Origin of the sequence: Leptospira montravelensis, from assembly GCF_004770045.1 — a bacterium.
GTDB lineage: Bacteria > Spirochaetota > Leptospiria > Leptospirales > Leptospiraceae > Leptospira_A > Leptospira_A montravelensis.
In genome coordinates, this window is record NZ_RQFO01000004.1 from 1,105,172 (window position 1) to 1,162,842 (window position 57,671).

The following is a 57,671-nucleotide window of genomic DNA, read 5'->3' on the forward strand; positions in this document are numbered from 1 at the left end:
ACCGAGGATTGGATTTTAAAAAGGAGTAAATATAATTCCCTTTCCTCTTTCTCGGAGAGATCCTTTCGAAATACCTGGTCTGCTGAACTTACAATTGGAATCCCCTTCTCCCAAATTTCTTTCCCTTTTTTAGTAAAACGTAAATGGTATTGGCGTTTGTCTGTATCCGAAACCACTCGTTTCACCCAAGACTTTTTGACCCATCCATCCACGAGTCTCGAAACCGTGGTTTTGTCTTTGACCAGACGTTCACTCAATTCCTTTTGATTTAAGGTTTCTGAATCCACCAAAGGAAAAAGTAACATCCATTCTTCAAACCGCATCCCCATTTTGTTTTTTGTAAATTCATCAGAAAGAAACCGCCTCATTAGAAGCAAAGTTTCACTCATATAAATTCCGAGATAACTTGCGATTCCTTTCCCTTCCATAATCCCAGTCCAACATGTTTTTCCAAAATCGACAAGTCTTTTTTAGTTGCAACCTGCAACCATATAGTTGTATATTACAACTATATTAAATTCACAAAAATAGAAAATAGACGAACTTTAAAGGAAATGTTATGGAATGGAATTACCAAACAATCGAAAGAGAGGGATTTGCCCTGCAAGTGGCAAAAAATAATACAAACGGCCCACAGCTATTTTGGATTGGGAGTGCTTTGTATTATCCGAGAGTCATCCCAAGGGAGATAGCCGAAACATACCAAATCACAGTCATTGACCATAGAGGGTTTGCCAAATTAACCAGCTCGGATACGGAAACAAAAGAGGATTATACTTTAGAGAAACTTCTAGAGGATTTTAATTTTATAAAAACAAAGTTAAAAATCCCTGCCTGTCCTGTTATCGGCCATTCGGGACATGGGTATATGGCTCTTACTTATGCAGCAAAATACCCAGACCAAGTCACAAACCTTGTAATGGTATCCACAGGTCCAAGCCACGGAAGCCCCATGTCTGAAGCAGAAGTTTACTTTCAAAAAGAGGCCTCTGACCTACGCAAAGAGGCACATTTGAAAAACCAAATCCAATTCCAAAAAAATATAGAAGAATCTCCTTCCGATTTTTTTATCCATTACTGTGTGAGTTTGGAAGCTAAAGGTTTTTACCAAATTCCTTTTCCTTCTAAAAAATTTTGGGAAGGAATTCATACAAACAAACTGGCGTTTGATTATCTTTTTGGTGAAGTGTTTCGAGACATTGATGTATCGGAATCCTTTCAAAAGCTTTCCATACCCATTTGGATTTGTATGGGCAAAGAAGATTTTCAGGTGGCACCTTATTACACTTGGGATTCCATTTTAAAAAAATTTCCCAAGATCAAAATGACTGTGATGGAAAAAAGTAGCCACTTACCTTTTTTGGAAAGGCCAAAGGAATTTTTGAACGAATTTCAAATACTGCTTCTTGGCTCGTAATAAATAAAAAAAGCCCGCTACCCTTTAGGGAGCGAGCTTTTCTACAGACAAACCAGTCTTTAAAGAATGAATTCTCTAAAGTCTAAAAAGGTATTAACCTAACATGTCTTTGACTTCGTTTCTTTCTTCTTTCAACTCGTTGTGAGTGATGTCAAATTTTTCCTTACCAAAAGCATTAATTTCAAGACCAGTGACGATCTCTACTTTTTTGCCGTCAGACTTGAGTGGGTATCCAAAGATAAGACCTTTGTCCACACCATACTCTCCATTGGAGTGACATGCAGCACTGAACCAGTCACCTGGTTTTGTAGGAGTCACAATGTTATGCACTGTGTCGACAACGGCGTTTGCTGCCGATGCTGCAGAAGAAGCTCCGCGGGCCGCGATGATGGCTGCTCCCCGTTTTTGAACGGTAGAGATAAAATCACCTTTTAACCAAGCTTCGTCACTAATGAGATCAGTGGCAGGTTTTCCGTTGATTTTTGCATTATAGAAGTCAGGGTATTGCGTTGCGGAGTGGTTTCCCCAAATCGCTACATTGGATACGTCTTTGACAAGAACTCCCGCTTTTTGAGCCAATTGTGTTTTTGCACGGTTTTCATCAAGACCTGTCATCGCAAACCATCTGTCAGATGGAACTCCTTTTGCATTGTTCATTGCAATCAGTGCGTTTGTATTACATGGGTTACCTACCACAAGAACTCTTACGTCACTGGCAGCATTCTTTTCGATTGCTTTCCCTTGTGTTGTAAAAATTCCACCGTTGATTTTAAGAAGGTCTCCCCTTTCCATTCCCGCTTTTCTTGGAACAGATCCAACAAGAAGTGCCCAGTTGATGTCACGAAACGCCTCATCAATGTTAGAAGAAACTGATACTTTTTCGAGTAACGGGAATGCACAGTCGTCCAATTCCATAATGACACCTTTAGCAGCTGGAAGGGCTTGTTCTAATTCCAATAATTGGAGTTCTACTGCAGTGTCAGGTCCAAACATTTGTCCTGAAGCGATACGAAATAGAAGTGCGTATCCGATTTGTCCGGCAGCACCTGTAACAGCAACTTTTACTTTTTTGCTCATATAATTTTCCTTTAATTTTATAATTTATGATTATTGTTTTAATTCTTTTTGGATGATCTCATCGAAGTTTTCGAAAGGGAGGGCTCCCGAAACAAAGATTCCATTGATAAAAAAGGCTGGAGTTCCGCTCACACCGACTTTTTGACCGTCTTGGATGTCTGCATCAATTTCTGCTTTTAGATTTGATGCCTCTTTCATACAAGATTGGTATTTATCTTTCGGTATACCAGCTTTTGCAATCAAAGCATCTACATTTGATTTTCCTAGGTTTCCGCTGTTTTCAAAAAACAAATTAAACACATCCCAATACTTACCTTCTGATACAGAGCAGTTAGCAGCCATATGTGCATACATTGCATCTTGGTGGAATGGAAGAGGAAAATCACGGAAAACCCAACGAATTTGTCCTTTGTACTTTTCACGAAGTTTTTGGTTCACATCTTGGCTTCTTTTACAAAACGGACATTCAAAATCAGAAAATTCGATAACAGTTATTTTTGCATCTTTTGGTCCGATGGAAGGGTTATTTTTTTCTTCTACTGTCACTCTCACTGCGGCCGGTTCTTTGATCAAAAACTCTACAGGATATTTGGTAACAATTTCTCGATATACATTGCGACTATGTTCTTGTTCTTGTTGGCTTTTAAGGAATCCAACAATTTTGTCTTTTGTTTCGCCCAATGACTTTCCACCTAACTGGGCTTTATTGGACATATATACATTTAAAATTTCTTCTTCTGATGGTTCGCTCGGTGTAAAACCTTGGTTTAATACTTCGGAAGGTTTGATATTTTTATCTTTTGCAACCAGTTCAAATAATTTGTCCTGAGCAAATTCACCTAACGTGTTTTTGATCAAACTTTTGTATTCTGATTGGAATTTAGAATAAGCAATCGGAGATGTTTCTTTCACGTCGCTCAGGTCATATTTTTTTCCGCCGATACTAACTGCATCTTGGGTAACGTATTCCCTAACAAAGGAAGGAACACTGACAATAAAGAGAAGTGCGAAAACGAAGTTGGTCACAAGGACGATTTTGGAGATGGGGTTTTCCATCCACTTTTTAAAAATATTTTCCATCCCTGCCAGCTTCCTGCCCATAAAGCGGACAATCAAACGGAAAAAACCGAAAAAAAAGGAGGTTTTTACTAAAGCCTTACTCGAAATGTCCGAAAATCTGAGGGAGGGAAAAGGAAAGTTTTTTCCCTATGCGGATCCTGAACACGGAGGTTTGGGAAAAATGAACACAATCAACATTCAAGGAAACTCACACATTCCCCCTACAATTCCAACCCAAACGGGGAAACAATCAGAAGAAGGAAATGAATCCTTTCCTGAAAAGTCTCTAAACCCAAGAATTACGAATTTAGAAAAAGAAAAGGAAAAGGAATCCAAAATCAAACCTGAAGATTTGGTTTTGAAACCGACACCTGCTTCCTTGGAAGAAAAATTAAACCAAATCATCTCACCCGAAGAAGTAAAAGACTTACTTTCACTTGTGACAAGAACTCCCCTACCTGCACTCAAAAGTCATAAGGTAGATACAAAAAGGTAAGATTGTTTCTTAGTATTGCCATTCTTGATAGTTTTATCCTAGTTCTAAGTGGAGTTTTGACCATCTCCTTTTTAGGACTGGGATTTGTTGTGTACAACCAATTCATTCATCCAGTCATTTCCAGAAAAGAATCCGACCGTTATATTCCAGTCCAAACGGGAGACAAATATGATCTTGTTGTCGACGAACTTAGCAGGTTCGCTACTTTTCAAATTGGATGTAAAACCGGACAATTAGCCACTCGCTGTAACGCGATTTCCGAAGACCACCTAATCTTCCAGTTCAAAAAAAGTCGGGATAGTGAAGATTATACCATTACGGTTTTAAAAAATGGACCCAGCTTTTACAAACCACCTCGCATGGAACATTATGGAAAGATGGAATCCAAAGAAAGTTTTGAGTCCTATGAAATTATTGGTCACCCTGCCGAATTTCGGATCTCGGACAAAATCGCAAAAGAACGAATGGTGAATTTTATCGAAATCTCTCTTACCTCTTCCTTTTATTTCAACAGGTCAGGAAAAGAGAGAATGAAGTTTACCTTTGCCGTGGGAAAAATCCAACCGGGGATCAACAGAAAAGTTAGGTTCCGGGGAGATGTTTATGGATTTGGAAAAGAGGAAGGAGCAGAAGAAGACTAATTCTATTTGAATTGGATCCGAACTCCGAGTCCATCAGGTTTCACTCGTTTAAATGAATAGGTAATTTTAGCCTCTTTCATCACTTCCGATATTTTTTCTTCTAAGTCGGATTGTTTACTTTTGACCGACTTTCTTTCTAAAAATACAAGTAAACTTGGTCCAGACCCAGACAAACAATAACCAATCCCTGCTTGTGTTAAGGTTTCAGCCAAAGGAAACAAAGGAGAGGATTTAGGAATCCGGTAAGGAGTGTGCATCTTATCTTCTAAACCAACAAGCAGATCACTATACTTACGTTTATCTAAAAAATGCATCCACGCGCCAATACGAGATAAATTAAAAATCACATCGGCAGTGGCATAGGTTTTAGGAAGTGATTTCCTAGATTCTTCCGTAGAAACATGAAACTCTGGTGTTAAAACAAAAATAGCAACCGAGGATGGAAACTTTTTACGAAAATACCTTAGCTTTTCACCAAACGTAGAATAGGCGAAGACAAACCCACCCAAATACGCAGGTAAAGTATTATCGGGATGACCTTCAAATTCTGCCAGATACTGAGTAAAGTCAGGTTCCGAAGGCACAGACTTTGGCTCCAATCGTTTATGGACTTCTCTTGCTAAAGATAATCCAGCAACAATCGCAGAAGCACTAGATCCCAACCCACCTTTTAAAGGTAACGATAGGCTCATTTTACAATGATAAGGTGGAGGTGTAACACTCGGAAAAAATTTGTTAAAATAAGAAAGGTAAGACTGATATACTAAATCTTCTTTTTTTGTAAAAGGCAATGGTTTACCATTTTTTAATTCTGTTTTGGGTTCCGTAATTTCTTTTGAAAAAGTAAATTCAAATTCATTACGAAGATCGAGGGCAAGACCCATAAGGTCAAAACCAGGGCCCAAGTTGGCTGAGGTTCCTGGCACTTGAATCAAAATCTTAGGAAGTCGAATCATCGTTTCGCCCAGGCTCTAAGACCTGTTTGCAAAATCAACCTCTCTTTCTTTCTATGAATTGTTCTACCGAATGAAGGCCGCCAAGAACAACCGCCGGAATTCCCTGTCCAGGATAAACAGTGTCGCCTGTAAGAAGTAAGTTCGGATCTTCCGAACGGTTACTCAACATTTGAAAAGGATTGGAAAAATAAGATCCCGGAATCCCACCCACTCTCCCGAATTTCCTTCCTGTCCAAGTTTTCCATGTAACAGGTGTTGCAGAATGTTGGAATAAAATCATTTCTCTATGAAACCAAGAAAAAAATTCCTCTAAGGTTTGAATGAGAATCGATTCGATGGTTTTCTTTTTTTCTTGGTAAATATCATCACGAACCCAGGATTCAGGATTTTCTATATGAGTGGAAATTGAAAGGATACGAATTCCATCAGGGGAACGAATGGAATCTTCATGATGGGAAAGCGAAAGAAATACAGAGTTCCCCCCGCCATAAGGTAAACTCTTCTTCAAATGGATTTGGTGATGGAGGCATTCAGTTCTAGTCCATGCTTCGGCCGGATTGGTTTGGATGGCAATCCCCATTGTAAATGCACCCCAAATTCCTTTTTCAAATTTTTTAGTTTTCCCCTTTAGTTTTGGTAAGGTTTCCGTGATCTCCATTAGATTCCAAATAGGAAGATTCGAAACTACTAAAGGAGTTTGAAATAAAAAATTCTCTCTATGTTTGGTGCGAATCTCCCAATCCATTTTCTGGTTTTCATTTTTGGAGGGGATTTTTTTTAGAAGGGTGACTTCTTGTTTATAGAGAATTTTTCCACCCTTAGATTCGATTTTTTCTATGATGGTTTCTGCTAAGGAAACCATTCCTCCTTTTACAACATAGTTTTGCAATTGAGGATAAGTAAGACAAGCGGAGGTTAGGACTAAAGGTAGTTCTAAGGATGTAGTTTGGCTTGTGATTAAAAGTTGTTCTTCTAAAAATCGAATCCATTCTTTGTTCTTAGTAAGTCCCAAACATTTTAAAACGAATCGTAAAGATACAAAAGAAAAAAATAAAACGAGTAAGTCACTTAGCCGAAAGGAACGAAGCGATTTCCAAACATCGGAAACACTTGTAAATGGAAAAAATTGATACCTAGTCGATACACTCCAAAGAGAATCGGAAACAGAACCAATGAGTTTCCAAAATACTTCCATACGCAAGCCACCACCAAATGCACGCTTTGCTTCCAAAATCCAAGCCTTAGGATCTTGGTAACGTTCAATAGTTTGATTTCCCAAATGAACTACCATAGAACGTTCTAATGGAATCAGAGGAAATTGAATTTGAAATTCTCGGATAAGTTTATCTAAAGGTAGGCCCGGCTCAAATCCCACAAGTGTGGTTGCGCCCGATTCAAAAACAAATCCATTCTTTTGAAAACTTGAAGCACAACCACCAGGAGCCGTGCCTTTTTCTAAAACTAATACACGCCTTCCTTTTTCGGAAAGTGACAAAGCTGCACTTAGTCCCCCAAGTCCAGAACCAATGACCACTACATCCCAATATGTATCCATCTTCTTGTAGACCGTTCTAAGCCAAAAGATGGATACAAATTAAAACGATTGGTTCATTCAGACCAAAGTTTTTTTAGATCGCTTGCAATGTTTTTTTGCATAGCTTCGTTGGTTCCGCCACCAATGCTAAGTAAAATGGCATCACGGTGTAAACGTTCTACTGGATATTCACGGCAATATCCGTATCCACCTAATACTTGTATAGCGTTACGTGAAACACGTTCTGCCATTTGAGTGGCAACCAGTTTTGCGGAAGCCGCGCCAAGTGAATTACGAACATCGGGACCAAGTTCACTTGCCACATGATACACAAGAGCTCGTGCTGCTTGGTAATCCGCATAGGATTCGGCGACCATTCTTTGGATCTGTCCAAATTCCAAAAGTTTTTTACCAAATGCTTCTCTGTGTCGAACAGTATAATCACACATGATATCAATACAACGACGAGCGATTCCAAGAGATTGAGCCGCAAGTGTCACTCGTTCAATTTCTAAATTCCTCATCATATGGGTCACAGCCCCGTTTTCCACACCAAGTAAATTTTCTTCAGGAACTTCCATATCCTCAAAGACTAGTTGTGTTGTAGGTGAGGAACGCATTCCCATCTTCTCTTCTTTTTTTCCTACCGAAAAACCTTTGTAAGACGACTCAATTACAAAGGAGGTCATTTTTTTACCTGTTTTTTCTAACTTGGTATACAATACAAAAACCTGGCCAATGGATCCGTTCGTAATGTATTGTTTGACTCCATTAATAATATAACGATCACCTTTTTTAACCGCATGTGTGGTCATCCCAAGAACATCAGTTCCGGCACCGGGTTCTGTCATTCCCATACCACCAATCCATTCACCGGTGATGACCTTACTCAAATAACGACTTCTTTGAGAAGGGTTAGAACTATAGTAAAAATTATTCACAAAAAGAACTTCATGAGCCAAATAGGACAAAGTAAATCCTGGATCAAACCTAGACATCTCTTCATGGATGATGACAGAAGCAAGTGGATCAAGTCCATGTCCACCATCCGCTTCCGGGACCGTGATACCAAATATTCCCAGTTCCGAACCAAGACGTTTGAATAACAAAGTATTGAATGTTTCTTTTTCATCGTTTTCCTTTGCTTGTTCGTCCATTTCACGTTCTGCAAAGGAAGCCACAGACTCTCGTAGTGCGAGGTGGTCTTCTGTAGGATTAAATAAATCGAGAGATGATTTTTTTGTCGAAAGCGTACTCATGGAGATAATTTTTTCGGACTTTTCCTAAACTTGTAAACGAAAAAACAAAGTGAAAAATGCCTAAGTAAGATTGAATTCGCTACAAAAACGAACAAATTTAATGGAATCAAATTAAATGATCAATGGACTAATTCAAAAACCACTAACAGAAGTTAATTTTTCTTAGTAGCATTGACACAACTGATGTTAAGATAAAACAAATTCATCAACAGCTAATAGAATCACTACCAAGAACTAGTAATTATCCTAAGAGGAAATTCCTATAAATCAAAAAGTCATACGAAAAACCAAGGAATGATTTACTTTTTATCGATTCATTGGAAACTTCACCATAACATCAGGGAATAACTTTCGTCTTATAAACCAAAATTAACATGAGCACTAACGATACAAACATAGTACCTAGAGAAAAGCTCGCCAAATTTGAGTTAACTGAAGAGTCTTTAAATAGTTTCCGCAAAAACAACAACATTCCTCTCGATCTTTACAACAAAGATGGACAAATTCTAATTCACAAAAAAAGAAACCCAAGCGAAGCTGACTTCGGAAAACTCCTAAAGTTTGAAATGCAAGGGGTCTATTTTCTCATCTCTGAGCTAAAAAAAACAAAACAAAATCCTAATGGCGCCCCTTTTTTAGAGCCAGGTCGAACTACCAAATTATTTGACCAAGAAAAAACTTCAAGGTTTGCCAAACAATCCCAAGCTCTCATCGAAGATTTACGAAAAACTTCCTTTTCTTCAGAACAAGCCGTATTTGTACAAAACTCGGTCAATGAACTTCTCACCGACTTTACCAGTAATCCCGACTACGAACTGGGAATTTTTAATATTTTAGAAATTCTTGGTGTTGCTGGAGTTTCTGTTGAATCCGAACTCATGACCAAACGAACTGTGGTGGCAATGGGAATGAAAGTTCGTACAAAAAAAATTGTAAACGAAGGTAAAGAAGAATCCAATAAAAAAGACCATTTAAGTCTTATGATGGCAAGTTATTTAGCGGATGTAGGATATTCAAGACTCGACATTAAAAACAATCCTAAACTTACAAAAGAGGAATATGCGGTTGTCCAACAACACCCTATCATCAGCTATTTGATGACACTGCCTGCCCCAGAAATTGATTCTCACGTTCGCACATTAATTTTGAATCATCATAGACCTTATCGTGGCAATGGAGTGAATAATAACTTTCCGGATCCCAGATCTCTTTTCACCAAACTCATGTCAGTCCGTGACAAATATAGTAAAGAAGTAGGAAAGGAAAGAATCACACAAGACATCGAACTCCAACTCCATTTACAAGAAAACAATGTAACCTCTGCTAGTTTCGAAGAAGACATTGCCATCCTTTCCCTTGCCAGCGAATATGCTTCCCTCACCTCGAACCAACCTTGGAGACCGGCTTTCAAATCTTCTACTGCTCTAAAGATGATTCTTAACGATTCGTTTTTCTCTTATAGCAATAAAAACATCAGACATCTTTTGGACTACGTAGGAAGTTCTCTCACAAATAACGAAAACATTGTGAACTTTGGTGACTTTGTCATTACAGCTTCTGTGGATTCGGAAAAACGTGCACACTTTGATATTTGTATTGTATTGGATGTGGGTCGTTACCAAACCAGACCCAAACTCCAAAGGATTTGTAGTATCAATCCAGTGTTTCAAAAAGGAAACAAATTCAAAATTGCAGATTTTGATTTACAGAGCATTAAAATTGACCGTAGAAAAGCCATTATGGATTTGGCCTTACAAGCAGGAACATCTCGCGTCATTTATATCATTGATCCAGAACTTAATCCAGCCCTTCACGAAGCAGTTTATAAAATCAATATGGCCTCCTAAGGCCTGCTTGGTGCATACAAATGAATTTTTTGTTCTCTGCCTGAAAGAGTCACATCCGCTTTTTTATCCCATCCGATTGGAGAACTTATCTCCAACCAAACTGCTTCTGAAATTAAAAAAGTTACTCCTAAGTCTTTACAGGCAGACTCAATGCGAGAGGCAGTATTCACGGTATCTCCAATCACAGTGTATTCCATTCTTTCTTCAGATCCGATGCTTCCACAAAAAACTTCGCCAGTATGAATTCCGATTCCAATTTTAATTTCAGATTCCCCGTTTTTTTTTCGTTCCAAATTCCAATGATTTAATTCATCTAACATAGACTTGGCGGCAAGGACCGCATTTTTTGAATCTTCTCCTGGATTCTCTGATGGTGAAGGAGTTCCAAAAGTTGCCATCACCGCATCTCCAATAAATTTATCCAAACTGCCACCATATTGGAAGATAGCCCTTACCATGCGGCGACGAAATTCAGTTAAAAAAATGGAAAGGGATTCCGGGTCCATTGGTTCTGAAAACTGAGTGAATCCGCGAATGTCGCTAAAGAGAACTGTTACTTTTTGTCGTTTTCCTTTTCGAATCACTTCTGGTTCCGATACAATTTCAGAAACTAAGTCAGGCGAAAAATATCGAGATAAAGTTGTTTTTTGTGATTCAGCAGCGGCAAACTTTAATAACATCCTAAGGCTACGAAAAATGGCATAAGAAATCGCAAACACTAAAACCAAATAAACAGTCGGTTTTGTTACCATTGCATCTGATAAAATGATATGGTCACCCAGAACATACTGGTGCCAATCGAAACTACTTACGGAATTTTTATCGAGTAATGCATAAAAAAGAAATCCATAATAACTAAATAAAAAACAAACAAAGGAAAAATTAACGAGTGAAAACCGGTATTGGAATAAACTCAAAGACAAAGGCAAAAGATAAAATACAACCAAAGGAGTTTTCACAAGGAAATTCGGGTTACCATCACCTTTCAAAATATACCAATTAAAAATGGTAACAGTCACAAGTAGGTTATCGATAAACAAACTAATATAATCATACTTTGTTTTCCAATGTCCACGACTCTTTTTAAGAATTTGAGAATGAACGAATGTATTGATAAAATATAATGTAATGGCTACATAGTTAACCAAATATCCATATACAGAATCAGTATTACTGAGATTGGCTACTGCACTGGCAACAAGAGCAAGTCCAATCACATACCGAAACCGAACTGCAAATAAAGCACCCATTTGTTCTTCTTCTGAGAGAAGTTCCGACATATATTTGGGGAACTGGTCTCGAATGCAGTAAATGGCACGAACGGCTTTGACGAGGGAGTGGAACATAGGCAGACATTCCATCACCGAAAGTTTTACTGGCAAGGGAATTTTCTCTTTGCCAAATCAGAATCCATTCGTTATTTAAGAATGATGTTCCAAAACGGGTTCTTGAATCCCATCGGAAAACTAATATCCTTTTTAGCTTTGGATGTATTCATTTCTCTCATTGCCAATCTCTCTTTTTTTTCCTTTTATTTTAAAGAAACCATCCGCCCCACACTATTTCTGTTTTACCTAAGTTCTGTTTGGGCTTTATATCTGGCCGACCATTTATGGGATGCATTGCGGGAAAAAGAACCTCTTTCAGAAAGAAGTATATTTTACAACAATCATAGTTTTATGATTGTTAGTTTTTTAATTGTATCTTTGGTTTTCTCTCTGTTCTTAGGAATCACCGCAGAATTTAGTTTCATAGAAAATCAATTTCTAGTTTTTTTATCTTTTCTCTTTTTTTTAGTATTAATTGTAACTAAACTCTCGCCTATCCCCAAAGAAATTTTGGTTTCCGGATATTATACCTACGGAATCGTTCTCCCCTTCTCTTCGTTTGGTGAAAAAGGTTTAATGGTTTTGATATTTTTTCTCCATGTTTTTGCCAATGTCCTTCTCACCTACAATATAGACCGAGAGTTTGACAAGTCCCAAAAAACATTTACCCTCAGCCAATGGATCCAACCCCAAAAGCTAAAGTACTTTGTGTTTGGTCTTCTAGGAACGGGGTTTAGTATTCTACTTTGGATGGCGATTTTCCAAAATCTCCCCGGAGAATATCTTTTGGGAATGGGTCTTTCCTTTCTTTGGTTGGTTGTTTGTCAGTTTAGGGAAACTGAGAATTTTACTTTAAAGACCCTTTGTGAACTTTCATACATTCCAATGTTTGTTCCCCAAATCTTTTTTTTCTTCTCCCTACTTCTGTAAATATTAGGTTGGGTTTATGTGGTTACTCATCGTACATGCGCTCGTATTTTTCCTCTTCGTTCTAGTTTATGCCTTTCGGTTCCGGAAATTGGTGCCAAATCCAGAGAAAAATATCCTAGTGCAAATCCAAGAGGCCACAAAGGACTGGAATTCCACTCCGCATTTGGTCCTTCTCATTAGTTTTCTCCTCTTCCTCCTTTTTCCACTCACCTTGGGTTTTTCCTTCTTTCTCCGCACCGATGCCAACGTCCTGGTTGTCATTGTTTGGATCATTTGGGCCTACAATTGGAGCAAATACAGCTTCTTTAGAGAATAAATTACTTCCCTTATGACTTCCCTCCCGTTTTCTGGTCTAAGGTAATCCACGAAAACGGGGTTAAGGAATGAAAATTGTTGTTCTAGTAAAGCAGGTTCCGGATACGGAAACCAATATCAAGGTCGGTGACAAATCGATCAACGAAGCTGGCGTAAAATGGATCATCTCTCCTTATGATGAATTTGCAATCGAAGAGGGAATCAGAATTCGTGAAAAAAGCGGTGGAGAAGTCATCGCAGTGTCCCTCGGCCCTGACCGTGCCGTAGAAGCACTTCGCACTGCCTACGCTATGGGTGTAGACAGAGCCATTCATGTGAAAGTGGATGATTACGTAACTTTTGATTCTACATACACTTCTGAACTTCTTGCAAACCTCATCAAAGCAGAAAACGCTGATGTAGTGATTGGTGGTCGTCAATCGATTGATACTGACAGCTCACAAGTTGTGGTTCAAATTGCAGAAAGATTGAATGTTCCTCACGTTGCTATGGCCCTCAAACTTGAGTTTGACGGAAACAAAGTAACAGCAACTCGCGAAATCGAAGGTGGAACAGAAGTCGTTGAAACTTCAGCTCCTCTGGCAGTGACTGCGCAAAAAGGTTTGAACGAACCAAGATACCCAAGTTTAAAAGGAATCATGTCTGCGAAGAAAAAACCAGTAGATGTGAAAAAACCAGAAGAACTCGGAGCTACTGGATCCAAACTCGAAGTTGTATCTCTCGAGCCACCTCCTCCACGTATCGCTGGTCGAAAACTGGAAGCGGCAGATGCACAAGGTTTTGCATCTCAACTTGTAAAAGCTCTTCGCGAAGAAGCGAAGGTCATCTAAGGAGACGAACATGGCTGATGTTTTAGTAGTTGGTGAATTAAAAAACGGCGAACTTAAAAAAATCTCAAAAGAACTTACCTCTGCTGGTCGCAAAATTGCGGATGCCATCGGTGGTAAAGTTCATACAGTTCTTATCACTGACAACGTAGATGCGTTTGCTGGTGATTTGAAAGCAGTTGGTGCTGATGCAGTGATTGGTGCCAACCTAGGTGAATTTTCTCCTGAAGGTTATGCAAATGGAATTTTTGCAATCATCCAAGAGAAAAAACCAGCTGTGGTTCTAATGCCACATTCCGCACAAGGAAAAGAATACTCTGCAAGAGTAGCGATCAAAGCAAATGCGGGAATCGTTGCGGATGCAGTGGGTCTTTCTGTTGACGGTGGTAAAGTGGTTGCTAAAAAACCAATTTACTCTGGTAAAGCTTACGCAAACTTTAAAGTTTCTTCAGAAATCCAAATGTTTACAGTACGTGCTAACTCCCAAGAGGTAACTCCGAAAGACGGAGCGGGTGCTGTAGAAAAATCAGGAGCTTCTGCTGGAGAAGTAAGAACAAAATCTATTTCTAAAGATCTTTCTGGTGGAAACAAAGTGCAGTTAGCTGATGCTTCTATCATTGTATCTGGCGGACGCGGAATCAAAGGACCAGAAAACTGGCCTATCATCCAAGACTTAGCCGATACACTCGGTGCAGCACTTGGTGCTTCCCGTGCGACTGTAGATGCAGGATGGATTTCTCACTCTCATCAAGTAGGTCAAACAGGTAAAACTGTCTCCCCTAACTGTTACATCGCTTGTGGTATTTCCGGAGCGATCCAACACTTAGCGGGTATGGGATCTTCCAAATACATCGTTGCCATCAACAAAGATGGAGATGCTCCTATTTTCAAAGTAGCAACTTACGGTGTTGTAGCGGACTTGTTTGAAGTAGTGCCTGCACTTACTTCTGAGTTTAAAAAAGTATTGGGTTAATCCCAATACAAACTATCAAACTTTGAGGAATTTCCTTCCCAAATTATCGATAGTTCTCTTTTTCTCTGTCCAAACGGGTCTCCTTTGGGCGGAGGAAGGAAGAGATCGCTTGAATGCCGTCATAGGCAAAATGAATTCCCTAGAAAGTTTTCGTGCCTCTGTCACCGTCAATGGTGGACTCACAGGTGTCGTATCGTACAAAAGCCCTGGCCAACTCCATGTCCGGTTTAGTGATGGAAGGATTATTTCCTCCAATGGCCGAATTTTATGGTTCTATAATCCAGATTCCTCTATTGCTGGAAAACAAGACTTGAAAGGTATTTCCGGGGGACTCGGTGGTTTACTTTCCGGATACGAAAATGTGTCAGTAAGTGGCAGAACTTTTCGTCTCACATCTAATACCAAACGTTATAATGAAATTATCTTGGTTGTTTCCGAAAACGACCTACCTCGTGTACTCAAAATGAAACGTTCCGACGAAGAAATCACCGAAGTGGCCTTCTCAGGCATCGCGACCAATATTGGTCTCGGAACAGGACTATTCAACTTCCAACCTCCCACAAGCTCACAAATTGTTGAGAACCCTCTCAACCAAAAGGAGTAATTGTGACCCCGGTCTCTCGTACAGAAGCACACCGTGTATTTGCCGACTTGTATCGTAAAACACGTACACCGGAACACCAACAACTGATCGATGAAGCCATATTAAAATCTAACGATGTCTTCATTCGTATTGACCTCATTCGAAAAGTGGATGAGGATTACGAATCTAAAAATAAACCGAAAAAAGACGATGGTCGTGATCGCGGACTTCCAGAACGGGAACAAAGAAGAGAAAATCCAAGACCACAATCTCAAAACACGGATCCAAAACCAAAACGTTCTAGTGATTTAGTCACAATTGAAAGTGCCAAACAAAAACAAAATCCGGCTAAAAAAAGAGTCATCGAACAAAGACAAGGTGGTGGATTACTGGCTGGTTTATTTGGTGGTGGAGCCGGCGGTGTTAATAATTCCATAAGCAAATTTGGAAAAGATACGGGTACGATTGACATAGGACTTTTTGGAAGGAACCCAACTATTTCCAATAATGTGGAAAAACTATTTCGAGGAATGAAAGAAGATGTCCTCATTCCCACCATCCAAGCGCTTCGTGTTTCGGAACAACAAGGTTGGAGAATTTGGACTCCCCTCGTTTATAATATCATCAATAACTTTAATAAATTCTATAATGCTTTTGCCTCACTTGATGCTCTAATTTTGGACAAAATTTCTGCAGATATATTTTTAGAACGTTCCTTAAAGATGCAGATGTTTTATGTTAGGTTTTTACAAAGAAGTGATGCAAACGACATCATCCTTTCTAACCTTCCTGACATTGTCAAAATGGATGAAAAACTAACACCTAAACTTGGTAAAATCATGGAAGGTGTGAATTATGCTCTCAATTTGGAAAATACTAGGCCAAAGTTATCAGAAGCCATAACCGCTTTTTATATAGTGGCTAAGAAGAAAATGTTCACTTGGCCAGAAATTGTAACGGATTTAAGAGTTCCGGCCATCCAAGAACATAAATTCCAAGCAGCTCGTGAAATCCAAAAAGAAGTAGAAATCACGGTCGCAAAAATATCCGACGATATCAATACAAGAGCATTTAAAAAAGAAGAACTAACCAACCTGCGTTCTCGTTATTTCTCAATTGATGATAAAGGAAAAATCAGTTTTGATTTTTTAAATGCGGTTGTGGATGATTTTATGGCACACCATATGCCGGAATCGGCAAAAAGCCAAACAGTTAAAAACAGTTATAAATCACAGCCACATAGACTCGTTTACTTATTGTTAAGAGACCTTCAAACAGTATATATTAACTTAATAGAAGGATATGTTCGTCTTGGTGACAAAAACCAAAACCAAGAACTTCTAATCATTCAACCTGGCCTATTTAGAAACGAAATTGACCAACTCAATTCACTCGTTCGAACCATTGACAACTTCAATAAAAAATTCCCAAGTTTTCAATATAGTTTCCAACAGTATGGAATGGATTTTAGTACAGGGAATGCAGCAAATGATCAAATCGCGGGACCAATTGTACAAGCATTACAAGAAGCATCCGAATTCTTCGGAAGTTTTGCCGGTAAACTCAATATCATTGTAGAAAACCACTTGATGGCAAAAGTCACCGAGTCCAAAGGGAAAGTGAACGATAAAATCGTTTCTACAAAAGACAAAGTGATTGAAGAAGTAAAAATTGCACAAAGATTCATTCCTCATTACGACAAAGCTGTTGTTGCCAAAGAAAGAATCAATGGAATGAAAGTAGAAGATGTTTTCATCCAATTTACTAAATATCTTTATAATTATGCTGTAATTTTCAAAGATCCTGCAACCACTTCAAAACTCACTGCACACCGAAAAATCGAACAAGAACTAATCAAATTAAACAAAGAGTACGAAAGACTTACTTACTCCAGTTTTAACAAAGAATCAGGCGGAGCGGTCAATTCAGAATCTTCCGAAGGCCAAGGTGATTCTGAAATCATGAATGAATCAGAAGCGGAAGGAGATACATGAGAGTCCTTACTGGTTTACAACCTTCAGGAAAACTCCACTTAGGAAATTATTTTTCTGCAATTAAAAAAATCTTAGATTACCAATCCAAAGAAGAATTATTCCTTTTTATTGCCAACTTACATGCACTTACCACTTTCCGATCCAAAGAAGAATTAAAAAACTTCACTTTAGAATGCGCAATCGACTTATTGGCGCTAGGTGTTGATCCGCAAAAAACTGTATTTTGGATCCAAAGTGATGTCCCGGAAGTTACGGAACTCACTTGGTATTTATCACAATCAATCACTGTTTCTCAATTACAACTGGCTCATTCTTTTAAAGACAAAGTTGCCAAAGGTTTTGTTCCAGGGGCAGGACTATTTACATACCCAATCTTAATGGCTAGTGATATTTTACTTTATTCAGCAGGAAAGGTACCTGTTGGCAAAGACCAAAAACAACATTTGGAATTTGCGCGTGATATTGCAGAACGATTCAATACACAATTTGGTTCGGTTCTTACAATTCCTGAGCCAGACATTGATGAAAATACTGCGACAGTTCCTGGTGTGGACGGAGCCAAGATGTCCAAATCTTATAAAAACACCATTGATTTCTTTGGAACCGAAAAAGAGATCAAAAAGAAAGTGATGTCCATTGTCAGTGATTCGAAGGCCGTCGATGAACCAAAGGACCCAGAAACCTCAGTGATCTTTCAAATTCATTCTCTATTCCTTTCCCCTAAAGAAAAAGAATTACAAATTGAAAAATACAAACTTGGTGGAACCGGATATGGAGATCTTAAAAAAGATCTTTTGGAGTCCATTTTAACTCATTTTGCACCTTACCGCGAAAAACGAGAAGAACTTTCACATAACTTAGATTATGTGCACCAAGTTTTAAAAGAAGGAAAAGAAAAAGCAAAGATTGTAGCCCAGACTAAAATCGAAGACATTCGAAAAGTTTTAGGCATCTATCCTTTTTAAATTCTAAAGAACCAAAACATCTAAATTTTTACCTAATCCCAATATGAAGCGGGAAATCTATCTTCTCCCAAGGGCAGATTTTAGTTGGTTCTGTTTGGGAATATGTGGCACTGCGTTTCTATTGAAACTCAAGTTTGTGTATCCGGGTTCTCATTCTATCATACTATTTTTATCACTTTTTTTATTTGTCCTTTATACTTTTACCCCAAAAATACTTCCCAATAAAATAGATAAAAAGGTTTATCTTTTCCTTTTGGCTTCGATTTTGTTTTTATTATTTGCAAACTTACATTCTGGACCGAGGACAAAAAAAATACATCCCCTCTTTCGTTCTTATCTTGAAACCCAAATTAAAAAATCTCCACTTACAGTATTTGAATCAAGAATTGTGATGGGATTTGTCACAGGCTCTACTAAAGAAATTCCAGAAAGTTTTAAGGACTTAGCTAAAGAATCCGGCATTTTACATTTGTTTGCTGCCTCCGGTCTTCACTTAGGAATTTTTATAGGATCTTTACAGTTTTTGGGAAACCTATGTTTTCGAAAAAGAAAATGGATTTCACTTATACTTTCGTTAGGTGTTGGTTTTTTATATTTGTATGCCCTCGATTTTCCAGTTTCATTTTTGCGAGCTTATCTTTTTGTTTTTTTATCTCTTGTGGCCTCCCTTTTTTTTAGAAAAATCGGCCCCGCAGACTTACTTGTTGTTTCTTCCGCATTCATTGCGTTTTTTTTATTTTATGATTTTTTAAGTATTGGATTTTTATTATCCTTTGGTGCCGTTTTTGGAATTTTTTTCTTAAAACCTAGTTTAGATCAAATTTTGATTCCAAAATCGAAATCCATTTTAAAGGAAAATCTTCATTTAACAGTCGCTTGTTCTCTTTGTAGTTTTCCTGTTTTAGTTTATTACTTTCGATCTTTTTCCTTCGGAGGAATTTGGATTAACTTTCTTTTAGTTCCCTTAGCCGGTATCCTTTTGCCCACAATTTATTTTACCTTCTTTTTACAATCCTTAGTGCCAAAGTTTTTAGAAGACCAAATCATTTCCTGGATTTGGGTTCCCGCCTCTTTTGAACTTTCCATTTTTTTAAAGATTTTTCATTCGTTAGGGAATTTAGGTAGAGGTTATAAAACTTGGGCCCATGTTCCCTTAGACCTCTGTATTCTTTCCGTCTTTTTATCCCTTCTTTTCTATCTTTATCCTAAAATTCGTTTTCTACAATCGCCCTACCTAAAAAACCCCCTGTATTTTTTGCCTGTTTTCTTTTTGAGTGTTTCCTATTTTTTTCCTAGAACAGATGTTCCTTCTTTAATCACCCATAAAAGGAAAGGAAATTTATCCATTCGAAACGGTGACCATTTGTATCTTTTTGGAAATTGTTTTTCTAAAAAATGGACGGATCCAAATCCAGGCCTACCCCCACCGCAAAAAGTTTCTTTTGAATCTGAATCTTGTTTGGCCAATATTTTTTCTTTAGTTCGAAAGCACAATATAACAGATGTTTATTGGCATGGGACAGAAACAACAACGAAATGGATCTCCCAATTCCAACTGCCGATAAAACCAGTCCAAACCGAAATCCTAGGTGCCAATATGAACCCATTTTATTCGATCATTCGGTTTGATGGGAATCCCAAAGAGGTAGAAAGGTTTTTAAAACAAACAAAACTAGCAGATAAGTCAAAAACCAACCCTCGTTGGAAAGGAATTCTCCTTTTGGACTTTCCTCCTTGGAAAAAAAAGGATGCGAAAGAATGGATTCAGTATCAAAAACTACTTGGGATTTCGACTGCCTGGAAAATGATACTCGTTGAGGAAACATTTGAAATCCCCTTACGCGACCATATCCAAAATCCAAACCTTCTTTGAAGCCAAAGGCATTCGGGCCCAAAAGAAATTTGGGCAAAACTTCCTCATTGACCAGAATATAGTCGATTTTATTGTCAAATCCGCAGAACCACTATTAAATGACGATTCAATCGTTCTTGCAGAAATTGGGATTGGCCTAGGAACTCTCACTTACCCCATTCTCAGCTTGCATCAAAAAACATATCTTTTTGAAATTGATTATGCTTATATCCAATTGGCTAAGGATGAAATCTTACCTCAGTTTCCCAAAGCTTCCCTATTCGAAGGAGATGCTTTAGAAAACCTTTTTCATATCTATGAAGAAAAGGTATTTGTGTTTGGAAATTTGCCTTACCACCTAACGACAGAAATCATCAATACCATAGTCATCCACTGTAGAAATTTTCAAGGGGGAATTTTTATGGTGCAAAAGGAATTTGCCGAACGCCTTGTCAAAGAAACCTCTTCCTTATCTGTATTTCTCTCTGCGTTTTGTGATGTGAAGTATCTAAAGACAGTTCATAAAAACTGTTTTTTCCCCATTCCTAAAATCCACTCTGCACTAATTTTACTTTCTCCCAAAAAAGAATCAAAAGAGAACCATTGGAAACTCAAAAACCAAACTGAGGTAGAACTCTGGTCTCGAATGCTCCGCACTTTGTTTTGGGGAAAACGAAAACAGATTCAGGTAAGCCTCAGAGAATCTCCTTTTTCGGAAGACCCCCTCTTTCGGGAGGCACTCGGAAAAGCCATCCAATCTGCGGGCGTTCCTCCTACCGCAAGGCCGGAAGAATTGAACCGTGAACAATTTCTGACCCTGGGTCAACATTTGCTTGACCATTTGTCAAAATGATGGCAAAATTACCACCGCTATGTTCGAGAATTTCACACCTCCGCCCATTGTTACCTATGCCATCCCGGTTTTCTTCCTTCTCATAGGAATTGAAGTTTTCATTGGATACCGCAAAAACAAAGCCCTTTACCGGTTAAACGATTCCATTGCTGACCTTAGTACGGGGATTATTTCTCAAATCTGGGGACTGTTCCAAAAAGGCATCGGACTCTTTGCTTATTTTTATATCTACGAACACTTTCGGTTTTTTGAATTTGCCATGACCAACCCTTGGGCCTGGATCCTTTGTATTGTAGGCCAAGACTTTTGTTATTATTGGTCCCACCGTTTGGCCCACGAAGTGAACCTACTTTGGGCAGGACATGTCATCCACCATCACAGTGAAGAATACAATTTAGTGGTAGCCCTTCGCCAAACAGGACTAGGGGGAATAGTTACATGGATCTTTTATGTTCCCTTAGCCCTCATTGGTTTCCATCCTTGGATGTATCTTGCCAGTGGACAAATCAATCTGATTTACCAATTTTGGGTCCATACAAAAGCAGTGGGTAAAATTGGAAAAATCGGAGAATACCTACTTTCCACTCCTTCTCACCATAGAGTACACCATGCCATCAATCCTATCTACATTGATAAAAACCACGGCGGAATTTTTATCATTTTTGATCGTATGTTTGGTACTTTCCAAGAAGAAACAGAACCCTGTGTGTATGGAACCGTAAAACCCCTTCGTAGTTTCAACCCGGTTTACGCCAATTTTCACTATTACTGGGAACTCATCAAACAAGCTGCCAGCGCTCCCTATTTCTTAGATAAAATTAAGGTATTTTTCAAACCACCTGGTTGGTATCCAAGAGAAGGAACCAAACCCGATGGATTTTTACCCATCCCTGAAGTTAGTCCGGATACTTTCCATAAGTATGATCCGAAACCTGGACCAGAAGTAAGAACCTATACCACTACTTGGTTTGTTTTAGTACTGCTTTTGGCTTTTGCATTTCTTCTATTTGTAGCAAAATTCTCTTTTGTTTCCCAAGTGCTCATCACGGTTTGGGTCACACTCTCGCTTGTTGCCATCAATGCACTGATCGAAGGTAAATCTTGGGCGGGAGCTATGGAAATCACAAGGTTACTCTTTGGATTTCTTGTCATAGCTTACTTTGATGTGGGTTGGGCATACTATGCAATTGGGATTGTTTGCCTCCTCGTAGCAGGAATCTATCTTTACCGCACCAGTGGACAGAAAGCAGAAGCAACCTGAGTTTCCTTTTTCACATTGAACCTACCAATTTCCACTCTTCCCCAAAAATAGAAATGGGCGAAGAGTGAGAATCGCAAAGAAACACCGTTCTCTAATCAGCGAACACTCATAAAAAAGGATGACCTGAAATCCACTCTCAGTGTTATGTCACATAAATGCCATGATTAGGGCGGAATCCTCTGTTCGTTCCCCTTGACCGGATGGACCCCCGTGAGAATTTGGCATTGCACCAGAGTTTTTGAGGCGAAATGAGATGAAGCGCAACCGAAGTTACTATATCATACTAGTCCTAATCCTGTTTGTAGTGACCTACTCCGCCTATGCGGCCTACCAGAAGCAAAAAAATGGTCCTGTATTTTTGGACAACCATGTCTTCCAACGTTACAATGAGCAGTGGGGTCTTTGGGTAGACCTAAATGCGGAGAAAAAGAGCCTCCTCGAAAAGGCTTCTGAGTTTGGAATCCTGGCCCAAGAGGTAATGGAGATCAATCACTTAAAAGAATCCGACCTAACTCGTTTGAAACGTTCTATTTTCTTTCCTTATTCCGCAGAATACATGCGAGGACTCCAAGAAAAAGAACTCTTCCGAGAAACTGTCGAATCTCCGATTGACCAGTTCATTTGGCCAGTACTACCCAACCACAAATCTCGGATCTCTTCTCGGATTGGAAGGCGCTGGAACACTTGGCACACTGGCCTCGACATCGCCATTCCTAAAAATTCCATTGTCCTTGCGGCCGCAGACGGAGTGGTCGAAGAAGCGGGGAGAGGTGGAGACTATGGCCTTGCTGTTAAAATTTATCACCACGACATGAACCATTTCCATACAGTTTATGGCCACAACCAAGAGTTACTTGTAAAACCAGGGGATGTAGTTCGCAAAGGACAGATCATTGCTTTTTCTGGAAATACAGGAAAGTCCACAGGTCCCCATGTTCACTTTGAAGTTCGATTTCATAATGTGTATCTCAATCCTGAAAACTTTCTTACTCCCTACGAAGAAGGAGTTGCCACAAGCATCGTTGGATTTGCAGACTAAGTATTAGTGACTAACCTGACAAAGAACAGTTGGACGGACGAGATTTTCGACCGTCTGACAACCATCATACCGAAAGCCCCAGGCATTGCCTGTTTTGATTTCGACAACACACTCATTCGAAACGACTTTGGCGAAAAAATCATGGAAGAACTCCTTCATGATGGCCTGATTTATGTACCAAAAGATTTATCCGAATTCTTCCGAGATAAAGAACTTTGGAAAGACCATACCAAACTGAGCATTCCAGAAAAGGAAGGTTTGATTTGGGAAGAATATTCCTACCAACTAAAAGAATACGGTATCGAAAGAGGATATCGTTGGACTAGTTTTATTTTCCAAGGAATGAACCTAGAAGAATACTATGAAGTTTCGAGAAAGGCTTGGGATCGAGTTTATATCCACGACAAAGATTCAGGTGTTTTCCCCCAAGTGGAAATGAAAGATCTCATCGCTTATTTATACCACTACCATTGGAATGTGTACATAGTGACCGCTTCTCCTGAACCTGGGATTGCAGCCATTTCCCACCTTTTTCCCGTGAAAGAATCCAATGTCATCGGCATGAGACAAGTATTAGGTGAAAATGGAAAGTTTTCTCACAAACTCATTGAACCATATACTTATGGAGAAGGAAAAGTAAAAGCTATCGAAGAAAGAATCGGTATATCTCCCGATCTTGCCTTTGGCGATTCCTTTAACGATTATCCAATGCTTTGTCTTGCCAAACAAATGGCTGTGGGAATCAACCGCGACAACCCCGAATTTGCTACTGCTTGTGCGGCCCAAGGAATTTTTGTGCAACCTTACTTTACCTTTCCTTCAGTGCTTACATGAACCGACTCTATTTAGTATCAAATTCGATTGGAAATGATGGAGACATCCCACCTCGCACCAAAACCTTGTTAGAGGAAGCCGACTGGATCATTGGAGAAGAACAAAGAACTACCTCTACTTTTTTAAAGAAGTTGGGAATTTCTAAACCCTTTGATCTACTGAACGAACATACATCCAGAAAAGAAATGGATGAAATCGCCATGAAACTGGCAACTACCAAAAGAACTTGTCTCATTTCTGATTCGGGTAGCCCTGGCCTCGAAGATCCGGGGAAATGGATTGTCCCACTAGCTTGGGAGATGGGCGTCGAAGTTCGTTCGGCTCCTGGTCCTACAGCTCTTATCGCCGCTCTCACCAGTTCTGGGTTTACTACCTCCCCCTTTCTTTTTTTGGGATTTTTACCAAGAGAAGAAAAAGAAAGAGAACGAACCTTAAAACAATACTTAGGCCTTGGAATCACCATTGCCTTTTATGAAACACCTTACCGAGCCAAACACTGCCTTGAAACCTTAGCAAAAATTCTACCAGGGGATCGTCAGATTTTTCTGGCCCTCGGAATCTCGATGGCAAACGAAACTTGTTTTCGCGGAACTGCCAAAGAAATCCAAAAAAAATTTCCCCAAGGATTAAAACTCCCTCCGGTCTTTGTGGTGGAAGAGAAAAAAGAAAGGATCAAACGATAGTTTCTTGACAGTACCTCTGTTATATTGGACGCTTGGACAATGGTAAGTAAAGTTGAGCAACCGAGTGACGGAATAGACCAATTGATTTCAGAATCAGGCGATTATATAACAGATGTCGTCAAAGAAAATCTGAAACTCATCCGTCATACAAAAGGTTTTTCTTTGGACAAACTCGCAAACCGATGTGGTGTGAGCCGTGCGATGTTATCACAGATTGAACAAGGGAAATCCGTTCCCACGATTTCTGTGTTATGGAAGATTGCCAATGGACTGAGTGTCCCTTTTTCCGAACTCCTCAAAGAAAAAAACCAAGATGGAATTCATATTCTTAAAGCGGAAAATTCCAAGGTTCTGTATTCCAATTCCAAAGTTTTTGCAAGCCGTGCACTTTTTCCATTTCTAGGAAATCGCAAAACAGAATTTTACGAACTCATTTTAAAACCAGGCGGCCATGAAGTTGCCGAACCACACAAAACAGGAACCACGGAAAACTTAGTTGTAGTCTCCGGCAAACTGCGGTTACGTGTAGGTGAAAAAGTTGTCGAACTAGAACCAAAAGATTCCGTATTTTTTAAAGCCGATGTTTCGCATGAGTATTCCAATCCTACAGACCAAGAAACACTCATGTATCTTGTTATGGATTATACGGACGAAATAGGTTAAGATTGGAATATAGAGAACTCAAAGTCAATCTACCAAAAGATTTATCTGACAGTTTTTATGAACTGTTAGATACTCTTCAATGTGCTGGTTATTACGAAATTTTATTTGATGGTGAGGCCCCTAAAGAAAAAGACCAAGGCCTAATCCGAGACAATACTAATATTCGAATTTATTTACAAACGGATGAAATTGATAAAGAATTAAAGGTTCTTATCTTTTTAAAAATCAACGCACCAGACAATTCCAACGCAGAATCACGAAACATCGAAACTCGTGATTATGAAGAAGCTTATAAAGAATACTACAAACCATTCCCTATTGGAAAAAAAATTTGGGTCATTCCCACTTGGGAAAAAAATGAACCAGAGACTATTAAACTTTGGAAACCAAACGGTGGGATCCCACTTTTTATTAATCCCGGAGTCGCTTTTGGCACGGGCCACCATGAAACCACCAAACTCATATTAGAGTATTTGGATGAATTGTATGATAAAGGTGAATTTAAATTTCAATCGGCATGTGATGTAGGAACCGGTTCAGGAATTTTATCCATTGGCCTTGCGAAATTTGGTGTTTCTAAAATTTTTGCTTTGGACATTGATCCCAATGCGGTAAAAGCTGCTTGGTCGAATTGGACAGAAAACGAATACCCAAAAGGTTTCCAATTCAGCGTGGAAGAATCAGGAATAGACAATCCGAAGTTATCCAATACCAAATATGATTTAGCCATTGCAAATATTACCTATGCAGTGTTATCGCAAAACATACGTCACTTGGCTAAGATTGAGGCACCAAGAATCATTTTTTCAGGTATCATTACAGAAAAAAAAGATCAGTTTTTAGGTTTATTACAAAGCCATCTTCCAGGCAAACTCCTCTACTCTAAAGAATGGAATGAGTGGTGGGTATTGGATTGGCTCCGTAATTAGCTCTTATTTAAGTATTTAATTAAACTAACCTGATTGCCACGGTCGTTATATTCAATGCGATCAAAAACAGATTTTGTCATTAGAATGCCACGACCATGTTGTATGTGAGCTTCGTTCATTTCTTCTAAAGTTTTTTCCATATGTTTTTTATGATCGAACCCGCGACCTTCATCGGTGATACGGTATGCCACAAATTCACTAGTAAAAGAATATTCTATTTTTACTTGTTTTTGGCTATAACGAGGGTCTTCTTGTCTTTTCTGTAAAAATTCCAAGTAGTTCCCTTCCAAAAGAGCTTTTGATTTTTCATCGAAACTTATATTTAAATTTCCGTGTTCGACGGCATTGATAATAATTTCGCGAATCGATGATCTTACTTCCGTCTGTTCTATATTGGAAAGATACTTTGCGAGTTGAGAGGTTATCCTTTGAGAAACAAGTTCTGCATTCCTCAAATAATTATTCATAGAAAGTTCGACCTTTTCTGATTCGATTAGCTGAATGATTGTGTCTTCAGATTGGGAAGACATTGTGACAAGAACTTCTCTTGTTTCATCAAAGTTGATGTACTGTAGTCGACAATACATCTCTTTTGGTTCCTTTACATATTTTTGTTCAAACTCTGTTTTAAAATTCACGATAGAACCTGTCATTTTTAAGTCCGTTAGTTTATCGTTAACATATAGAACATTATAATCGGAACTCTGATCACGACCTTTGTATAAAAATTCTGTTATTTTTTTACCTCTTAAATCATCCAACCGAAAACCCATATGTTTGGAAAGGGCACGGTTTGCATTGATGATTTCAAAATTATCGTTCATCATAAGGATCACTTCATCGGAACCTTGAAAAATTTCCCTAAATCGTTTTTCTGATTCTTCAATTTTTAACTTTGCATGTGATAATTCCCTAATGTGATCTCTTAGGCTACGTGTTAAAAAGTTAATCCGATCCGCAAGCCCAAGTGACAACAAAATGGTTTGTAAAGCGGTTCCAATTTGGATGGTCCAACGAGTGATATGATTGTCTGGTAAAAAACCCAAACTCTTTAGAGAATATAAAAGCACACCCAAAAGGAAAAAAGTCCAAGAAATCAAAAAATACCGAGCAGCCCTCACGTTAGAAAAATAAGTGGTGGCACCGCTAAATACCATAACGAGAGCCGTTGGCACTGTCAGCAAAATCGCCGTAATCATTGCGATTCGGTAACTCAAGAAAAATAGAATTCCTGAAAATAATAAAAGAATCCCTGCCCAAACCCACATTAGTTTGGAAATTTTTGGTAAATGTTTTTTTAAACTGAGATAATTGTCTGAAAAAAGAAGTCCAGTAATGCAAGAAACACAAATGAAAAAAGGTAAAGAATAGTTTCCCCAAAAAATGGCGTTAGGCCAAAGATATTGAAATGCAAACCCGTTATTGATTAAATGAAAGAAAAATATGGAACTTATAAAAAACAAATAAAAAAGATAACTTTTTTCATAAGTAAAAATATAAATAAAAAAGTTATAAGCAATCATTACAAACAATATCCCATAAAACAAACCGAAAATCATTTGTTCTTTGTTGAGTTGGTCATAAAATTCACGTTCCGTCCAAATAACAAGAGCTAATGGAATCGTTGATTCGGAATGGATTCGTAAATAATATACTGCTGTAGTTTCGCCTTTTGTTTCGAAAGGAAATACAGGGTTTCTATAATCTAAATTTCTTTCAGAAAAGGGAAAGATGTCTCCTAAAGTTCTCAAAACTGATTTAGGAATTCCTATTCCGAAAATCTCAACTTCATCCAAAAGCGGGAAATCAAACACCAAATTACAACGAATTATATCCTTTGTGGGATTGTTAACTGCCAATCGAATCCAAAAAGTAGATTTAGAAAAACCTAAATTTGGAGAAGTTATTTTTTGAAATTGGGAATCATAGGTGCCGCGTATTAGGTTTTCTTGTGTCACCGATTGGTCTTTGTCTTCCAAAACAAGAACATCCTGCCAAATAGGTTTTCCGAAAATTTGGGGCTGGAGTGAAATAGCGGACTCAGCAAATAAAATCGAAGGTAAAAAAACAAATAGGTTTAGAAAAAAATATTTTATATTGTGAAAAAACAAAGGCAGTCATCTCCCAATTCGCTTAAAAAGACAAAGTAATCAGATTGTATTTTTCTAATTTTTCTAGCCTTTTTTGTTTCCAATGTTAAAATAGGGGAAAGTTCTATGAATCGAAAACGTTTCCTACAAAAGATAAGTGCTGTTACCTTAGGGGCAGGTTTAATCCTCCCTAAAAAATCATTCGGACAAACCGCAACAACGACCATTGCTGAAACCAAACCAAAGTCTAGCAGTGGGAAAAAAGCCATTGTTTTAGGTGGTGGTCTTTCTGGACTCTATTCTGCCTATTTATTAAAACAAACCGGGCATGATGTCACTATTATTGAACGTGGAGATAAGTTGGGTGGCCGCATTGCAACTTATGAAAATCCGGAATTAGGAATCTTACAGGATTTAGGTGGTGAGTGGATAGGCGATGGTCAATCTGACATTAAAAGTTTGGTCAAACAGCTGAATTTAGAATTAGTTTCCGCAAACATTTCTGATCGTTTTTCGATTCAAAAATCAAATAGCGATTTATTAAAAATATCTCCAGCTTCTATAGAAACTTTAGAAAAAGTCATAGACCTTCATAAGTCTTTAGGAAGCACACAAAAACAAGGTTTAGACAAAATTAATTTTTCTTCTTATGCAAGATACCAAGGTTTAACAGAAGAAGAAATTCGTTCCATGAACGATCTCTACCGTATCCTACTTGGTGCTGACCTAAATCAAATTTCCAGCGAATCGGTATTAGATGATCTTTCCGCACTTCAATCGGCATTAAAACCAAAATTTCAAGTAAGAGGTGGAGCAGAAAGAATTATCAAAGAACTAACAAATTTGTTGCGTAATCAAGAAATTCTATTAGGCGAAACTGTCACTAAAGTTTCACAACAAAAAAACCAAGTCACAGTGGATTTATCTTCCGGTAGAACTATTAAAGCTAGTTTGATAATTTGTGCACTTCCTGCAGCTGCGGTTCTTGATATCAAATGGACACCGGGTCTTCCAAAAGACCTAATTTACTCAGGTCTTCGTATGCAAACTGGAAAAATTTCAAAAAACATAAGTTTAGTGAAATCAAAAGATTCTCTATCCAATTTCTTTCTATCAACGAATACGGCTGCAGAAACTTTTTATGTTTCCGAAGCTGCCATTGGAAAAAATGTAACAGCAGTTACTTCCATTTCTACTGGAGATAGAGCGTCTTTATTTGAAAAAGGAAGTGAACGCCAGAAAAAGAATTTGATGACATCTTCTTTAGAAGAAGTGGGAGATTTGGAATTGGCCTTAGAATCTCCATTTATCTTTCATAGTTTTCAAAAAACAACTGGAAGAGCAGGATTTGTATCTTTGTTTCCGCCAGGTAGTTTTGGAATCAAAGATGTCTGGGCAGAACCTTTCGAACGAGTATTTTTTGCTGGTGAACATTTAGCGTTTCATACAGGAAGTATGGATTCTGCTGTGGCTTCCGCAATCCAAGCAGTAAGCAAAACATAATCTTAATTACTTTTTAATCCAAAGAGAAATCGGAGAGGTTTTCTCTTTCGGATTAAAAATTCGTATAAGAAAAAACTAACACCTAATACAACTATAATGTGGGAAATAAACTTCAACCATATTCCCCACTCCATCTCTCTTACCCAATAAGCATACATTAAGGAAATGGGATGATGTACCAAATATATTGGAAGACTAGCTTCAATTAAATAGACTCCTAACTTTCCATCCTTATTTCCAAAAGATTGAAAAATTACGATGAGAAAACTTGTCCATAAAAAGGGTGAAACCACCCATAAAAAAATATGAAAAGTTCTAATCCAAACATTAACATATTGAAAGTTGATCCATAGTGGATCATCAATTTCCAGATCTTTAAAAAGCAAATAAACAAAAATAGCCCATACAAATATGGAAGTCGTTTTCATAAATGAATTGTTATTGGGGAAAAGAATACTTTTCCAATGAAAACAAAACACTCCTGCGATAAAAAAGGAAAACTGAAAAACAAAAGTAAGTTTAAAAATTCCGTAATATGATTCCCCTTTCGAAATTTGTGTATGCCAAAGGACCACAAAAAGAAAGCAAAAACTAACAAGCAATATATATCGATAAATCCCTAATGGGATTTGATTCCAAATTTTAGCTGTAAAAAATGACTTTGGAATTAAACTATAAAGAATACTAAAACAAAACAAATCCACAAGAAACCAAATATGCGAATGTTGAAATTGTTCTTTGGTAAAAAAATAATCTAAAAAGGTCAAAAGATCTAAACTAGGATTTTTAATCAGCTCAGTAAGGTAGTATTGTACGGGAGCAAGAAAAATGAGACCAAAAATGGTAGGTATCAGTACTCGTTTGAACCTTGCTTCCAAATAAAAGGCAGAACCTTTTTTGGTCCAAACCATCGCAGAAAAAAAACCAGAAATCATATAAAACATGGGCATCCGGTAACTATGAATCCAATAACAAAAATAGGATAAAACCTCACTTCTTGTCTCATCTTGGATGGCGTATTTTATATCTGTGGCATAAACAATCGCAGCATGAAACACAATTCCGAGTAAAAGTGCAAAGGATCGTAAATTGTCTAAGTAAACCAATCTTCCCATTCCTCCATCTTTTTCTTGACGAAGGGAAAAAAACAGATTTTTTTAAACCATGACGGAATCTCCCTCCGATTCATTTTTTTCCGATGTGAGCGATGAAGAAATCGCACGGGAAAGAAGGAAAGCAAAAGAACTTAAAAATAGTGCCTGGTGGAAAAACAAACGTTCCTCAGGAATTTGCCATTACTGCGGAAAAAAATTCAAAGTAGATGAATTAACAATGGACCACCTAATTCCCCTTATTCGAGGAGGGAAATCAGTAAAAGCCAATTTAGTTCCTGCCTGTAAAGAGTGTAACTTTAAAAAGAAACATAGTCTTCCTTTTGAGAAGGAGTTCTTTTCCTGATGGATATTAACGATTTAGGATTCCAAGCAGATGATTTCCTACCAAGCAGAGTTACTGAAGAAATCGATCTTGTGGATGAAAGAGGTAACAGTTACCAATGGGAAGTATTTTATTCATTTTCACAAATGGGAAATGATTACCTAGTTTTCCTTCCGGCCACAGAACAAGAATTTCAGTTTGTCAATGTAGAGATGGACGACCCAGATTCTGATGTTCCCGGATATATTGTCATGAGAATTAGCCAAGACGAAACTGGAGAAGAAATCTTAGAAGAAATTCTTGATGAAGATGAATTAGAAGAAATCCGTGAATATGTAGAAGATGAAATTGGGCTCTTAGGTCAATTTCTTAGCCGGGAGGAATGACAAGAGTCTCTCCTTTGCTGACAACTTCCGATTTTTGGTTCGTCCATACAATTTTCATCCTTACTGCTTTTAATCTCTCTACCTTTTCTATTACCTCCACCGAACAAGTGACTGTATCTCCGAAATAAACTGGCCTACGAAACTTTGTTGTCGTTTCTAAAGCAACAGTCCCAAGTCCAGGAAGTTTCATTCCAAGCACAGGCGCCAAAAGAGAAGCAGCAAGACCCCCATGAGCAATCCTCGTTCCAAAACTTGTTGTTTTAGCATATTCTTCGTCTACATGGAGTGGGTTAAAATCTCCACTAATCCCTGCAAATAAATACACATCTGTTTCGGTAATGGTTTTGGTAAAGGAGGCCGAATCTCCGATTTGAATTTCTAAAAAACTTTTACCTTTTTGATACATCTGAATCATCCTTAGGAATCATTTTTTTTGGTGAAAAGGCAAAGTGATAAAACACTCCTTCGTTTGGAGAGGAGGAACATTCAACTTCACGACCATTCATCTGACTACATAATGAGAAAATAACCGATAAGCCGATAGACTCTGCTTTTTTATAATTTAATCCTGGTGGGAAACCAATACCATTGTCTCTGTATTTTAATTCGTAATTGTATTTATCAGTAACAATAAACTCTATTTTAATCAAGGCGTCAGGTTTTCCCTTGGCAAATGCATGTCTAAAACTATTAGTTAACATCTCCGTAATCATAAGTCCCATAGGGATCGCATCGATGATGTTAAACTCCAACTGTTGAATATCTAACTCAATGAGTATATCAGTCCTCATATACATAAGTTTTATATTTTCAACTAGACTTGTGATATAATCTACCGAACTAAGACCTGATAAATTTTTACTACTATATAATTTTTCATGAACGAGAGCTATAGCTTTGATTCTGACTATACTTTGTTCTAAGATATCTGCAGTTTCTGGTGGAGAAGAATATACCTGGAGTTGCAAAAAAGAAATGATCACAGCTAAATTATTTTTAACTCTATGGTGGACTTCAGTGAGTAAGGTTTCGTTCTCACGGAGTGAACGTTCGAGTTTCGACTGATTTTCCATATAACTAGTCATATCGGTAATGACAGCTACGGCTTTGTTGGCACTTCCTTCTCTGGCGGGAATGTAGAGTCTATGTTCTAAGGCCCACTTAATATGGCCATCTTGGGAGCGGACCCTATACAATAATCCAGTATGGTTATCCCGTAATTGGTTCATCCAAATATGAGTCATCCGTTCTCTGTCGGCTTCATGGACTCGTTCCATTAGTAATTCCGGGTGGATCAAAATTTCATTAGTTGGTATATCAAACAGACGCGAAACTTGTTCGCTTAAAAAATCAATTTTCCATGTATCCAAATTGAATACAATAACAGCATCTTCGATACGTTCTAAAATTACTTGAAATAGTTGGTCTGATTCAATTTTCTCGAGCAAAACATGTTTTTGTCTCTTTAGTTCCCGCACCAAAAGTATAAAGATGATCAAAGCAGAGATAGTAACAAATCCCCAACCTTTTACACTTTGAATTTCTCGAATATCCTCGGGTGATTGGAATATTAGTGAAATCGCATAATCCGAAAAATATATCCAAACATAGCCGAATAACAGATATAATAATGCTATTCGGCCAGCTGCTTTCATCGGCTACAAAAGTTCCTGCAAAGATTGGAAACGTTCATGTACAGTTTCTTCAATCGATTTCCCTAATTGGGAATAAAAATTCCACAATTGAGTGAGTTCTGATGGAACATAGTTTGAAAGTCGACTGAAAGACATAAGATATTTCCCAACAAGATAATACGAAAGTAACTTTCGATCTACTAATTTTTCCTCTAAAGAATAGTGTTCTGTAGATTTATGTGTATCCAGTTCCGAAAGAGAAAGGATCACAAAAATTGACAAAACATCTGCAAATGCAAATTCAATCGATTGTTGCTTTTTTCGATTTGGCTCAGAGTCCAAAGCAATGATTATATCAAATAGAACATTTTGTATCTTGTCAGCTAAATTTAACTCTTTTTCCAATTTAACAAATTCTTTTTGAAACTTTTCTTTTCCCGAATATAAGGAAGAAATAATAGATCTTTGGATTTCGCTAGTTCCGCCACCAATGGTTCCTAACTTTACATCCCTGTAAAATCGTTCTACGGAATATTCTTTCATATACCCGTACCCACCAAACAACTGTACAGAGTCCTTAGCAACATCTTCTGCAATTTCAGAAGTAATGAGTTTACCTAAACTACTCTCTAAAGGAGATGGAATACCTCTATCTTTTCGTTCTGCTACCCAATAAATTAATCTCCTAGCTGCTTGAATGTAGACCCAGTTACGAACTAGAATATCACGCATCCCATAAAAACTAGAAATTGGTTTACCAAATTGAACTCTTTCGTTCGCATAACGAAGTCCTTTACGAAAACAAAACTCCATTGCTCCCGCAAGACCAGCAACAAAAACGGTTCTTTCCCATTCTAAAGTCTCTTTACCGATTCTCATAAAACCAGTATTCAAAGGTCCGAGCAGATTTTCTTTAGGAATGACCATATCTTCAAACACGAGTTCGGCGGTCACAGAAGTGTGATGTCCTAGTTTTTTAAGTACTTTACTTACTTTAAACCCAGGAGTGTTACTTTCTACAATGAAAGCAGAAATTCCCATAGGCCCTCTTCCTTTTTCGGAAGTTCGAGCCATTACCACAAACACCTGACCTACAGGACCATTTGTGATGTACATTTTGGTACCATTCAATTTCCATCCACCTTCCACTTCTTCAGCTTTTGTTAAAAGGGAAGCCGCATCTGAACCAGAAGCTGGTTCGGTAAGAGCAAATCCTGCCATCCATTCACCTGTAGCAAGTTTCGGGAGATATTTTGATTTTTGGTCATTTGTTCCTTGAAAAATAATTGGCATAGTTCCAATCACTAAATGGGCAACCCACGAAAGACCCATTCCTCCATCTAACGAACCAGATGCGAACGCATCGGTTGCAATCGAACAAAGTAAACAACTAGCTCCTTCTCCACCATATTCAGATGGAATGGTAAGTCCCGTTAAACCGGCCTTACTAAACTCTTTCCATAATTCGTTTGACCAAATTTCCTTTTCATCTCTTTCTTCTGCGGAGGGGAAAACTTTTTCTTCTGAAAATTGAAAGACAGTATTATAAAAACTTCTTTCCTCTTCATTCAGATAGGGATTCAGTTTTGGGTGTATCATTGGTAAATTCCTTCTATTTGTTTTGTGAATACATCTGAAATGACGTTTCTCTTCATTTTTAAAGTTCGTGTCATTTCCAGATCGGGATCAAAGGGACGAGGTACCAAATAGAAATTATTAGCTGGTATCATCTCAAAACCTTTGAATCCGTTTTCGCGAGATATAATACGTGAAATTTCAGCTCGGTATAATTCCCGAACCTTTGGATGTAAGTTCCATTCCCCTGCTTTTTCTTTAGAGATACCTGGAATTTTAGCCTCTACTGCTTCGAAGTTGGGAACAATCAATGCGGCTAGAGTTTTTTTATCATGCCCTACAACCATGACTTGGTCTATGTATGCAGAAGTTAGAAGTTTGTCTTCGATTGGGATTGGTTCTACGTTTTCACCACCGATCAGGGCAATTGTATCTTTGGATCTACCTGCAAAAATTAATTCATTTCTATGGGAGATATACATAAGATCGCCTGTGTCAAAAAAGCCATCTGGATCAAAGACAACTTGGTTCAGTTCAGGACGTTTATAATAACCTTTCAGGATTTGTTTGGATTTGATCCAAAGGGTTCCTTTGGCACCCGCTTTCGTTACGATTTTTCCAGTTTCATCTTTCAATCGAATTTGGTATCCATTAATCGGAACACCTACGGTTCCTTTGGTGGGTTTAGAGTTTGACCGAATGGAAACTACAGCAGAAGTTTCTGTCATCCCGTAACCTTCTAAAACTTTAAGACCGATGGCAGATAAAAATTCATCCACTACACTTGGCAGCGCGGAGCCGGCAGAGATACAAATCCGAATTTTTCCACCTAATGCTTTATGGATGGCAGAAAAAATTTTAACACTGAGTAACTTAAAGGGAGAGAGTAAAATCAAAACTAACAACCCATAGGTTCTTTTCAAAAGAGAAATCAAAATATTTGGTTTTAAAATTTCGAATTCAAATCCAAAACACATTGCATAATAATGAGCCCATTTAGATCCAACTTTCAAAAAGAAATGGAATAACTTTTCTTTAAACCCACCTTCTTTAGCAACCTTAGAAATGATTCCATTATATACGGATTCCCATATCCGAGGAACGGAAGGAAATATAGTAGGTCGAAAGTCGCGAAGGTCATCCTTTAAGGAAGACATATTCGAAACTAAAAAATCAATCCCTAGAAAAATTCCTGCATATTCAATCGCTCTTTCAAAAGCATGCCAAGGAGGAAGTAAACTCACTGCATTGTCATTTGCATTCATATCTAACCGAGAGATTGTATTTTGAATGGCAGTGATCCAACCTTTTTGGGACAACATTACACCTTTAGGATTCCCAGTTGTACCGGATGTATAAATAAGAGTGGCAAGAGCATCAGGATCAGTTTGACTTATTCGTTTTTCTAAAGTTTGTTTACCTTCCGAATTCCATTTTTCTTTTCCTCTCTCGGCAATAGAAAGGATTGAATTTTCACCTGTGTATAATTCGCCTTGGTCCGTTTCCAATATAAAAATTTGTTTTAAATGTGGGAGTTCACCTAACAAATCATCAATGCGTTTTTTATCTTTTGGTTTTTGAACCACCAAATATTTTGCTTCCGAATGGTTTAGGATATAAAGAATTTCTTCCCGAACAATGTCTGTACCTCGGGGAACTACCACCGCTCCAGATGTAAGGATGGCAAGATCGGTCCTTAACCAATGGACTGTGGCATCACAAAAAAAACCGATTCGGTCCCCGACTTCTACACCTAGATCGATCAAACCCAAAGTCAAGTGGTCGACAAACTGTTTCAAATCTCCAAAACTGATCCCAGGGAATTCAGTAGCCGATTTTCTCTTCCGAAAGGATATTTTGTTTGGGAGAGATTCTGCGACCTGAGTCAATGCTTGGTAGAGGTTTTCGTAGTTGCGAGTCATGGGTTTTGCCTTTTCCTTTGGAATCTTTACAGAAATGTAGATTGGATAAAAAACCACTGTTCGTTTTTTGCAAGTATTTTTGTTCTTTTTGACAAACTTTTCGGAAAGGTAGGGCATAACTATGTTCTTTTGGATACATGACGGGCGCATTTTACCAAATACACCGGCTACTTATACAGATCGGGTGCACAAAATCCATCCCGGGGGAAAAAGCTCCCCGATTTCGGGCGAAAAAGAAGATGGTACGACTCGGTCCACTCCCTCATTTTTGCATCGTACCCCAGGCGAAGTTTACCAGGAATCAGCAAATCAAACCGAAAAAACTGTCTACTTCCTTCATGAAATCATGTCAACACCGGCACATACCCTGCCTTCTTCCGAAACGATATCCAATTGTTTGGATTTTATGTTGGAAAAGGGAATTCGTCACCTCCCCATCGTTAATGATTTGGGAACTTTAGTTGGTTTTGTTTCCGATCGGGATATTCTTGAAAAAAGTAAGTCTTACGAAAGAGACTGGCCCATTTCAGATATAATGACAAAACGTGTGTTAGTTGGTTCTCCAGGTTCTGAGATCAGAGGGGTCACACAAGTTCTTTTGGAAGAAAGAATTGGCTGTATTCCTGTCGTAAATGACGATAATCAACCTATTGGTATGATCACACGTTCCGATTTACTTCGTTTGTTATTAAAGTATCCGAATTTGAATATCATTGCTTAAAGGGGTTATATGTTTTGGGATTTACTCGTCCTTATTTTTTATTTTGTGATCGTTTTTTATTTTGGATTTCACTTTGCCAAAAATAACCAAAAAGAAGAAGACTTTTACCTCGCTAAAAAAGAGATCCATTGGTTCTTTCTTTTATTGTCCCTTGTGGCAACAGAAACCTCAAGTTTAACTTTTTTAAGTATACCTTCCTTATCTTTCAAAGGAGATTATAGATTTTTAGAAATTGCTTTTGGTTATTTGATTGGTAGGACAATTGTTGCTTTGTATCTTTTGCCATCCTACTTTTCAGGAAATACCATTTCGGTTTACGAATATGTTGGTAATCGTTTTGGTAAATCACCTCAAAAAACATTGTCCCTAGTTTTTACTGTTTCCAGACTTCTAGGAGATGGAATCCGCTTGTATGTGAGTTCCTTGCCAATTGCTTTTTTATTAGAAAGGATGGGCCTAAATTTATCTCCAGAAATTTTAGGGATGATTGCTTTAACCACATTAAGTATTGTCACAATCATTTATTCGGTGGTAGGTGGGTTTCGTGCGATCGTTTTTACCGATGTACTCCAATGGTTTATTTATATTTTTGGTGGGATCTTTGCACTAGGCCTACTCATTGATAAATTAGACATTTCTATTTGGGAAGGAATTAAAAACCTTCAAACCTCACATAAACTTAATTTATTTGTTTTGGATTACCTTCCTTCCGGTGACAATAGTTACTTTATCTTATTTGCACTGATTGGTGGTGCCTTTATTTCCATTGGTTCCCACGGCACAGACCTAATGCTTGTTCAACGAGTGATTGCCACAAAAAATTTAGTATCAGGCCAAAAGATACTCATCGGTAGTGGAATTGTAGTCCTAGTGCAATTTATCCTTTTTCTTTGTATAGGATCCCTTCTTTATCTTTTTTATTCAGGCCAATCAATGGCACCTGACAAAGTGTTTAGCCAATTTATTGTGGCGGAGGTCCCTTCTCCAATCCTTGGGATTCTCGTAGCAGCAATCCTTGCCAGTGCCATGTCCACATTGAGTTCCACAATCAACTCTCTCTCTTTGACATGGGCTCGCGATTGGGGAATGGACAGGTGGTTTAGTCCACGCACACTATCTCTTTTTTTTGGTGTCACTCTTTTCGTTTCCAGCTTAGTACCTTATTTTCTCATACAAACCTGGGAAAAAGGAGTTTTGGAAATGGGTTTAACCATATTTTCCTACACACTTGGTCCATCCATTGCCGTTTTCTTTTTAGCCAAAGGAAAAGCCGAGTTACCGGTATCGGGACTCGTATTTTCGGTATTTTTTCTAACCAGTATCCTTGGCACGGTTGCCATAGGTTTAGGTTTTCAAATCTCCTTCACCCTACTCATCCCGATTGGATTTGGAATCCAAATCTTTCTTGTACAAATTTCTAGATTGGTGTTTAAAAAAAATTGACAGGAATCCCGATAGCTGTTCGTCTAAAAAGTAACTATGAAATTATCTGCTAACATTCAGTTGCTCCTCCTCCTCGAACTTTTATAGATCGAGGGAGACAGTGCTGTGTGACAAAGCCCACTCCCAACCGGGAAGTGGGCTTTTTTTATTTTTGGTCCTCCCGGTGGTAGTGGCAGCGGATATGGAGGAACCATGAAACCAAACCAAATTAAAATTCAAGACGTAACCTTACGGGACGGAAACCAAGCATTAAGAAGACCCTGGACCTTAGAAGAAAAAATAGAGGTCTTTGACTTACTTGTCGCATTGAATGTCGATGGAATCGAAGTGGGATTTCCTTCTTCTAATGAAACTGAATTTGTCGCAAGTAAAACCTTAGCCAAACGAGCACCGGTGGGTAAACCTATTGCCGGATTATCTAGAGCCAACGAAACAGAAATCGCTAAAACTTGGGATGCCATTCAATATGCAAACAAACCAAGAATGCATATCGTTTACCCCGTAAGTGAATTTTCGATCCGTCATGTATTAAAAATTTCTGAAAAAGAAGTCATTCAAAAGGTCCAAAAATCAATTACCTTTGCCAGATCCATAGTGGGACCAGATGTAGAAATCCAGTTCTCCGGGGAACATTTTGGTGATGCAATAGAAAACTTTGCTTTTACAAAGGAAGTTTTTCTTTCTGCTATTGAGGCAGGTGCCAATATCATCAACTTACCCAATACCGTCGAACGATACCGACCTATGGTATTTGTGAATATGGTAAAGGAAATGAAAGAGTTTATTGGAAATAGAGCCAAAGTTTCTGTACATACACATAATGATTTGGGAATGGCGACCGCAACATCCGTTGAATGTGTTTATGTGGGGGCCGAACAAATTGAAGTAGCATTGAACGGTTTAGGTGAAAGAGCAGGAAATACAAATCTATACGAAACATGTATCGCCTTACATCAAAATGGTGAGTCCTTAGGAATCAATTTCCAAAGAATTTACCCAACGGCAAAACGTATCTCCGAAATGACTGGCATACCTATTGGAGAAAAAACTCCCATTATTGGGGAAGATATTTTTTCCCATCGATCCGGGATCCATCAAGATGGAGTTGCCAAGACCATCAAACAGTCAAAAGGTGCTTACCGAACTTTTTCCCCTGAATTTGTTGGAAGAAATGACAACGAAACCATTTCCTTTACGAACCAATCAGGCCATAGGGCCATTCAGTTTTTGTTAGAAAACAGAGGAATAGTGGTTCCACAATCGGAAATCCATCGTTTGTTTGAAATTGCTAAAGCCATTTCTTCCCAGGAGAATAACAGAGAGATCACCGAAGCAGAGTTAGTGGATTTAGCGACAAGGTTTGCGGCGACTCTCTGAACAAGAAGTGGTTTTGTCCAGAGAATCTTTCGCGCAATTCTTAACGAATCATTGACAAAACTTTGTCAATCTGCCATAATTTCGTTTGGTTTTTCCGGAGGTATCATGGCAGACACGCTCATCAAACAGGCACGCATTTTTGACGGTAGTACAAATCCATCTTTTGTGGGTGATGTGCGGATTAAAGACGGAAAGGTAACATCCATTTCCAAAACAGAATTAAGTCCAATGCCTGGTGAAACGGTCGTTGATGCAAAAGGTCTTTGGTTGACACCTGGTTTTATTGATTTTCACACTCACTACGATGCAGAAATTGAAATGGCCCCAGATCTCTCTGAATCGGTTCGTCATGGGATTACTACCATTTCTCTTGGTAGTTGTTCTCTCAGTTTAGCCGTTGGTGATCCTGTTGATTTAGCTGACATGTTTAGCCGCGTGGAAGCTATCCCAAGAAAGAATGTTTTATCAATCCTAGAAAGTAAAAAGAATTGGAATTCCGCAGCAGAATATAAAAAACATTTAAACAATATGCCTCTCGGCCCGAATGTAACTTCGTTCGCAGGCCACTCCGCGATTCGAGCACATGTTATGGGACTCGAACGATCTCTAACCAAAGGGGAAGTTCCCACAAAACAAGAATTAGAGAAAATGAACCAAATTCTTGAAGAAGCTCTAGACCAAGGTTTTATGGGACTTTCTATAAATACATTGGTTTGGGACAAAATGGATGGTTCTAGATTTAGGTCCCGACCTCTACCGTCTACATTTGCCAATTGGAAAGAATACCAATACTTAAACAAAACGTTAAGGAAAAGAGGAAAGATCTTTCAAGGTGTTCCCAATGTTTCTACTAAAATAAACGTTCTGATGTTTTTAAAAGAAGCATTTGGAATATTTCGTAAACCTCTAAAAACAACAATCATCTCTTTAATGGATGTTAAATTTGATCCAGGTTTATATAAACTACTCGGAGTCATTGGTCGTATCACCAATACTATCTTTAAATCAGACTTTAGATTCCAAGCTCTCCCAGAACCTTTTGATTTGTATGCCGATGGAATGGATGTAGTTGTATTTGAAGAATTTGCAGCTGGGGCAAAAGCAAATCACATTGAAGATGAGTTGGAAAGAAAACAACTGATGAAAGATCCAAGTTACCGCTCTTGGTTCAAACGCCAATGGACTAATTGGTTTTTGCCTCGCGTATTCCATAGAAACTTTAGAGAAACAAAAATTGTAGATGCACCAGACAAATCATTAATTGGAAAATCAATTGATGATGTTGCCAAAGAAAAAGGGATTCATTCCGTTACTGCCTTTCTTGATCTTGTGGCAGAACATGGAAACAAAGTTCGATGGTATACGGTAATGGCAAACCATAGAAAGGAACCACTACAAAAAATTATCAATTATCCAGACGTACTCATTGGTTTTTCTGATGCCGGAGCTCATTTACGAGGAATGGCTCATTATAACTTTCCCCTTCGTATGTTAAAGTTAGTCAGAGATGCCGAACAAGAAAACAAACCTTTTATGACTATTGAAAAAGCTGTACACCGTCTAACAGGAGAAATCGGTGATTGGTTTGGTATAGACGCAGGTTACATCAAAGAAGGCAAACGAGCTGATTTGGTTTTAATTGATCCAACCAAACTAGACGACACACTCGCACAAGACGTAGAAGCACCCATGCCTTTTATGGAAGATTTTAAACGTTGGGTTCGACGTAACGACGATACAATTAAAAAAGTATATATCAATGGAAAACTTGCCATCGATAAAGGAAAACCTGTTACCTCTCTTGGCAAAGAAAAAGGTTACGGAAGCTTTTTAGAATCCAAAATCGGTACATAAAATAGTTTAAGGTTAAAGATGGGATCGTTTGGGTGTTTGCTCAGGTGATCCCAAGGAAAAAATGGAAAACAAAAAGTAAAATACTCCCTATTTTTTAATTTTTTACGATGCGTTCTGCGGATGCGATCATTTGTGATTTCATCCGTTCGATAACTTTTCGATCTTTAGTCAACGCATACAATCTAAGTCCACCTAGATAGCTCATATACAATTCATAACTGAGTGATTTAACAAGGTCTGATTTTAAATTGGGGGCAAACTTCAAAATGCAGGTTTCCACTGTTTCCAGTACATGCTGAACTGCTTTATTTCGGTAACTATCAAACTGGCCCAAATGGGAAATTTCACCAGAAAAAAGAGCGATAGGACAATCCTTTCGGGAAGTGTTCCTTTGGTTTCTGACAATAAAATTAACCCATTTTTCAATGAAGTCAGACATATTATTGGCTTTCCCCAAAACCTTTAGCATAACAATTCTTTGTTGTTCGGATAAATAATTTAAGTATTCAAATCCTATATCATCTTTGGATTTAAAATGGTCGTATAAAGTTTTTTTGTAAGCGCCAGCCTTATCTAAAATTTCAGCAATCCCTGTGGCCTGAAATCCTTTTTCACGAAACAAAGCAAAGGAACTTTCTAAAATTTTTTGTTTGGGTTTCAATTTGGAAATTCTCCTTCTGTGATTTGTTTTATTAAAAGAACTTTAATTAGAATCATTTTTATCATATTTAAGAACTACATTTCCAATTTTGTCTTTAATCTCTGCTCGCCAAACCAATTTTCCTTCCTTGATTTGAATCCTAAGGGCACCATAATTTTCTTCTAAAAAAGCAGGTGAGAGTTTAAATTTAGAATCGTATTCTAAGGTAAGAAACGGCAGTGGAAAATTGAGCGAACTTGAGGTAACTTCAATAAACTTTTTTTGGTCCAAAAAGGGATATTCGTATATTTCTGCAATATGCCGATCCCCAGAAAGAATCACAAGTTCGGATGTATTGGCAGAACTTAAAAGCTGAAATAACTTTTCCCTATCCTTCGGGAAGTTTCCCCATTTTTCAAACGGTTGTTCGGTGGGAATGACTTGGATTCCAGATACAAAAACAAGAAAGTCCGATGGTTTTTCTAATTCTTCTGAAAGCCATTTCCACTGCTCTTCTCCAAGTAGAGTGGCATCTGGATCCTCATTGGGACGATAGTGCCTTTTCCCTGTAAAAAGAGACCAAAAGGAAGGTTTTAACTCAGAACGAAAAAATCGAGTGTCAGGGATCACTATATGGATTTTTTTCTTTTTGAATTCGATCCTATAAGAATGAAAAATCCCTTTCCCGTCCTTAGTTCCCAAACGTCGGCCTTTCGGCATAAGAGATCCAACTTGGGAGATAAAAACTTCACGACTCTTTTCTTTATCAACATATTCGCCACCACTATCATTGATTCCATAATCATGGTCATCCCAAGTGGCAAGGATCTGGGAGCTTTTACGAATTTTTTTCCATTGAGGTCTTGATAACTGTTTTTGGTAAGCAGGGATTTTTTCTTTTGCCATTAAAGAATCTGCATAGATATTATCACCTAACAGAAGGATCAAATCAAAGGATTCTTTTTCCCATTGGTTTAAAATTGGGCTTTCTTTGTCTTGGTGCAGACAAGAACCAAATCCAATCCTTAAACTTTCAGATTCTTTTCCGAATATTGGAGTTTGGAGGAGGAATAAACAAAAGAACAAAGAAAAAAACAAATCAAAATAGGAAATTGGTTTCATGAGGTTCACAAAAATAGAGAAAACTTTTGCCTAAATTTTTATGAATTTTTCCCTTCTCGTCAATCGGAAATCGGTTAACGGCGTCCTGGATAAAAAGGATAAATTCGATAAGGATTTCTTGAGTAATATAACATTTCCTCTCTCCCAAAAAAATCGCGTTTGTAATACAAGGGTGAAAACCGGGAGAGCCCACGACTCTGCGAATAACTGGTAAAAAATGCAATGCTTTGGTAGTATTCCTGATTTACTTGTAACTGGTATCCATAACCTGCAATGTACCAGTCCACGGGAAAAGAATCTCCAGCCACTTCGACTTCCGTCTCACGATACAAATCTCTACCCGACCTGCGGTCTCCAATGTCACAAGGTTCCATCCTACTGGGAACCGGCCCTTCCATCAAAACCAAACATTCCGAATTGTATCCATATTTCTCTGCATAAGCAGAAAGTTGGTGTGGCCTGTATTGTGATGTTTTGTAGAAGCCGTTAAAATATGTTTTTTTATCTACCGAAGTACATTCCAGAAACGACCCAAGTAAGATCAAAAGAAAGGTTACCTGAAAAGCACTCCCAAGACTACCTAGAAAAAACATGGAACCACTAAAATATCTCATGGAGACAGTTTAGTCACAAACTAACAAGAATGCGATGGTAGATTCCCGCAATTGCGGAAACTACCTAAAGCAAAAGGAAACTTTCTAAATTTTGTAATCGAAAAGAATCCTTGAACAACATGACTTCATAGTTTTCGAAGGTTGAGACGATAGGCTGTAATATTCGAATTCACGGCCCTACCTTGGCATTGGTAATCGGAAGGGTTTACGAGTCCCGTCGATTGAATACTATAAGTTTTTCCCGATTCCAAGCTGACTTCTTTTGGACCCGAAGCCGAAGAAACAAATAACTCCGTAGCCCCTTCTTTTAGCGACACATGGAAATCAAAACGACTAGAATTACAATTGGCAGAGGTAAGTGTTTGTTTTCCCGATGTGGCAGTCACTTCATAAGTCCCGGTGGTTTGCACAGTCAGGGAACCACTCACAGACTGAACACTACATATCGATAGAGATCCATTCACCTGAAATGCGGTGTTTGCATTTTCATTTGTCAGAAATTGACAACTTGGTGTGGTTAAAATAGAAAGGACAACCGCATCCGAAAGAGCATTTCCTGTGAGTTTTGTGCCAGGGATGAGCCCCTCTTCTTTTTGGTTCGAACAACTCCAGAAAACGAAGGAGAGGATGGGAAAACAAAGTAAATATCTTAACATAGAAAATCCTTATGATTGTTACTGTAGTAGGTATCTATTTCTTTACTTTGGTTTTCTTTTTTAAAAAAATGGGGCGCCTCGCCATCTTTCGTTAGATGCTCCTCCCACCACTCCTTTGCGACCGCGCTTTACGCTACAATCTTTCTTGCAAAAGCAAGAAAGGATTTCCGCTGCAATCGCTGGCGTAGGTCTTTTATTCTGAAAAACCGCATTTTGAATCCATCAAACAACTTAACAAACTTTTAAAACAACCAGAGCGATTGTTACAAACATGAGGAGAGGGACCAAAACAAGTAGAAGTCTCTGCAATCGGTCTGCAAGTCCGGTTGAATTTCTCTTCCCCGGAAACGACAATCATTGTTAGGTAAGATTCAATTTTTAGATTCTGATTAGCTTTGACTCTTGCTATCATTTGAAACGACCGTATTTCATTTCCCGTAGTTTCTAAAGGAATACCAAATATTTCGCCTGTTTCTGCATTCATCTGAATTCCTTTTGGCAAAGGAGGATTCGATATAAATTCTAGAGTCCCCATTGTTTGTAAGACCACTAAAGAATTTTCAGCAAACTGGGGTATAAAAGGTTGGATGCCTACACCCAGTTCATAGAAAAGCGGTAGCACTGAATTACGATAATTGCCGAGACAAGGTATCGAAATTTTACTGTTTGTTTCGTTGTTACCAGATGAAAGGATAAATAAATGAGAACTTGGGCAAAAGACAACAGAAACTATGATTTTTGATTCACTAACTGACGTAAGTTTTATAAATTTAAAAATTTCACCACCAAATAACTGCTCCTTAGTAACAGAATTTAGATTTTTTCCTTCAATGGTAAAACTAGAATCTTCAAAAACAATCTGGGGCGAAATGGATGTCACTTCGAAGGCATCAGAAGATCCTAAATCCGATTCCTCCGCAGTTTTTTTCAAATCTAAAAAGGAAGAATCAAAACTTAAAATTCCAACAAACAAAGATTTGTTGGAATTTTTGTCCTTAGGAGCACAACCTACTAAAAAAAAAGAAACAATGTTGATCAAACCAAGAACCGTTTGAAAAAACAAAAATTTTCTGATTCGCATTCCTGCCGCCTCTACTAGAGAGGTGGGTCAGAAATAATTTGGTTGGTAAAAAAAATTTTTAGTCTTAGCGGATTATTCGCAAGATGCGGTCATAATTCGGCTCGCTACCGAACCTGAAACGGCAACGAACTTATTATCCGCATACACAATCGATTTCCAACCCACTTGTTCTGGTGCGGCTTGTGCTTTCCAGTTGATTCCATCTTGTGAAATCATAATCCGATTTGTTCCCGATTGTGAAAGTGCTACATATATACCTTTTGCATAAGTTACGGAAACCCATTGATTCCCTTCTGTTGCAGTACGAGCCGTCCAAGTAATTCCATCAGGAGATGTCATCACCCGATTGTTTCCATCGTAAGCAACTGCGACATATAGACCGTTTCCATAAGTTACGGAAGTCCATTGATTCCCTTCTGTTGCAGTACGAGCCGTCCAAGTAATTCCATCAGGAGACGTCATCACCCGATTGTTTCCATTGCTAGCGACTGCGACAAATTGACTGTTTGCGTAAACTACCGAAACCCATTGGTTTGCTTCTGGAGGTGTTCTAGAAGTCCAAGTGATTCCATCTGCGGAAGTCATCACAGGGTCGGTATTGCCATAAGCTACAGCGACAAAAATTCCATTACCATAAGCAACAGACTGCCAACTGCGAGGTAATGCTGCAGTTCGCGCTGTCCAATTGACTCCATCGGGGGAGGTGACCACTCGGCTGGTTCCAGCCGCAGATACTCCAACAAAAAGCCCATTTCCATAAGTGATGCCTTGAAACTGATTTGCCTCAGGGAAAGTACGCGCAGTCCATGTGATTCCATCTGGGGAGGTCATTCCAGCTCCAGCAATAGAAATCGCAGCGAAAAGTCCGTTTCCATATGTTACGCCTGTCCAATTATTAGTATTGGGTGATGTTCGAAGGGTCCAATTCAGTGTTTTATTTTGACAACTTAGGTCTTCGGAACTACCGTTTGCCAAAGCTAAAGCCCCGAGGAGTAATAAAGAATTGGAGTCATTTTTCTCCGATTTAGGAATACAACCTATTGTAAAAAAAATATACAAACTGCACAAAAGAACGGAAACATAGAATTTACTCATTTTAGAATACCAAAAATAAAATTTAACACTCATCATTCGAATGGGCGATGCCAGTGTCAAATCGCATTTTACATTTAACAATAATTAGCAAAATGGATCATGAATTTTGGTTATTTTGTAATTTAACAGTGATTTGTATTGAATTTTGCTACAGAAGTTTGCAAAACGCCAAACTCCTGTTCCGTTTTGGTTCGAATCATTCAGACTGAATGAACTTTTTCCACCAACGTTCCATTAGGTTGGGTTCACGAATCTTCACAATTTGCCCAAATTTAGGTGTTAGGAGGTCAATTTTATAAATCTCAGCTTGTTTTTCTAAGGATTCGGCCGGCTCATACCAACTGTGTAAAGACAAATTAAACATCCCCCAGTGGACGGGAACAAGTCGTTTGCCCTTCAAATCCAAATGAGCTTTGGCAGTTTGTTCCGGCAATACATGGACTGCTTCCCACATAGGATTATATTGTCCGTTTTCAATAAAGGTAAGGTCAAAGGGCCCAAACTTTTCCCCTATTTCTTTAAAATGAACGTCATACCCAGAGTCACCGCTAAAATAAAACCTTTCATTTTCCCCAAGGATGGTCCAGGAAGACCATAAAGTTTTATTTCCATTCATCCCTCTCCTCCCCGAAAAATGTTGGGCCGGTGTACAAACAATTTTTAGTTTTCCCAAATCCAAAGTCTGCCACCAATCTAACTCTGTTAGCCGGTCCTCAGAAACTCCCCATTCCTTTAAATGAGAAGTCACACCGAGTGGTGTGATGAACTTAGTATTGGTAACTTTAAAAAATTCAATGGTCTGCATATCCAAATGGTCGTAATGGTCATGAGAAATAATAATATAATCAATCGGTGGTAATTCTTCTAACTTGACTACAGCATCCTGAAACCGTTTTACCATAAAACTAAAAGGTGCGGCCGATTCAGAAAACACCGGATCAAAAAACAGGAGTTTTCCTTCGATATTCACAAGAAAAGTGGAATGTCCAAACCATATAAATTTTATTTTTTCGTCTGGTTTTAAAAACTCAGCGAAGTCAGGTTTTTCTTCTGGTAACTTCCCATCGGGTTTTTGGTGTTTATCCCCACCAAACATAAATTTAAAAAATAGAGAAAAGAAGTTTTGGTTCTCTCGCATTTTCTCTAAAACATCGGGTCTGCGATTTACAAATTGTTCGCGTGTTTGGTCATAATGTGTGGATGTTTTTATTTTTTCAAGGTGGGAACCTTCCGGGTCTTTTCCGAAAGCTTTGCATTGAACAATGGTAAGGGTAAAAAACAATAAAAGATAAAATGATACAATTCGCAAATACTTCTCTCCAGTTTAGAAATCTGAGTTTAGACTCCTCACCCAGATCAAAAAGTTAATTCGATATCTATGATTTTTCGAAAGTTTTTAGTTTTTCTTAGGCCTTAGTTTACTAAATCTCTATTTTTACATTCCAAAATTTGATTGTTTTTTTGCGATTCTTATATCAAGTAGGACAATTCAATAAATATAGGGAATCTAATAATTTCTATGAAACAGCAAATCATTGTTATATCTATTTTACTTACCTCAACTTTTACCTCACTTCTCCCTTGCGAACCGTTTGATCCTGTATTTTTAAAACCAGTTGATACTTCTAGAGAAGATAAAGATTTTTTCTCCTTCAAACAAAAGTTAGAAAAATCAGTAAAAGAAAAGGATGTGAAATTTATTGAATCCATAATTGATCCACAAATTTCCTTTGATTTTTCAGAAGATGGTATGGGTAAAGGAAAGTTTCTAAAATATTGGAAACTAGATAAAAACCCCAAAAATTCCGATTTTTGGAACGTTTTATCGCAAACCATTAACCTTGGTTTTACTTATAAAGACAATATTTGGTCAGCACCGTTTTTATTTAATCTCACACCAGAATCCATTGACTCTTATAGTTTCTCACTCATCACTGGAAACACCGTTAACATCAGAAACAAACCTTCCAAACAAGGTGCCATACTAACGCAACTTAGCTGGGAATTCGTTAAAAATGAATATGATGAAACCAATGCAGAAACAAAGACAAACCCAAACGAACCATGTAATTGGAAAAAAGTTTGTATTTCTGATGGCCAAGTGGGCTATATTTGCGAACAGTATTTACGAAGCCCAATGGACCACCGAGTTGGGTTTTCGAAGAAAAACAAAAATTGGATGATGATTTTTTTTGTTACAGGTGGGGACTAAAAGACCTACACTTCAATAAAAAAGTAAAAAAGAAGGATATGGATCTTTGAAAGCTCATTGGTTAAAAAGAATTAATAAGAAACCATTTCTATTGAAAATGGATTTGTTCCCGCCGTAACTGGAAATCCTGCAAGCGGTGTATGAACTCCATTTTCACCAATAGAAAATCCTGAGATATTTCCTCCTTCTGTGTTGGAAGAATCCAAAGAAAAATTTGGATCCCTGCATTGTTTCCAGGTGCACTGGTAAGTCCAACTTACAAATGTTTACCCTTACTGAGTCTACCTACAGATCCCCCGGAGGGATTGGAAGTTGGCATGGCTGGGGATAAGATTGTTAAGTTTTCATTGAAACCAATGGCCATTCGGTGAATTTCAGGGTTTTGTTCAGAACTTGCCTATAAGTATTTTCCATTCGGATCTAAGGCAAGAGAATACGGTGTCGAAGAAAGGACTAAATCGGGATGTTTTATAGATAAACTTCCAGTTTCTGGATTTAGATTGAGAACAGATACAGACTTATTTCCAATGTTTGGCACATACACGACAGTATCTGTGGAATTGGTCAATGTAATAGGATCACAATGATTCTTCAATCCAGTGGGTCTACATTGAAAAACAAAGATTGGTATAAGGCAAATAAAAAGAAATAGAGGTTATCTATTATTTTTTTAAAGGTGTCGAGATTCTATCTTGGTGCCCTGGATAAACAAACTGAATTTCATGAGTTTCTGCTACTTGTTTTAAAAAATCCAAACTTTTGCGATTCAGTTTCGCATTGGTTGTAAATTTGCCAGGAGTCACTCCCTCTTTCCAACCCCACTGCGTATGACAAGAATCTCCCAGAACCAAATGGCCACCACCTTTTGCTGGGATATAAAAAGCTAAACTTCCCGGTGTATGTCCCGGAACAGATAGTATAAAAAAACTTTGGTCTCCAAAGAAATCGAATACAGCAATTTCGTTTGAATTTTTCCCAAAATCAAATTGTACTAAATTTGGAATTTCACCTAACAAACGATCCGTGGAACCTTGCACAAAAAGATTGATGAATTGTCTACTTGTCACTTCACTAGGCCCCACATAAAAAGGAACAGATCTATCTATTTCGTAAGCCCCAAGAGTGTGATCTAAATGCAAATGCGTGAAAAAAATCCCCTTTACATCTACTTTGTTTTTTTGCAAATATGTTTTGGTAGTTTCATAAACTTTGAGTTTTTCAAAATGCATTTGCGATTCTACGATGGAACTAACAAGGCTTTTGCCATCTTCACCTTTAGGAAAATTTTTTCCCATACCAGAATCTATCATATAAGTTCCAAATTTCGGATGTTTGACGAGATAAAAGTAAATGGATATAGGTTCTAAACGATCCTTTAATCCTATTGCCTTAGGATCATCTAAATCCAGTAAGCCAGCAAGAGAAGCTTCCCAATCTGCCACTTTTACTACTTGGAAAGTGACATACTGTTTGGGAAGAATTAAGTTTGGAAGAGTAGCACTTGTTTTGTCGGAAATATATGGTTTTATTTTATGTGATGTCACTTGGCAAGAGAAAGCCAATGCCAAAACACCGTAGAATAAAAAATCAAATCTTTTAAAAAACATCAATCACCTCCAATGATCTTATCAATGATACCATAATCTAAGGCTTCCTTCGCAGTAAACCAAGTATCACGTTCCGTATCTTCCTTCATTTTTTCAAGTGATTGGCCCGTTGCCCTAGCCATAATTTCATTTAACAAATCTTTTTCTCTTTTGACTGAATCGGCAAATATCCTTATATCTTCGGCTGGCCCTTTAAATTCTCCCATAACATGGGGTTGGTGAATCAGGACTTTACTATGAGGGTATGCAAATCGAAATCCTTTGGTTCCAGAAAGCAGTAAAACAGCACCAAAAGACATAGCCATTCCAAGACAGGTTGTATGCACAGGATTGTGAAGGTGATTCATTACATCTAAAATCGCCAAACCAGCATAAGTTGAACCTCCCGGAGAGTGAATGTAAAGTGTAATAGGTCTTGTTGGATCTAATGCTTCTAGATATAAAAAACGATCAATTAAATATCTTCCGGAATTGTCATTTACCTCACCCCAAAGAAATACTTTTCTTTGTTCGAGATAAACATTTTCGATTTGTCCATTTGAATAAACTTGAGTTGCTTCCAAATCAATCTCCTAAGCCGCTACCATGAAAGTAGAATTAGCTTCCGGCCTAAATGTTTCGCCTATTCCGTTCCTAAGAATTTTTTTAACCCGAATATGTCTTTTTTTAATAAAAGATAATGATTTCCCTTCTGATTTTGAAATTTCGACTAAAGAATAATTTTTGTAATAATAAAGATCTATAAGCTTTTGATCTTCCGGTTCCAACTTTTTGAGATTTTGTGTTATCGTTTCATAACATTCTTTCTCGAGGAAGGAAGTATGTAATTCTTCCGAATTTTGTTCGATCTGGATTGGGTCCACAAAAACCAAATTCTGTGTCTCCTTCTTTCGCAATATACGGTCCACATGTTTGATAAGAACCCTTTTAAGCAAAGTTGGAAATGCTTGCGGAGTGGTTATTTTTTCCAAGTTCTGATACAAATCCCAGAATGATTCCTGGACAACGTCTTGCGAGAGATCCTCATCTTTAAGAATCTTATAGGCGAATTGATTGGCAAATCTAGAAAATCGATTTTGTAAATCAGCCCAAGCACGGAGGTTACCGGATTTTACCTGGTCCAAAAGTTCAATGTAGGATATGTCATTCATACTGATAAAAGTCCCAGTTCCCAGTAATTTAGTTCTAAAAAAATGTATATTCCTAGCAATTTTTTGTCCATATAAAATGGGGTTTTGATTCTCTTTAGGAAACTAGGAAATTTTATATATGGCCACTCTAGTGCAGGATTATGATTTTTTCTTACAAACGCCGATTAGCACTGACTTGGTGCCTCAGGATTAATACCTAAACACCTTTTATTCCTTGTTATATTAAACTAACGAATAAGAAGGATTCCTTGACTTTTAAGGGAAGAATTGATTCTTTTCATTCCAGAATGACCCAGTTTTTAACCTTTGTTCGTTCCTTATTTTTGGCCCCTGCTGGAGTGGAACTCCGCTACCAAAGGTATTATGTAGCAACTAATTCCATTTATGTTTTAGCAGGTCTCATTCACTTTACCTTTATTTTTTTCTTTGGGATAGTCGGTGCCTGGGAAATGGCTTTTTTCAATGTAGGAAGCGTTTTTTGGTTCGCCCTTACCATTTGGATCAATCGCAAAAAATATCTTTTTACATCTTTGTATTTATGTTTTTCTGAAGTGTTTCTGCACGCATTAGCAGCAACGTTCTTTTTTGGTTGGGGTGCAGGTTATCAGTATTACATGATGCTTTTTGCCACCGGAATCTTCTTATTACCGCCGGGAAAAAACTTTTTAAAATTTGGGAGTATTGTCATCGAATGTTTACTCTTTGCATCGACTTATTATTATTCTATGACAAACCCACCTGTTTATGTTTGGAATACCAATTTTCTTGCTCTTATCAATGTATCGAATATTATTTTTTCCACATTATTTCATGCGGGATTTGCTTACTATTTTACTTTAGCAGCTAACATAGCAGAAGATTCCTTGGAGAGAGAAAATAAAGCGCAAACAGCTTTTTTTCAAAATATATCCCATGAACTAAGGACCCCACTTACTTTAATTTCTGGTCTATCAGAATCTGCCCTTCAAAGAGAAGAAGGATTATCGACAACCGAAGTAAAAGTCATTGTAAATCAAGCGCGACGCCTGACACGCTTAGTAAATCAACTTTTAGATCTTCAAAAAATTACTTCAGAAAGATTGGAACTCCGAAAATCCAACCTTCGTTTGGATGAATTTTTGACACAAGTTTCCGATAATTTTACTTCCTACGTAAAACGCAAAAACATTCACTTTGAACTTATATTATGCAAAGATCCAGTATTTGTGGAAGTTGATCCTGAACAATTAGACAAATGTATATTTAATTATTTATCTAACTCAATCAAGTTCACTGAGTCCGGTGGGAAAATTATTTTAGAATTACAAAAAAAAGAAAACGAGGCCATTATTTCTGTACGAGACACAGGAATTGGAATGGCAGAAAACCAAATCCTTAGATTGTTCTCTAGATTTGGGATTAGTGAAGCTTCTCTAACGAGGGAACAAGAAGGAACAGGTTTAGGGCTTGCTTTAGTAAAGGAATTAATTGAATTACATGGTGGCAAGGTTGGAGTGGAGAGTGAACTAGGAAAAGGCTCTATTTTTTATTTCACTCTACCTCTTTCGTTAAATACTTTCCAAGAATCTTTAACAGTTACAAACCATTATCATTTATTCAAACATGAATATATCCCAGAGGAAAAAAATAACACTCCTCTTTCTTTTGATAAAATTTACACTAGAAAAACCACCAAACTTTTAGTAGTCGAAGATAATCCTGATTTACGATCATATTTAGGATCTGTCTTAACTCGCGTGGGATTTCATGTTTTAGTCGCTGCTGATGGCCAAGCTGGACTTGAAACAATTTTCTCCGAAACACCGGACTTAGTCATAACAGATCTAATGATGCCAAAATTAAGTGGTCTCGACTTAATTCGTGAAGTTAGAAAAAAAGACCATCTTCACTCACTACCAATCATCCTACTGACAGCCAAAGCAGATGCAGCCACAAGAAAAGAAGTTCATGGTGAAGGTGCCGACATCTACCTATCCAAACCTTTCTTAGAGTCAGAACTTTTGAGTGTGATTCGCAATGCCTTACGATTAAAAGAAAAAGAATTATATTTAAGGGAAGAACTTTCACGTGGCATTCGTATTCAGAAAAAACTACTACCTGAATTGAACTTTGATAAAGAATTAATTTCAGTGGAATTAGAATTTTTACCAAGTGATGGAATTGCAGGAGATTATTACCTCGTACAATCATTAGGTGAAGGAAAAACATTTTTATTTTTAGCTGATGTTTCTGGTCATGGATTTTCTGCCGGAATGATTTCTGCTATATTACACTTTGTATTACAAATTACGGATACTCCCAAAACGGATCCCAAAGCATGTTTGGAACGATTAAATGCTTATTTATATGGGAACACGGCTGGTTTGTTTGTCACGGCGGTGGCGGCAGTTGTAGACTCAGTTCAAAAGAAATTTACTTGGTCTAAAGCAGGACATGAAGATATTTATTTGGGAACAAATGATGGTTTTTCCTCGTTAGTTGGAAATGGAAAACCATTGGCTATTTTACCACAGTGGGAAGGCAACAATTATGAAGTGGATTATCTGCAAGGGGATAAACTTTTCTTATTTTCTGATGGAATTTTTGATGTTCGTTCCAATGACCAAACCCTATTCCGCGAATTTGGATTTTGGGATTGGGCCAAAGAGAAACAAAATTGGAAAGAAAAATCTTCTTTAAAAAATTTGTTATTAAAAGCAAGGCAACATCAAAACACAGAGAAGTTTGAGGATGATGTTACACTTCTTTCTGTGGAATTTTTGAAATAAATATGGGAATTCCATAAGTCGGAAGATTTCACTCCATCCAAAGGGAATCATCTTTTCATCCGTCTTCGGATCACCAATTTATCTAATTCAGTATTTGCATAAACCAGTGCCTTGTTATAATAGCTATTAGCTTTTTCTGGCTCTAATTCTGCATTCAATTCTCCTAATAGAAAAAAATAATAAGGATTGGTTTTTAGATCCAGACTTTGGAGCTCCTTTAAGGCAAGATCCCTTCCCTTCAGCTTAAATAACGCATAGGCCTTATTTAATAAAAGCAAGGGAGATGGTTCAATTTCCAAAAGTCCTGTATAAAGTTGAAAAATAGACTCCCACTTCTTTTCTGTTTCTTCAGGGCATGTATGCCAATATGCAATTGCTGCCTCCAAATGGTATTTGGAAAATTTTGGTTCTAAATTTGCCTGAAAAAAGAAATACTCTCCCTTTTTTATAAATTCCTGGTTCCAAAGTTTTCGATTCTGATCCTCATAAAGTATGATTTCCCCCTCTCCACTTAACCTTGCTTCAAACCTTGATATATGAAAACAGAGGAGAGAAAGAAGTGCGTTCACTTCACCAGTGTTAGTTTCTTTATTTTCCAATAGAAGTGAACATAGGCGAATCGCCTCGAGGCATAATTCTTTCCTAAGGATACTGTCCTGAGTTTGGGAACAATAACCTTCATTGAAAAGTAAATAGATAGTTCTAAGCACCGAAGAAATCCTTTCCCCTAATTCCAAAGAAGTTGGAAATTCTAATTTAATATTGTTTTCTCTAAGTTTATTTTTTGCTCGGAGTAACCTCTTATTAATTGTCTCTTTATTCGATAGGAAAGCCTTTGCGATCTCATCGATCCCAAATCCACATAAAATTCGGAGAGATAAGCCAATTTGTGACTCTAAAGGAATCGATGGATGGGCCAACGCAAATATCATTCGCAATTGGCTGTCTCTAATATTCTCCTCGGATAGGTCTAATTCTGAATCGAATATAAAACTTTCCTTTTGTAAATAAGGAAGAACCTTGTTTTGCAAAATAGAATCTCGATGAACCAGATTTTTAGCTTTATTTTTAGCGACTACATACAACCAAGCGACTGGGTTCTCTGGAATTCCATTTAATCCCCAGGCTTGTGATGCAGTCAAAAAAGTTTCACTAGTTATATCTTCTGCCATCTCAATCTGTGAAAAACCAAATTTTTTACAAAGAACCGATATGATTTTTGTATATTCAGTTCGAAATAAATGCGGTAATAACTCAGATTGTTTCATAATTATTTCAGAATATACTATTTCTCTAATTAATCTTCCTTATGAATGCCAATCACCTTCCGAACCTCTACACTATTACCGGCTCCCATAAGGATCGGACAATTTTTTGCAATTTTTACCGCATCATCAAAATCTTTTGCATAAATGATAATAAAACCTGCAAGCGATTCTTTAGTTTCTACATAAGGACCATCTGTAATGATCATATCTGATTGAATGACTCTGCCTTCTGTAGACAAAGCAGTTCCAGATTTAAACTTTTTTTCTGCTACAATTCCATTGATCCATTCTTGGTATTGTAACATGTAGACTTGCAATTGTTCGGGTGATGGTTGTACATCTTTTGTGAGTATATCCAAACGCATTAGAATTAAATATTCTTCCATTATCTACTTTCCTTTTTTTTATTTGTATTTCTATGAATAAATTTCAAAACCCTCGTTTCATATTCTGATTGGTTTGTTTCCCATATCGATCCATGAGATCCCAAATCGGGAAACCAAACTTCGCTCGGTCCCGAATATAGTTTTGTTAGCGACATCGAATGTTTGTAAGGCACAACTGAATCTTTTTTGCTATGAATGATCAATAGAGGCACATTCCTAGCCAAAGGTAAAGAATTTTCGGGACTCAGTAGTGTGTCAAATTTTCCTCGAATCAACACTAACTCTATGAGCGATTGAACCATCCAATTCGGTAAACTAGCAGACTCGGGCGAATCCAAAATCAACCGTTGAAAACTTAACATAGGATTTTCTAAGATGATTCCCTCCACTTCTTCCAAAAAAGGAAGCGAAATTAATATCGAAGACGCTCCAACAGAAGAACCCATCATTAGAATATGATTATATTTTTTTGAAAGATATAAATATGCAGATAATACATCTCTTGATTCGCGATTTCCAAAACTTAAACCAGGAAATTGACAAGGTGCCTCACCATGACAAGATAAATCAAAACTAAGAACATCAAATCCTTGTCGGAGATAAAAGGGAATCATCCGAGTAAGTTCTCGCCGGTCTGCCCCTCCCCCATGCACCAGAAGAATCACTCCTTTTTTTAATACTATGCCGTTATCATATGCAGGTACCAACCATCCAGGCAAATCATAACCGTTCACGGAATGTATCGACACCTCTTTAAATTCAAATTCTTTTGTTAGGCGGATGTTTCCACAAAATTTTCCCCAAAGTTTCTCTC

56 protein-coding genes (2 of these 56 running past the window's edge) are annotated in these 57,671 nt (G+C 37.9%); 28 read left to right on the forward strand and 28 right to left on the reverse strand.

The genetic code is table 11. The features are described 5' to 3' along the window. A protein-coding gene (locus EHQ31_RS06045; protein ID WP_135570492.1) for a MarR family winged helix-turn-helix transcriptional regulator crosses the window boundary here: on the reverse strand, window positions 1-428 show its 5' portion. It extends 28 nt beyond the left edge of the window; the window shows 428 of its 456 coding nt (coding positions 1-428); the start codon lies at window positions 426-428; its stop codon lies off the left edge, out of view. A gap of 131 nt (window positions 429-559) precedes the next feature. Here EHQ31_RS06045 and EHQ31_RS06050 point away from each other — a divergent pair, with 131 nt between their 5' ends. Next, entirely contained in the window at window positions 560-1,417 is an 858-nt protein-coding gene (locus EHQ31_RS06050; RefSeq protein WP_135570494.1) for an alpha/beta fold hydrolase, read from the forward strand. A 93-nt stretch (window positions 1,418-1,510) separates the two neighbouring features. Here the strand turns inward: EHQ31_RS06050 and EHQ31_RS06055 are convergent, their stop codons facing one another. Further along, window positions 1,511-2,494 carry a malate dehydrogenase gene (locus EHQ31_RS06055; protein ID WP_135570496.1) on the reverse strand — a complete coding sequence of 328 codons (984 nt, stop codon included), beginning with the start codon at window positions 2,492-2,494 and terminating at the stop codon, window positions 1,511-1,513. A gap of 30 nt (window positions 2,495-2,524) precedes the next feature. Further along, the gene (locus EHQ31_RS06060; RefSeq protein ID WP_135570498.1) at window positions 2,525-3,574 is read right to left on the reverse strand and encodes a DsbA family protein; all 1,050 of its coding nucleotides are present in this window, start codon (window positions 3,572-3,574) and stop codon (window positions 2,525-2,527) included. 160 nt (window positions 3,575-3,734) lie between these two features. Here EHQ31_RS06060 and EHQ31_RS06065 point away from each other — a divergent pair, with 160 nt between their 5' ends. Beyond that, window positions 3,735-4,049: a hypothetical protein gene (locus EHQ31_RS06065; RefSeq protein ID WP_135570500.1), complete on the forward strand. Its 315-nt coding sequence runs from the start codon at window positions 3,735-3,737 to the stop codon at window positions 4,047-4,049. A gap of 2 nt (window positions 4,050-4,051) precedes the next feature. Continuing rightward, window positions 4,052-4,690, forward strand: coding sequence for a hypothetical protein (locus EHQ31_RS06070; RefSeq protein WP_135570502.1), 639 nt, complete (start codon window positions 4,052-4,054; stop codon window positions 4,688-4,690). A gap of 2 nt (window positions 4,691-4,692) precedes the next feature. Here EHQ31_RS06070 and thrB read toward each other — a convergent pair whose 3' ends face one another. From thrB to EHQ31_RS06085, 3 genes are read right to left on the reverse strand one after another with little or no spacing between them, the layout of a single operon-like run. Then, window positions 4,693-5,646: a homoserine kinase gene (gene thrB, locus EHQ31_RS06075; protein ID WP_135570504.1), complete on the reverse strand. Its 954-nt coding sequence runs from the start codon at window positions 5,644-5,646 to the stop codon at window positions 4,693-4,695. A 34-nt stretch (window positions 5,647-5,680) separates the two neighbouring features. Continuing rightward, window positions 5,681-7,201, reverse strand: a complete 1,521-nt coding sequence (locus EHQ31_RS06080) for a phytoene desaturase family protein (RefSeq protein WP_135570506.1) — start codon at window positions 7,199-7,201, stop codon at window positions 5,681-5,683. Window positions 7,202-7,254: 53 nt separating this feature from the next. After that, window positions 7,255-8,439 (reverse strand): acyl-CoA dehydrogenase family protein, encoded by a 1,185-nt coding sequence (locus EHQ31_RS06085; protein WP_135570508.1) that lies wholly within the window; start codon window positions 8,437-8,439, stop codon window positions 7,255-7,257. A 374-nt stretch (window positions 8,440-8,813) separates the two neighbouring features. Here EHQ31_RS06085 and EHQ31_RS06090 point away from each other — a divergent pair, with 374 nt between their 5' ends. Then, window positions 8,814-10,286: an HD domain-containing phosphohydrolase gene (locus EHQ31_RS06090; protein ID WP_135570510.1), complete on the forward strand. Its 1,473-nt coding sequence runs from the start codon at window positions 8,814-8,816 to the stop codon at window positions 10,284-10,286. On the opposite strand, the gene EHQ31_RS06095 is transcribed toward EHQ31_RS06090, so the two are convergent. Beyond that, entirely contained in the window at window positions 10,283-11,632 is a 1,350-nt protein-coding gene (locus EHQ31_RS06095) for an adenylate/guanylate cyclase domain-containing protein (protein ID WP_135570512.1), read from the reverse strand. The genes EHQ31_RS06090 and EHQ31_RS06095 overlap by 4 nt on opposite strands. On the opposite strand from EHQ31_RS06095, the gene EHQ31_RS06100 reads away from it, so the two are divergent. The 15 genes from EHQ31_RS06100 to EHQ31_RS06170 all read left to right on the forward strand — a co-directional run bounded on the left by EHQ31_RS06100 (window position 11,624) and on the right by EHQ31_RS06170 (window position 26,315). Beyond that, entirely contained in the window at window positions 11,624-12,544 is a 921-nt protein-coding gene (locus tag EHQ31_RS06100; RefSeq protein WP_244247273.1) for a hypothetical protein, read from the forward strand. The genes EHQ31_RS06095 and EHQ31_RS06100 overlap by 9 nt on opposite strands. A 16-nt stretch (window positions 12,545-12,560) precedes the next feature. Further along, on the forward strand, window positions 12,561-12,860 hold the full coding sequence (locus EHQ31_RS06105) for an LIC10362 family protein (RefSeq protein WP_135570514.1): 300 nt from the start codon (window positions 12,561-12,563) through the stop codon (window positions 12,858-12,860). 67 nt (window positions 12,861-12,927) lie between these two features. Beyond that, window positions 12,928-13,689 (forward strand): electron transfer flavoprotein subunit beta/FixA family protein, encoded by a 762-nt coding sequence (locus EHQ31_RS06110; RefSeq protein WP_135570516.1) that lies wholly within the window; start codon window positions 12,928-12,930, stop codon window positions 13,687-13,689. Window positions 13,690-13,699: 10 nt separating this feature from the next. After that, window positions 13,700-14,659: an electron transfer flavoprotein subunit alpha/FixB family protein gene (locus EHQ31_RS06115; protein WP_135570518.1), complete on the forward strand. Its 960-nt coding sequence runs from the start codon at window positions 13,700-13,702 to the stop codon at window positions 14,657-14,659. A gap of 22 nt (window positions 14,660-14,681) precedes the next feature. Continuing rightward, window positions 14,682-15,263 carry a LolA family protein gene (locus EHQ31_RS06120; RefSeq protein ID WP_135570520.1) on the forward strand — a complete coding sequence of 194 codons (582 nt, stop codon included), beginning with the start codon at window positions 14,682-14,684 and terminating at the stop codon, window positions 15,261-15,263. Window positions 15,264-15,265: 2 nt separating this feature from the next. Further along, on the forward strand, window positions 15,266-17,236 hold the full coding sequence (locus EHQ31_RS06125) for a hypothetical protein (RefSeq protein WP_135570522.1): 1,971 nt from the start codon (window positions 15,266-15,268) through the stop codon (window positions 17,234-17,236). Then, on the forward strand, window positions 17,233-18,201 hold the full coding sequence (trpS, locus tag EHQ31_RS06130; RefSeq protein WP_135570524.1) for a tryptophan--tRNA ligase: 969 nt from the start codon (window positions 17,233-17,235) through the stop codon (window positions 18,199-18,201). The genes EHQ31_RS06125 and trpS overlap by 4 nt, the downstream gene beginning before the upstream one ends. Before the next feature lie 121 nt (window positions 18,202-18,322). Beyond that, window positions 18,323-20,074 (forward strand): ComEC/Rec2 family competence protein, encoded by a 1,752-nt coding sequence (locus EHQ31_RS06135; RefSeq protein ID WP_244247275.1) that lies wholly within the window; start codon window positions 18,323-18,325, stop codon window positions 20,072-20,074. Further along, the gene (rsmA, locus tag EHQ31_RS06140) at window positions 20,028-20,906 is read left to right on the forward strand and encodes a 16S rRNA (adenine(1518)-N(6)/adenine(1519)-N(6))-dimethyltransferase RsmA (RefSeq protein WP_135570528.1); all 879 of its coding nucleotides are present in this window, start codon (window positions 20,028-20,030) and stop codon (window positions 20,904-20,906) included. Before EHQ31_RS06135 ends, rsmA begins: the two co-directional genes overlap by 47 nt. A 19-nt stretch (window positions 20,907-20,925) precedes the next feature. Further along, the gene (locus EHQ31_RS06145; protein ID WP_135570530.1) at window positions 20,926-22,167 is read left to right on the forward strand and encodes a sterol desaturase family protein; all 1,242 of its coding nucleotides are present in this window, start codon (window positions 20,926-20,928) and stop codon (window positions 22,165-22,167) included. 253 nt (window positions 22,168-22,420) lie between these two features. Further along, entirely contained in the window at window positions 22,421-23,206 is a 786-nt protein-coding gene (locus EHQ31_RS06150; protein WP_135570532.1) for a M23 family metallopeptidase, read from the forward strand. 6 nt (window positions 23,207-23,212) lie between these two features. Beyond that, on the forward strand, window positions 23,213-24,040 hold the full coding sequence (locus tag EHQ31_RS06155) for an HAD family hydrolase (protein WP_135570534.1): 828 nt from the start codon (window positions 23,213-23,215) through the stop codon (window positions 24,038-24,040). Continuing rightward, window positions 24,037-24,723 carry a 16S rRNA (cytidine(1402)-2'-O)-methyltransferase gene (rsmI, locus tag EHQ31_RS06160; protein ID WP_135570536.1) on the forward strand — a complete coding sequence of 229 codons (687 nt, stop codon included), beginning with the start codon at window positions 24,037-24,039 and terminating at the stop codon, window positions 24,721-24,723. Before EHQ31_RS06155 ends, rsmI begins: the two co-directional genes overlap by 4 nt. Before the next feature lie 39 nt (window positions 24,724-24,762). Further along, window positions 24,763-25,386 (forward strand): helix-turn-helix domain-containing protein, encoded by a 624-nt coding sequence (locus tag EHQ31_RS06165; protein WP_135570538.1) that lies wholly within the window; start codon window positions 24,763-24,765, stop codon window positions 25,384-25,386. 2 nt (window positions 25,387-25,388) lie between these two features. Further along, window positions 25,389-26,315 carry a 50S ribosomal protein L11 methyltransferase gene (locus tag EHQ31_RS06170; RefSeq protein ID WP_135570540.1) on the forward strand — a complete coding sequence of 309 codons (927 nt, stop codon included), beginning with the start codon at window positions 25,389-25,391 and terminating at the stop codon, window positions 26,313-26,315. Here the strand turns inward: EHQ31_RS06170 and EHQ31_RS06175 are convergent. After that, complete coding sequence (locus EHQ31_RS06175; protein WP_135570542.1) at window positions 26,312-28,426, reverse strand: 7TM diverse intracellular signaling domain-containing protein; 2,115 nt, start codon at window positions 28,424-28,426, stop codon at window positions 26,312-26,314. The genes EHQ31_RS06170 and EHQ31_RS06175 overlap by 4 nt on opposite strands. A 105-nt stretch (window positions 28,427-28,531) precedes the next feature. Between EHQ31_RS06175 and EHQ31_RS06180 the strand changes: the two genes are divergently transcribed. Beyond that, window positions 28,532-29,908 (forward strand): flavin monoamine oxidase family protein, encoded by a 1,377-nt coding sequence (locus EHQ31_RS06180; protein WP_135570543.1) that lies wholly within the window; start codon window positions 28,532-28,534, stop codon window positions 29,906-29,908. A 2-nt stretch (window positions 29,909-29,910) separates the two neighbouring features. Here EHQ31_RS06180 and EHQ31_RS06185 read toward each other — a convergent pair whose 3' ends face one another. Next, window positions 29,911-31,023, reverse strand: coding sequence for an acyltransferase family protein (locus EHQ31_RS06185; RefSeq protein ID WP_135570545.1), 1,113 nt, complete (start codon window positions 31,021-31,023; stop codon window positions 29,911-29,913). Between the two features lie 49 nt (window positions 31,024-31,072). Here EHQ31_RS06185 and EHQ31_RS06190 point away from each other — a divergent pair, with 49 nt between their 5' ends. Both EHQ31_RS06190 and EHQ31_RS06195 read left to right on the forward strand, forming a co-directional pair. After that, complete coding sequence (locus EHQ31_RS06190; RefSeq protein WP_135570547.1) at window positions 31,073-31,366, forward strand: HNH endonuclease; 294 nt, start codon at window positions 31,073-31,075, stop codon at window positions 31,364-31,366. Further along, entirely contained in the window at window positions 31,366-31,731 is a 366-nt protein-coding gene (locus EHQ31_RS06195; RefSeq protein WP_135570549.1) for a DUF1292 domain-containing protein, read from the forward strand. The genes EHQ31_RS06190 and EHQ31_RS06195 overlap by 1 nt, the downstream gene beginning before the upstream one ends. On the opposite strand, the gene EHQ31_RS06200 is transcribed toward EHQ31_RS06195, so the two are convergent. The 4 genes from EHQ31_RS06200 to EHQ31_RS06215 are packed head-to-tail and all read right to left on the reverse strand — an operon-like array spanning window position 31,715 to window position 36,862. Continuing rightward, complete coding sequence (locus tag EHQ31_RS06200) at window positions 31,715-32,137, reverse strand: MaoC family dehydratase (RefSeq protein ID WP_135570551.1); 423 nt, start codon at window positions 32,135-32,137, stop codon at window positions 31,715-31,717. The genes EHQ31_RS06195 and EHQ31_RS06200 overlap by 17 nt on opposite strands. Then, window positions 32,121-33,386 carry a sensor histidine kinase gene (locus EHQ31_RS06205; protein WP_135570553.1) on the reverse strand — a complete coding sequence of 422 codons (1,266 nt, stop codon included), beginning with the start codon at window positions 33,384-33,386 and terminating at the stop codon, window positions 32,121-32,123. The genes EHQ31_RS06200 and EHQ31_RS06205 overlap by 17 nt, the downstream gene beginning before the upstream one ends. Before the next feature lie 3 nt (window positions 33,387-33,389). Next, window positions 33,390-34,964, reverse strand: coding sequence for an acyl-CoA dehydrogenase family protein (locus tag EHQ31_RS06210; RefSeq protein ID WP_135570555.1), 1,575 nt, complete (start codon window positions 34,962-34,964; stop codon window positions 33,390-33,392). Next, on the reverse strand, window positions 34,961-36,862 hold the full coding sequence (locus EHQ31_RS06215; protein ID WP_135570557.1) for an AMP-dependent synthetase/ligase: 1,902 nt from the start codon (window positions 36,860-36,862) through the stop codon (window positions 34,961-34,963). Before EHQ31_RS06215 ends, EHQ31_RS06210 begins: the two co-directional genes overlap by 4 nt. Before the next feature lie 121 nt (window positions 36,863-36,983). Between EHQ31_RS06215 and EHQ31_RS06220 the strand changes: the two genes are divergently transcribed. From EHQ31_RS06220 to EHQ31_RS06235, 4 genes are all read left to right on the forward strand, one after another. Further along, window positions 36,984-37,583, forward strand: coding sequence for a CBS domain-containing protein (locus tag EHQ31_RS06220; protein ID WP_135570559.1), 600 nt, complete (start codon window positions 36,984-36,986; stop codon window positions 37,581-37,583). A gap of 9 nt (window positions 37,584-37,592) precedes the next feature. Next, window positions 37,593-39,026 (forward strand): sodium:solute symporter, encoded by a 1,434-nt coding sequence (locus tag EHQ31_RS06225; protein ID WP_135570561.1) that lies wholly within the window; start codon window positions 37,593-37,595, stop codon window positions 39,024-39,026. Window positions 39,027-39,218: 192 nt separating this feature from the next. Then, window positions 39,219-40,403: a 2-isopropylmalate synthase LeuA2 gene (gene leuA2, locus EHQ31_RS06230; protein ID WP_135570563.1), complete on the forward strand. Its 1,185-nt coding sequence runs from the start codon at window positions 39,219-39,221 to the stop codon at window positions 40,401-40,403. 105 nt (window positions 40,404-40,508) lie between these two features. Beyond that, entirely contained in the window at window positions 40,509-42,257 is a 1,749-nt protein-coding gene (locus EHQ31_RS06235) for an N-acyl-D-amino-acid deacylase family protein (RefSeq protein ID WP_135570565.1), read from the forward strand. Window positions 42,258-42,351: 94 nt separating this feature from the next. Here EHQ31_RS06235 and EHQ31_RS06240 read toward each other — a convergent pair whose 3' ends face one another. From EHQ31_RS06240 to EHQ31_RS06270, 7 genes are all read right to left on the reverse strand, one after another. Beyond that, window positions 42,352-42,918, reverse strand: a complete 567-nt coding sequence (locus EHQ31_RS06240; RefSeq protein ID WP_135570567.1) for a TetR/AcrR family transcriptional regulator — start codon at window positions 42,916-42,918, stop codon at window positions 42,352-42,354. A gap of 42 nt (window positions 42,919-42,960) precedes the next feature. Next, window positions 42,961-44,019 (reverse strand): alkaline phosphatase D family protein, encoded by a 1,059-nt coding sequence (locus tag EHQ31_RS06245; RefSeq protein WP_135570569.1) that lies wholly within the window; start codon window positions 44,017-44,019, stop codon window positions 42,961-42,963. A gap of 74 nt (window positions 44,020-44,093) precedes the next feature. Further along, window positions 44,094-44,633 (reverse strand): hypothetical protein, encoded by a 540-nt coding sequence (locus EHQ31_RS06250; RefSeq protein ID WP_208652716.1) that lies wholly within the window; start codon window positions 44,631-44,633, stop codon window positions 44,094-44,096. A 125-nt stretch (window positions 44,634-44,758) separates the two neighbouring features. Continuing rightward, window positions 44,759-45,289, reverse strand: coding sequence for a hypothetical protein (locus tag EHQ31_RS06255; protein ID WP_135570571.1), 531 nt, complete (start codon window positions 45,287-45,289; stop codon window positions 44,759-44,761). A gap of 193 nt (window positions 45,290-45,482) precedes the next feature. Next, complete coding sequence (locus EHQ31_RS06260) at window positions 45,483-46,370, reverse strand: hypothetical protein (RefSeq protein WP_135570573.1); 888 nt, start codon at window positions 46,368-46,370, stop codon at window positions 45,483-45,485. A 72-nt stretch (window positions 46,371-46,442) separates the two neighbouring features. Next, window positions 46,443-47,465, reverse strand: a complete 1,023-nt coding sequence (locus tag EHQ31_RS06265) for a hypothetical protein (RefSeq protein ID WP_135570576.1) — start codon at window positions 47,463-47,465, stop codon at window positions 46,443-46,445. Between the two features lie 196 nt (window positions 47,466-47,661). After that, a complete protein-coding gene (locus EHQ31_RS06270; RefSeq protein WP_135570578.1) occupies window positions 47,662-48,774 on the reverse strand; it encodes an MBL fold metallo-hydrolase in 1,113 nt (370 codons plus the stop codon). Between the two features lie 210 nt (window positions 48,775-48,984). Here EHQ31_RS06270 and EHQ31_RS06275 point away from each other — a divergent pair, with 210 nt between their 5' ends. Next, the gene (locus tag EHQ31_RS06275; protein ID WP_135570580.1) at window positions 48,985-49,677 is read left to right on the forward strand and encodes an SH3 domain-containing protein; all 693 of its coding nucleotides are present in this window, start codon (window positions 48,985-48,987) and stop codon (window positions 49,675-49,677) included. A 71-nt stretch (window positions 49,678-49,748) separates the two neighbouring features. On the opposite strand, the gene EHQ31_RS19010 is transcribed toward EHQ31_RS06275, so the two are convergent. The 5 genes from EHQ31_RS19010 to EHQ31_RS06295 form a co-directional block, all read right to left on the reverse strand. Then, entirely contained in the window at window positions 49,749-49,883 is a 135-nt protein-coding gene (locus tag EHQ31_RS19010) for a hypothetical protein (RefSeq protein ID WP_261636516.1), read from the reverse strand. Between the two features lie 191 nt (window positions 49,884-50,074). Then, the gene (locus tag EHQ31_RS18865; protein ID WP_208652717.1) at window positions 50,075-50,245 is read right to left on the reverse strand and encodes a hypothetical protein; all 171 of its coding nucleotides are present in this window, start codon (window positions 50,243-50,245) and stop codon (window positions 50,075-50,077) included. A 94-nt stretch (window positions 50,246-50,339) separates the two neighbouring features. Then, window positions 50,340-51,284 (reverse strand): MBL fold metallo-hydrolase, encoded by a 945-nt coding sequence (locus EHQ31_RS06285; protein WP_135570582.1) that lies wholly within the window; start codon window positions 51,282-51,284, stop codon window positions 50,340-50,342. After that, window positions 51,284-51,847: a ClpP family protease gene (locus EHQ31_RS06290; protein ID WP_135570584.1), complete on the reverse strand. Its 564-nt coding sequence runs from the start codon at window positions 51,845-51,847 to the stop codon at window positions 51,284-51,286. Before EHQ31_RS06290 ends, EHQ31_RS06285 begins: the two co-directional genes overlap by 1 nt. A gap of 9 nt (window positions 51,848-51,856) precedes the next feature. Next, on the reverse strand, window positions 51,857-52,435 hold the full coding sequence (locus tag EHQ31_RS06295) for an RNA polymerase sigma factor (protein ID WP_135570586.1): 579 nt from the start codon (window positions 52,433-52,435) through the stop codon (window positions 51,857-51,859). A 287-nt stretch (window positions 52,436-52,722) separates the two neighbouring features. Between EHQ31_RS06295 and EHQ31_RS06300 the strand changes: the two genes are divergently transcribed. Continuing rightward, window positions 52,723-55,203, forward strand: a complete 2,481-nt coding sequence (locus EHQ31_RS06300; RefSeq protein ID WP_135570589.1) for a SpoIIE family protein phosphatase — start codon at window positions 52,723-52,725, stop codon at window positions 55,201-55,203. A 47-nt stretch (window positions 55,204-55,250) separates the two neighbouring features. Here the strand turns inward: EHQ31_RS06300 and EHQ31_RS06305 are convergent, their stop codons facing one another. The 3 genes in view from EHQ31_RS06305 to EHQ31_RS06315 are tightly spaced (at most 29 nt apart) and all read right to left on the reverse strand, a layout consistent with a single transcriptional unit that may run on beyond the window. Continuing rightward, on the reverse strand, window positions 55,251-56,471 hold the full coding sequence (locus EHQ31_RS06305) for an RNA polymerase sigma factor (RefSeq protein ID WP_135570591.1): 1,221 nt from the start codon (window positions 56,469-56,471) through the stop codon (window positions 55,251-55,253). A 29-nt stretch (window positions 56,472-56,500) separates the two neighbouring features. Continuing rightward, window positions 56,501-56,857 (reverse strand): YciI family protein, encoded by a 357-nt coding sequence (locus EHQ31_RS06310; RefSeq protein WP_135570593.1) that lies wholly within the window; start codon window positions 56,855-56,857, stop codon window positions 56,501-56,503. Further along, a protein-coding gene (locus EHQ31_RS06315) for an alpha/beta hydrolase (protein ID WP_244247277.1) crosses the window boundary here: on the reverse strand, window positions 56,857-57,671 show its 3' portion. 196 nt of this gene lie beyond the right edge of the window; only the last 815 of its 1,011 coding nucleotides appear in the window; its start codon lies beyond the right edge, outside the window — the gene reads right to left on this strand; the stop codon is at window positions 56,857-56,859. The genes EHQ31_RS06310 and EHQ31_RS06315 overlap by 1 nt, the downstream gene beginning before the upstream one ends.

Bases quoted from the DNA above. Each gene is read 5' to 3' on its own strand.
- EHQ31_RS06300 (WP_135570589.1), top strand. From the start codon at position 52,723: ATGACCCAGTTTTTAACCTTTGTTCGTTCCTTATTTTTGGCCCCTGCT.
- EHQ31_RS06215 (WP_135570557.1), bottom strand. From the start codon at position 36,862: ATGACTCGCAACTACGAAAACCTCTACCAAGCATTGACTCAGGTCGCA.
- EHQ31_RS06055 (WP_135570496.1), bottom strand. From the start codon at position 2,494: ATGAGCAAAAAAGTAAAAGTTGCTGTTACAGGTGCTGCCGGACAAATC.
- rsmI (WP_135570536.1), top strand. From the start codon at position 24,037: ATGAACCGACTCTATTTAGTATCAAATTCGATTGGAAATGATGGAGAC.
- trpS (WP_135570524.1), top strand. From the start codon at position 17,233: ATGAGAGTCCTTACTGGTTTACAACCTTCAGGAAAACTCCACTTAGGA.
- EHQ31_RS06085 (WP_135570508.1), bottom strand. From the start codon at position 8,439: ATGAGTACGCTTTCGACAAAAAAATCATCTCTCGATTTATTTAATCCT.
- EHQ31_RS06305 (WP_135570591.1), bottom strand. From the start codon at position 56,471: ATGAAACAATCTGAGTTATTACCGCATTTATTTCGAACTGAATATACA.
- EHQ31_RS06205 (WP_135570553.1), bottom strand. From the start codon at position 33,386: ATGAAAGCAGCTGGCCGAATAGCATTATTATATCTGTTATTCGGCTAT.
- EHQ31_RS06115 (WP_135570518.1), top strand. From the start codon at position 13,700: ATGGCTGATGTTTTAGTAGTTGGTGAATTAAAAAACGGCGAACTTAAA.
- EHQ31_RS06225 (WP_135570561.1), top strand. From the start codon at position 37,593: ATGTTTTGGGATTTACTCGTCCTTATTTTTTATTTTGTGATCGTTTTT.
- EHQ31_RS06260 (WP_135570573.1), bottom strand. From the start codon at position 46,370: ATGCGAATCAGAAAATTTTTGTTTTTTCAAACGGTTCTTGGTTTGATC.
- EHQ31_RS06195 (WP_135570549.1), top strand. From the start codon at position 31,366: ATGGATATTAACGATTTAGGATTCCAAGCAGATGATTTCCTACCAAGC.
- EHQ31_RS06235 (WP_135570565.1), top strand. From the start codon at position 40,509: ATGGCAGACACGCTCATCAAACAGGCACGCATTTTTGACGGTAGTACA.
- EHQ31_RS06310 (WP_135570593.1), bottom strand. From the start codon at position 56,857: ATGGAAGAATATTTAATTCTAATGCGTTTGGATATACTCACAAAAGAT.
- EHQ31_RS06255 (WP_135570571.1), bottom strand. From the start codon at position 45,289: ATGTTAAGATATTTACTTTGTTTTCCCATCCTCTCCTTCGTTTTCTGG.
- EHQ31_RS06105 (WP_135570514.1), top strand. From the start codon at position 12,561: ATGTGGTTACTCATCGTACATGCGCTCGTATTTTTCCTCTTCGTTCTA.
- EHQ31_RS06150 (WP_135570532.1), top strand. From the start codon at position 22,421: ATGAAGCGCAACCGAAGTTACTATATCATACTAGTCCTAATCCTGTTT.
- EHQ31_RS06180 (WP_135570543.1), top strand. From the start codon at position 28,532: ATGAATCGAAAACGTTTCCTACAAAAGATAAGTGCTGTTACCTTAGGG.
- EHQ31_RS06285 (WP_135570582.1), bottom strand. From the start codon at position 51,284: ATGTTTTTTAAAAGATTTGATTTTTTATTCTACGGTGTTTTGGCATTG.
- EHQ31_RS06110 (WP_135570516.1), top strand. From the start codon at position 12,928: ATGAAAATTGTTGTTCTAGTAAAGCAGGTTCCGGATACGGAAACCAAT.
- EHQ31_RS06265 (WP_135570576.1), bottom strand. From the start codon at position 47,465: ATGAGTAAATTCTATGTTTCCGTTCTTTTGTGCAGTTTGTATATTTTT.
- EHQ31_RS06275 (WP_135570580.1), top strand. From the start codon at position 48,985: ATGAAACAGCAAATCATTGTTATATCTATTTTACTTACCTCAACTTTT.
- EHQ31_RS06295 (WP_135570586.1), bottom strand. From the start codon at position 52,435: ATGAATGACATATCCTACATTGAACTTTTGGACCAGGTAAAATCCGGT.
- EHQ31_RS06250 (WP_208652716.1), bottom strand. From the start codon at position 44,633: ATGAGATATTTTAGTGGTTCCATGTTTTTTCTAGGTAGTCTTGGGAGT.
- EHQ31_RS06050 (WP_135570494.1), top strand. From the start codon at position 560: ATGGAATGGAATTACCAAACAATCGAAAGAGAGGGATTTGCCCTGCAA.
- EHQ31_RS06095 (WP_135570512.1), bottom strand. From the start codon at position 11,632: ATGTTCCACTCCCTCGTCAAAGCCGTTCGTGCCATTTACTGCATTCGA.
- leuA2 (WP_135570563.1), top strand. From the start codon at position 39,219: ATGAAACCAAACCAAATTAAAATTCAAGACGTAACCTTACGGGACGGA.
- EHQ31_RS06165 (WP_135570538.1), top strand. From the start codon at position 24,763: ATGGTAAGTAAAGTTGAGCAACCGAGTGACGGAATAGACCAATTGATT.
- EHQ31_RS06185 (WP_135570545.1), bottom strand. From the start codon at position 31,023: ATGGGAAGATTGGTTTACTTAGACAATTTACGATCCTTTGCACTTTTA.
- EHQ31_RS06190 (WP_135570547.1), top strand. From the start codon at position 31,073: ATGACGGAATCTCCCTCCGATTCATTTTTTTCCGATGTGAGCGATGAA.
- thrB (WP_135570504.1), bottom strand. From the start codon at position 5,646: ATGATTCGACTTCCTAAGATTTTGATTCAAGTGCCAGGAACCTCAGCC.
- EHQ31_RS06145 (WP_135570530.1), top strand. From the start codon at position 20,926: ATGTTCGAGAATTTCACACCTCCGCCCATTGTTACCTATGCCATCCCG.
- EHQ31_RS06245 (WP_135570569.1), bottom strand. From the start codon at position 44,019: ATGAAACCAATTTCCTATTTTGATTTGTTTTTTTCTTTGTTCTTTTGT.
- EHQ31_RS06065 (WP_135570500.1), top strand. From the start codon at position 3,735: ATGAACACAATCAACATTCAAGGAAACTCACACATTCCCCCTACAATT.
- EHQ31_RS06200 (WP_135570551.1), bottom strand. From the start codon at position 32,137: ATGTATCAAAAAGGTAAAAGTTTTTTAGAAATTCAAATCGGAGATTCG.
- EHQ31_RS06080 (WP_135570506.1), bottom strand. From the start codon at position 7,201: ATGGATACATATTGGGATGTAGTGGTCATTGGTTCTGGACTTGGGGGA.
- EHQ31_RS06220 (WP_135570559.1), top strand. From the start codon at position 36,984: ATGTTCTTTTGGATACATGACGGGCGCATTTTACCAAATACACCGGCT.
- EHQ31_RS06210 (WP_135570555.1), bottom strand. From the start codon at position 34,964: ATGATACACCCAAAACTGAATCCCTATCTGAATGAAGAGGAAAGAAGT.
- EHQ31_RS06060 (WP_135570498.1), bottom strand. From the start codon at position 3,574: ATGGAAAATATTTTTAAAAAGTGGATGGAAAACCCCATCTCCAAAATC.
- EHQ31_RS06090 (WP_135570510.1), top strand. From the start codon at position 8,814: ATGAGCACTAACGATACAAACATAGTACCTAGAGAAAAGCTCGCCAAA.